At 69.4% G+C, this 57,234-nt stretch carries 51 protein-coding genes, 2 tRNA genes and 1 pseudogene (1 of these 54 cut by a window edge); 30 read left to right on the plus strand and 24 right to left on the minus strand.

All coding sequences use genetic code 11. The annotated features are described in order from the left end of the window. From DFO65_RS01295 to DFO65_RS01320, 6 genes and pseudogenes are all read right to left on the minus strand, one after another. Positions 1-1,665 carry the 5' portion of a 5-oxoprolinase subunit B/C family protein gene (locus DFO65_RS01295; protein ID WP_113902603.1) on the minus strand. The gene continues 39 nt to the left of window position 1, outside the view, so the window shows 1,665 of its 1,704 coding nt (coding positions 1-1,665); its start codon is at positions 1,663-1,665; its stop codon lies beyond the left edge, outside the window. Next, entirely contained in the window at positions 1,662-2,456 is a 795-nt protein-coding gene (locus DFO65_RS01300) for a putative hydro-lyase (protein WP_245940411.1), read from the minus strand. Before DFO65_RS01300 ends, DFO65_RS01295 begins: the two co-directional genes overlap by 4 nt. Continuing rightward, positions 2,453-3,292 (minus strand): LamB/YcsF family protein, encoded by an 840-nt coding sequence (locus DFO65_RS01305; RefSeq protein ID WP_113902604.1) that lies wholly within the window; start codon positions 3,290-3,292, stop codon positions 2,453-2,455. The genes DFO65_RS01300 and DFO65_RS01305 overlap by 4 nt, the downstream gene beginning before the upstream one ends. Further along, positions 3,289-4,540, minus strand: a pseudogene (locus DFO65_RS01310) (NRAMP family divalent metal transporter). Before DFO65_RS01310 ends, DFO65_RS01305 begins: the two are co-directional and overlap by 4 nt. A gap of 71 nt (positions 4,541-4,611) precedes the next feature. Next, entirely contained in the window at positions 4,612-5,484 is an 873-nt protein-coding gene (locus tag DFO65_RS01315) for an urea carboxylase-associated family protein (protein WP_113902605.1), read from the minus strand. Positions 5,485-5,530: 46 nt separating this feature from the next. Further along, positions 5,531-6,181, minus strand: coding sequence for a TetR/AcrR family transcriptional regulator (locus DFO65_RS01320; RefSeq protein ID WP_220151215.1), 651 nt, complete (start codon positions 6,179-6,181; stop codon positions 5,531-5,533). 165 nt (positions 6,182-6,346) lie between these two features. On the opposite strand from DFO65_RS01320, the gene DFO65_RS01325 reads away from it, so the two are divergent. Then, positions 6,347-6,694: a DUF1801 domain-containing protein gene (locus DFO65_RS01325; RefSeq protein ID WP_113902607.1), complete on the plus strand. Its 348-nt coding sequence runs from the start codon at positions 6,347-6,349 to the stop codon at positions 6,692-6,694. A 67-nt stretch (positions 6,695-6,761) separates the two neighbouring features. Here DFO65_RS01325 and DFO65_RS01330 read toward each other — a convergent pair. From DFO65_RS01330 to DFO65_RS01350, 5 genes are all read right to left on the minus strand, one after another. Beyond that, positions 6,762-6,834: transfer RNA gene (locus DFO65_RS01330), tRNA-Lys, on the minus strand. A 148-nt stretch (positions 6,835-6,982) separates the two neighbouring features. Further along, the gene (locus tag DFO65_RS01335; protein WP_113902608.1) at positions 6,983-7,303 is read right to left on the minus strand and encodes a GroES family chaperonin; all 321 of its coding nucleotides are present in this window, start codon (positions 7,301-7,303) and stop codon (positions 6,983-6,985) included. Continuing rightward, positions 7,296-7,583 (minus strand): DUF3618 domain-containing protein, encoded by a 288-nt coding sequence (locus DFO65_RS01340; protein WP_113902609.1) that lies wholly within the window; start codon positions 7,581-7,583, stop codon positions 7,296-7,298. Before DFO65_RS01340 ends, DFO65_RS01335 begins: the two co-directional genes overlap by 8 nt. Positions 7,584-7,739: 156 nt before the next feature. After that, on the minus strand, positions 7,740-9,242 hold the full coding sequence (locus DFO65_RS01345) for a hypothetical protein (protein ID WP_113902610.1): 1,503 nt from the start codon (positions 9,240-9,242) through the stop codon (positions 7,740-7,742). A gap of 108 nt (positions 9,243-9,350) precedes the next feature. Then, complete coding sequence (locus DFO65_RS01350; protein ID WP_113902611.1) at positions 9,351-11,051, minus strand: hypothetical protein; 1,701 nt, start codon at positions 11,049-11,051, stop codon at positions 9,351-9,353. Positions 11,052-11,277: 226 nt separating this feature from the next. Here DFO65_RS01350 and DFO65_RS01355 point away from each other — a divergent pair. After that, positions 11,278-11,350: transfer RNA gene (locus tag DFO65_RS01355), tRNA-His, on the plus strand. Between the two features lie 132 nt (positions 11,351-11,482). Here the strand turns inward: DFO65_RS01355 and DFO65_RS01360 are convergent. Beyond that, positions 11,483-11,938, minus strand: a complete 456-nt coding sequence (locus DFO65_RS01360) for a hypothetical protein (RefSeq protein WP_181778566.1) — start codon at positions 11,936-11,938, stop codon at positions 11,483-11,485. 172 nt (positions 11,939-12,110) lie between these two features. On the opposite strand from DFO65_RS01360, the gene DFO65_RS01365 reads away from it, so the two are divergent. The 4 genes from DFO65_RS01365 (at position 12,111) to DFO65_RS01380 (ending at position 15,308) form a co-directional block, all read left to right on the plus strand. Further along, positions 12,111-12,665 carry a hypothetical protein gene (locus DFO65_RS01365; RefSeq protein ID WP_113902612.1) on the plus strand — a complete coding sequence of 185 codons (555 nt, stop codon included), beginning with the start codon at positions 12,111-12,113 and terminating at the stop codon, positions 12,663-12,665. Between the two features lie 5 nt (positions 12,666-12,670). Continuing rightward, positions 12,671-13,282: a TetR family transcriptional regulator C-terminal domain-containing protein gene (locus tag DFO65_RS01370; RefSeq protein WP_113902613.1), complete on the plus strand. Its 612-nt coding sequence runs from the start codon at positions 12,671-12,673 to the stop codon at positions 13,280-13,282. A gap of 24 nt (positions 13,283-13,306) precedes the next feature. Further along, positions 13,307-14,392: a serine hydrolase domain-containing protein gene (locus DFO65_RS01375; RefSeq protein WP_113902614.1), complete on the plus strand. Its 1,086-nt coding sequence runs from the start codon at positions 13,307-13,309 to the stop codon at positions 14,390-14,392. Between the two features lie 88 nt (positions 14,393-14,480). Then, positions 14,481-15,308, plus strand: a complete 828-nt coding sequence (locus DFO65_RS01380) for a PfkB family carbohydrate kinase (RefSeq protein WP_113902615.1) — start codon at positions 14,481-14,483, stop codon at positions 15,306-15,308. Positions 15,309-15,348: 40 nt separating this feature from the next. Here the strand turns inward: DFO65_RS01380 and DFO65_RS01385 are convergent, their stop codons facing one another. From DFO65_RS01385 to DFO65_RS01410, 6 genes are all read right to left on the minus strand, one after another. Further along, entirely contained in the window at positions 15,349-16,134 is a 786-nt protein-coding gene (locus tag DFO65_RS01385; RefSeq protein ID WP_245940412.1) for a siderophore-interacting protein, read from the minus strand. Positions 16,135-16,231: 97 nt separating this feature from the next. Next, complete coding sequence (locus DFO65_RS01390) at positions 16,232-17,551, minus strand: glutaminase (protein WP_113902617.1); 1,320 nt, start codon at positions 17,549-17,551, stop codon at positions 16,232-16,234. A gap of 56 nt (positions 17,552-17,607) precedes the next feature. Further along, a complete protein-coding gene (locus DFO65_RS01395; protein WP_113902618.1) occupies positions 17,608-17,916 on the minus strand; it encodes an Rv0909 family putative TA system antitoxin in 309 nt (102 codons plus the stop codon). 82 nt (positions 17,917-17,998) lie between these two features. Further along, positions 17,999-19,240, minus strand: a complete 1,242-nt coding sequence (locus DFO65_RS01400) for a Zn-dependent hydrolase (protein WP_113902619.1) — start codon at positions 19,238-19,240, stop codon at positions 17,999-18,001. Between the two features lie 98 nt (positions 19,241-19,338). Next, positions 19,339-20,838 carry a SulP family inorganic anion transporter gene (locus tag DFO65_RS01405; RefSeq protein WP_113902620.1) on the minus strand — a complete coding sequence of 500 codons (1,500 nt, stop codon included), beginning with the start codon at positions 20,836-20,838 and terminating at the stop codon, positions 19,339-19,341. A gap of 80 nt (positions 20,839-20,918) precedes the next feature. Continuing rightward, positions 20,919-21,650 (minus strand): LmeA family phospholipid-binding protein, encoded by a 732-nt coding sequence (locus DFO65_RS01410; protein ID WP_113902860.1) that lies wholly within the window; start codon positions 21,648-21,650, stop codon positions 20,919-20,921. Between the two features lie 106 nt (positions 21,651-21,756). On the opposite strand from DFO65_RS01410, the gene DFO65_RS01415 reads away from it, so the two are divergent. Beyond that, positions 21,757-22,671 carry a MarR family winged helix-turn-helix transcriptional regulator gene (locus DFO65_RS01415; protein ID WP_113902621.1) on the plus strand — a complete coding sequence of 305 codons (915 nt, stop codon included), beginning with the start codon at positions 21,757-21,759 and terminating at the stop codon, positions 22,669-22,671. 80 nt (positions 22,672-22,751) lie between these two features. On the opposite strand, the gene orn is transcribed toward DFO65_RS01415, so the two are convergent. Next, the gene (gene orn / locus DFO65_RS01420; protein ID WP_181778584.1) at positions 22,752-23,321 is read right to left on the minus strand and encodes an oligoribonuclease; all 570 of its coding nucleotides are present in this window, start codon (positions 23,319-23,321) and stop codon (positions 22,752-22,754) included. A 318-nt stretch (positions 23,322-23,639) separates the two neighbouring features. Here orn and DFO65_RS01425 point away from each other — a divergent pair, with 318 nt between their 5' ends. The 3 genes from DFO65_RS01425 (at position 23,640) to DFO65_RS01435 (ending at position 28,017) form a co-directional block, all read left to right on the plus strand. Then, entirely contained in the window at positions 23,640-25,259 is a 1,620-nt protein-coding gene (locus DFO65_RS01425) for a DUF8094 domain-containing protein (protein WP_245940413.1), read from the plus strand. 137 nt (positions 25,260-25,396) lie between these two features. After that, on the plus strand, positions 25,397-26,341 hold the full coding sequence (locus tag DFO65_RS01430) for a tetratricopeptide repeat protein (RefSeq protein ID WP_113902623.1): 945 nt from the start codon (positions 25,397-25,399) through the stop codon (positions 26,339-26,341). Between the two features lie 47 nt (positions 26,342-26,388). Continuing rightward, a complete protein-coding gene (locus DFO65_RS01435) occupies positions 26,389-28,017 on the plus strand; it encodes a hypothetical protein (RefSeq protein WP_113902624.1) in 1,629 nt (542 codons plus the stop codon). 24 nt (positions 28,018-28,041) lie between these two features. On the opposite strand, the gene DFO65_RS01440 is transcribed toward DFO65_RS01435, so the two are convergent. Together DFO65_RS01440 and DFO65_RS01445 are read right to left on the minus strand one after the other, a co-directional pair. After that, positions 28,042-28,455, minus strand: coding sequence for a hypothetical protein (locus DFO65_RS01440; protein WP_181778585.1), 414 nt, complete (start codon positions 28,453-28,455; stop codon positions 28,042-28,044). A 47-nt stretch (positions 28,456-28,502) separates the two neighbouring features. Continuing rightward, positions 28,503-28,853, minus strand: coding sequence for a hypothetical protein (locus DFO65_RS01445; RefSeq protein ID WP_113902626.1), 351 nt, complete (start codon positions 28,851-28,853; stop codon positions 28,503-28,505). Positions 28,854-29,016: 163 nt separating this feature from the next. Here DFO65_RS01445 and DFO65_RS01450 point away from each other — a divergent pair, with 163 nt between their 5' ends. From DFO65_RS01450 to mnmA, 3 genes are all read left to right on the plus strand, one after another. Then, entirely contained in the window at positions 29,017-30,324 is a 1,308-nt protein-coding gene (locus DFO65_RS01450; RefSeq protein WP_113902627.1) for an MFS transporter, read from the plus strand. A 76-nt stretch (positions 30,325-30,400) separates the two neighbouring features. Beyond that, complete coding sequence (locus DFO65_RS01455; protein WP_113902628.1) at positions 30,401-31,612, plus strand: cysteine desulfurase family protein; 1,212 nt, start codon at positions 30,401-30,403, stop codon at positions 31,610-31,612. Continuing rightward, positions 31,609-32,802: a tRNA 2-thiouridine(34) synthase MnmA gene (gene mnmA / locus DFO65_RS01460; RefSeq protein ID WP_113902629.1), complete on the plus strand. Its 1,194-nt coding sequence runs from the start codon at positions 31,609-31,611 to the stop codon at positions 32,800-32,802. Before DFO65_RS01455 ends, mnmA begins: the two co-directional genes overlap by 4 nt. A gap of 3 nt (positions 32,803-32,805) precedes the next feature. Here the strand turns inward: mnmA and DFO65_RS01465 are convergent, their stop codons facing one another. Beyond that, the gene (locus DFO65_RS01465; RefSeq protein ID WP_245940414.1) at positions 32,806-34,332 is read right to left on the minus strand and encodes a DEAD/DEAH box helicase; all 1,527 of its coding nucleotides are present in this window, start codon (positions 34,330-34,332) and stop codon (positions 32,806-32,808) included. Between DFO65_RS01465 and DFO65_RS01470 the strand changes: the two genes are divergently transcribed. The 10 genes from DFO65_RS01470 (at position 34,322) to DFO65_RS01515 (ending at position 48,018) form a co-directional block, all read left to right on the plus strand. Then, positions 34,322-34,624: a hypothetical protein gene (locus tag DFO65_RS01470; protein ID WP_147233202.1), complete on the plus strand. Its 303-nt coding sequence runs from the start codon at positions 34,322-34,324 to the stop codon at positions 34,622-34,624. The two genes, DFO65_RS01465 and DFO65_RS01470, sit on opposite strands and share 11 nt — an antisense overlap. 110 nt (positions 34,625-34,734) lie before the next feature. Then, positions 34,735-36,741, plus strand: coding sequence for a S9 family peptidase (locus DFO65_RS01475; protein ID WP_113902631.1), 2,007 nt, complete (start codon positions 34,735-34,737; stop codon positions 36,739-36,741). Then, positions 36,698-37,915 (plus strand): uroporphyrinogen decarboxylase/cobalamine-independent methonine synthase family protein, encoded by a 1,218-nt coding sequence (locus tag DFO65_RS01480; protein ID WP_113902632.1) that lies wholly within the window; start codon positions 36,698-36,700, stop codon positions 37,913-37,915. Before DFO65_RS01475 ends, DFO65_RS01480 begins: the two co-directional genes overlap by 44 nt. Beyond that, positions 37,912-40,176, plus strand: coding sequence for an NAD-dependent DNA ligase LigA (gene ligA / locus DFO65_RS01485; RefSeq protein WP_113902633.1), 2,265 nt, complete (start codon positions 37,912-37,914; stop codon positions 40,174-40,176). The genes DFO65_RS01480 and ligA overlap by 4 nt, the downstream gene beginning before the upstream one ends. Before the next feature lie 222 nt (positions 40,177-40,398). Further along, the gene (locus DFO65_RS01490; RefSeq protein WP_113902634.1) at positions 40,399-40,917 is read left to right on the plus strand and encodes a hypothetical protein; all 519 of its coding nucleotides are present in this window, start codon (positions 40,399-40,401) and stop codon (positions 40,915-40,917) included. A 19-nt stretch (positions 40,918-40,936) separates the two neighbouring features. Further along, positions 40,937-43,285, plus strand: a complete 2,349-nt coding sequence (locus DFO65_RS01495) for a molybdopterin-dependent oxidoreductase (RefSeq protein ID WP_113902635.1) — start codon at positions 40,937-40,939, stop codon at positions 43,283-43,285. Between the two features lie 159 nt (positions 43,286-43,444). Further along, complete coding sequence (gene gatC, locus DFO65_RS01500) at positions 43,445-43,750, plus strand: Asp-tRNA(Asn)/Glu-tRNA(Gln) amidotransferase subunit GatC (protein ID WP_113902636.1); 306 nt, start codon at positions 43,445-43,447, stop codon at positions 43,748-43,750. Next, positions 43,750-45,252: an Asp-tRNA(Asn)/Glu-tRNA(Gln) amidotransferase subunit GatA gene (gene gatA, locus DFO65_RS01505; RefSeq protein WP_113902637.1), complete on the plus strand. Its 1,503-nt coding sequence runs from the start codon at positions 43,750-43,752 to the stop codon at positions 45,250-45,252. Before gatC ends, gatA begins: the two co-directional genes overlap by 1 nt. Further along, a complete protein-coding gene (gatB, locus tag DFO65_RS01510) occupies positions 45,249-46,730 on the plus strand; it encodes an Asp-tRNA(Asn)/Glu-tRNA(Gln) amidotransferase subunit GatB (RefSeq protein WP_113902638.1) in 1,482 nt (493 codons plus the stop codon). The genes gatA and gatB overlap by 4 nt, the downstream gene beginning before the upstream one ends. A 139-nt stretch (positions 46,731-46,869) precedes the next feature. Beyond that, positions 46,870-48,018, plus strand: coding sequence for a hypothetical protein (locus DFO65_RS01515; protein ID WP_245940415.1), 1,149 nt, complete (start codon positions 46,870-46,872; stop codon positions 48,016-48,018). A 57-nt stretch (positions 48,019-48,075) separates the two neighbouring features. Here DFO65_RS01515 and def read toward each other — a convergent pair whose 3' ends face one another. Further along, positions 48,076-48,648, minus strand: coding sequence for a peptide deformylase (gene def, locus DFO65_RS01520; RefSeq protein ID WP_113902864.1), 573 nt, complete (start codon positions 48,646-48,648; stop codon positions 48,076-48,078). 309 nt (positions 48,649-48,957) lie between these two features. Here def and cysK point away from each other — a divergent pair, with 309 nt between their 5' ends. From cysK to ilvD, 7 genes are all read left to right on the plus strand, one after another. Beyond that, positions 48,958-49,884 carry a cysteine synthase A gene (cysK, locus tag DFO65_RS01525; protein WP_113902639.1) on the plus strand — a complete coding sequence of 309 codons (927 nt, stop codon included), beginning with the start codon at positions 48,958-48,960 and terminating at the stop codon, positions 49,882-49,884. Between the two features lie 17 nt (positions 49,885-49,901). Continuing rightward, the gene (gene epsC, locus DFO65_RS01530; protein WP_113902640.1) at positions 49,902-50,600 is read left to right on the plus strand and encodes a serine O-acetyltransferase EpsC; all 699 of its coding nucleotides are present in this window, start codon (positions 49,902-49,904) and stop codon (positions 50,598-50,600) included. A 284-nt stretch (positions 50,601-50,884) separates the two neighbouring features. Beyond that, positions 50,885-52,063, plus strand: a complete 1,179-nt coding sequence (locus DFO65_RS01535; protein ID WP_113902641.1) for an LLM class flavin-dependent oxidoreductase — start codon at positions 50,885-50,887, stop codon at positions 52,061-52,063. Further along, positions 52,060-52,728, plus strand: a complete 669-nt coding sequence (locus DFO65_RS01540; RefSeq protein ID WP_113902642.1) for an NAD(P)H-dependent oxidoreductase — start codon at positions 52,060-52,062, stop codon at positions 52,726-52,728. The genes DFO65_RS01535 and DFO65_RS01540 overlap by 4 nt, the downstream gene beginning before the upstream one ends. Further along, positions 52,725-53,255, plus strand: coding sequence for a MarR family winged helix-turn-helix transcriptional regulator (locus DFO65_RS01545; RefSeq protein ID WP_113902643.1), 531 nt, complete (start codon positions 52,725-52,727; stop codon positions 53,253-53,255). The genes DFO65_RS01540 and DFO65_RS01545 overlap by 4 nt, the downstream gene beginning before the upstream one ends. Before the next feature lie 140 nt (positions 53,256-53,395). Further along, positions 53,396-54,343 (plus strand): 2-hydroxyacid dehydrogenase, encoded by a 948-nt coding sequence (locus DFO65_RS01550; RefSeq protein ID WP_113902644.1) that lies wholly within the window; start codon positions 53,396-53,398, stop codon positions 54,341-54,343. Between the two features lie 200 nt (positions 54,344-54,543). Beyond that, complete coding sequence (gene ilvD / locus DFO65_RS01555; RefSeq protein ID WP_113902645.1) at positions 54,544-56,256, plus strand: dihydroxy-acid dehydratase; 1,713 nt, start codon at positions 54,544-54,546, stop codon at positions 56,254-56,256. A 106-nt stretch (positions 56,257-56,362) separates the two neighbouring features. Here the strand turns inward: ilvD and DFO65_RS01560 are convergent, their stop codons facing one another. Next, complete coding sequence (locus DFO65_RS01560; RefSeq protein WP_113902646.1) at positions 56,363-57,184, minus strand: aldo/keto reductase; 822 nt, start codon at positions 57,182-57,184, stop codon at positions 56,363-56,365. Between the last annotated feature and the right edge of the window lie 50 nt (positions 57,185-57,234).

Consider the following 57,234-nt stretch of genomic DNA (forward strand, 5'->3'; position numbering starts at 1 on the left):
GTCGGGGGAGTGGGACGCGTCAGGATCGGGGGAGTCGGGGCCGAGGACGAATCGCACCCTGGCGCCCGGGGGCAGCTGGGCGGCGAGATCGGTGTCGTCGACGCCGGCGATGATCGGGTACCCGCCGGTGAGCGGGTGGTCGGGACCGAAGAGGACGGGCTGTCCGTTGGGAGGCACCTGGAGCGCCCCGGTCACCGCGCCCTCGCTGGGCAGCTCACCGTCGCGGCTGCGCTCGAGCGGCACGTCTCCCTGCAGACGCAGGCCGACCCGGTCGGACTCGCTCGTCACCGTCCAGGTCTGCTCGAGCAGGGTCGAGATCCCCGCCGAGGTGAACCAGTCGTCACGCGGACCGAGGGTGACCTCGAGCTCGATCGTCCTCCCGGGTGCCGGGAGCTGAGCATGATGGGCGCGGGCGGGCCCCGGAGCGACGAGGTGCCGCGCCGTCGCGGGCTCGGCGATCGGCAGGGTGTCGCCCGCCTGCAGCGGGTCGGGTCCGAGGTGGGCGAGGGTGTCGCTCGAGCGGCTCTCGAGCGCCGACTCGACGGCGAGGCCGCCGCGAAACGCCACGTAGCGGCGCACGCCGGCGCTCGGAGTCCCGAGGTGGAGTTCGTCGCCGGACTCGGTGGCGAAGGGCTCGCCCGGGCGGTGGTGGAACACGGTGCCGTCGGCTGAGGTGAGGGTGATGGGCCCGGGTGCGCCGGTGACCGCGGCGACCGAGGCGCCCGTAAGGCGCAGGGTCACCGCGCCGCCGTAGCTTTCGAGTCCGGCCGCGTCGGGATCGTTGCCGACCAGGCGGTTGGCGGTGATGAGCGCTCCGCGGTCGGCGGCACCGGCCTGGGAGACTCCCATCGCGGCGAAGCCCGGGCGTCCCAGGTCTTCGACGAGGAGCTGCAGGCCCGGCTCGACGACCTCGACGGTGAAACCGCTGCCCGCCATCTCGTCGGAGCGCGCGGACTCGACGGACGCATCCGCGCCGCCGTCCGCCGACACCGCTGCCGAATCCCCGGAATCTCGAGTCTCCGCGGACCCCGCGCCCGTCGTTGTGATCGTCTCCCCGACGTCCCGGAAGGTCACGATCGTTCCCGGCACGAACAGGGCCGGGGGATCGCGGTCGAGGTCCCAGAGCACCGCGTCGGTGTGTCCGATGAGCTGCCATCCTCCCGGTGAGCTGCGCGGATACACGCCCGTGAATTCCCCGGCCAGGGCCACGGCCCCGACGGGAACGCGCGTGCGCGGCGACGGGCGGCGCGGCACGGAGAAGAGGGGATCGTCACCGGCGAGGTACCCGAACCCGGGGGCGAAACCGGCGAACGCCACCCGCCACGTCGCGGCCTGATGGCGGCGCACCACCTCGGCGGGGGAGACGTCGAGGAGGTCGGCCACCTCGGCGAGGTCCTCCCCGTCATAGGAGACGTCGATCCTGACCTCACGATGGTGCCGGCTGGCATCGGTCCCGTACTCGAGGGAGCCGATGGCCTCGCGCAGGCGCCTCGCCGAGGTGCGCCGCGGGTCGAAGCGGATGAGCACTGTGCGGGCGGCGGGGATGAGCTCGTCGACACCGGGCGGGGTGGACGCCTCGAGCGCGGCGTGCAGTCGCATCGTCTCGGCGAGGTCGTCGCATTCGACGAGGAGGTCGCGGCGGGAGGCGGGGCGGAACCTGGTCACTGACGGTACTTCGCTTCCGGGGCGTCGGTGATGAACATGCGTCCGGGGGAGTGGGTGATCGCGAACGGGATCCCCGACTTCTCAATCGCGGCCTGCGGAGTGACGCCGCAGGCCCAGAACACGGGCACGTCGCCGTCGTGGATGTCGGGGGCGTCCCCGAAGTCCGGGGAGCCGAGGTCGGTGATGCCGATCTGCTCGGGGGCGCCGATGTGGACGGGACCGCCGTGGACGGCGGGGTACCTGTCGGTCACCCGCACCGCCTGGGCGACCTGATGGGCGGGGACGGGGCGCAGGGAGACGACGAGGTCCCCGGAGATCCTCCCGGCGTCCGCGCACGGCAGATCGGTGAGGTACATCGGCACATTGCGTCCGGCGTCCTGGTGGCGGATCGGGATTCCCGCCCGCCGCAGACCCGATTCGAACGTGAAGCTGCAGCCGATGAGAAACGAGACGAGGTCCTCCCGCCACACATCCGTGGCGTCGGTGACCTCCTCGACGAGCTGACCGTCCTCCCACAACCGGTAGCCCGGGATGTCGGTGCGGATGTCGCTGCCCTCGGCGAGCGCGGATTCCCAGTCTCCGGCTTCGATGACGTCGAGGACGGGGCAGGGCTTGGGGTTGCGCTGGGCGAACAGGAGCATGTCGTACGCCCACTCCTCGGGCACGGCGATGAGGTTGGCCTGCACGACCCCCGGTGCCATGCCGGACGTCGGTCCGGTGAATCCGGCGCGGATGCGCTCGCGGGCCTGCCCGCCCACGATCGCGGCCGTGACGAAGTCGTCGGTGCTCACGCCGGGCTCCCGGACACGGTGCCGTCGGAGCTGCCGCCGGGCGCGCTCTCGGCGAAGGGGCTTCCGACGGCCGGGCTCCCGGCGAAGGGCGCGATCGTCACTCCTGCCTCCTCGAGACGGCTGCGGGCGGCGCGCGCCATGGCGATCGAGCCCTCGCTGTCCCCGTGGAAGCAGATCGACTGGGCCTCGACCGTGACGACGGAGCCGTCGACGGCGGTGATCCGGCCGGTCTCGACGAGGCGCAGCACGCGCTCGGCGACGGCATCGGGGTCATGGAGGACCGCGCCCTCCTCCGTGCGGGAGACGAGTGAGCCGTCGGGGTTGTAGGCCCGGTCGGCGAAGGCCTCGGCGGCGACGGCGAGGCCGGCCGCCTCGGCGACGCGGTTGGACACGCTGCCGGCGAGACCGAGGAAGACGAGGCCGGGATCGATGGCCTTGATCGCGTCGACGACGACTTTCGCCTGCGCCTCGTCATGGACGATGCGGTTGTAGAGACCGCCGTGGGGTTTGACGTAGGCGACCTCTCCGCCCACAGCCGTGGTCAGCCCGATCAGCGCCCCGATCTGGTATTCGACCTGAGCCTGGAGGGTGGCGGCGGGAACGTCCATGGGGCGGCGTCCGAAGCCCTCGTAGTCGTCGTAGCCGGGGTGAGCGCCGATGACGACGCCGGAGCGGGTGGCGGCGGCCACGGTGGCGCGGATGCCCTCGGGATTGCCGGCATGGAACCCGCACGAGACGTTCGCACTGGTGACCAGCCCGAGCATGGCCTCGTCGTCACTGACGACGCGGTCGGGAACGTTCTCTCCGAGGTCCGAGTTGAGATCGATGGTTGTCATGAATGTCCTCCGATTCCGATCATGGCGAAGATGGGTCCGATCGACTGCACGCCCATGTACCACGTGAGCAATGTCGCCAGGGTACCGATGATGAGCAGCCACGTGGGATAGGCGTCCGTATTGAGGAGCCGGGGCCTGAACCATCCGATGTACATGAAGACGGTGAGGCCGATGGGCAGGATGAGCCCGTTGAAGCCGCCGACGAACACGAGCAGGGTCGCGGGCGTCGTGCCGAGCAGGAGGTAGGCGACGAGTGAGACGACGATGAAGGCGACCGTGGCGATCTGCAGCGGCCATCCGCCGGCGAGTCGCTGCGAGAACGAGGAGAGGAACGTCGCCGAGGTGTAGGCCGCCCCGATCACCGAGCTCAGCGCCGCCGCCCAGAAGATCGCGCCGAAGATCCGCATCCCCGCCTCTCCGAGGACGGCGGCGAAAGCCTGACCTGCGGGATTGGCGGACTGACCGGCCAGATCGAGGGTGATGCCGGAGGCCACGACACCGAGGATCGCGAGGAACAGGATGTAGCGCATGAGCCCGGTGACGAGGATGCCCGTGAGCGCCGAGCGCATGACGCTGGGGGGCGGCCGCGGGACCGACGTTGCCGGAGTCGAGGTAGCGGTGGGCGCCCGAGTACGTGATGTAGCCGCCCACGGTCCCGCCGACGATCGTCGTGATCGTCGCGAAGTCGATGGTGTCGGGGACGACGGTCTGGCGCAGGGCCTCGCCGACGGGCGGCTGGGAGACGATGGCGACGATCGTGGTGAGGACGATCATCCCGACGCCGAGGATCATGACGACGATGTCGACGACCTTCCCGGCGCGCTTGAAGAGGAAGATCGCGATCGCGAGCACACCGGTGACGAGTCCGCCGAGCTTCGGATCGAGCCCGAGGAGGGCGTTGAGCCCCAGGCCGCCACCGGCGATGTTGCCGATGTTGAAGGCGAGGCCGCCGACGACGATGAGCACGGCGAGGAGGATCCCCGAGCCGGGGACCGCGGACGAGGCGAGCGCCTGCGCCCTCTTGCCCGAGGAGGTGACCATCCGCCAGATGTTGAGCTGGATGGCGATGTCGATGAGGATCGAGACGAGGATCGCGAAGGCGAACGCCGCACCGAGCTGTGCCGTGAAGGTCGCCGTCTGCGTGATGAAGCCGGGACCGATCGCCGAGGTGGCCATGAGGAAGATGGCCCCGACGATCGCGCTGCGGCTGACCTTCTCGGTCAGAGTCGCCGGGTTGGACTGGTCCATGGGAACTCCAATGATCCGGATGTGGTCACCGCGCTGTGGGGATCCTCGCGACGAGCGGACTGTCATCCAGGCTACGCGCGATGACCCGGCGCGGCCAGACCATGGCGACCGGCTCGACCCTGGTACTCCGCCACGCTCGGCGGCGACCAGGCCTCGAGCACCTCTGCGGGCAGTGAGCAGACCTCGACTCCGAGCGGATGGCAGTGCTCGAGCTGCTCCTCCGTGCTCGCGGCGTCCGGGCCCCACATGTGGACCGAGAGATCGCCGCCCGGGCAGGTCGACAGGGCGCACAGGAGGTCCACCTCGGCGAAGAACTCGAAGGAGTCCCCGGGCCGGGCCGGGCACGAGTCCATGAAGTACTCGCGCCTGTCGTTGAGTCCGGCGAACTGGAAGACGTTGAGGACATCGTGGACGTCGAGCTCGGTGAGCCCGTGGGGGAGGATCGCCCGAGTGAGGTTCGAGTGGCAGTGGTAGTCGAAGTCATAGCCGGCGAGCATGCGGTTGACGTACGGGTCGCAGCGGGTGCCGAGAAGGTCATGGATCACCTCGGCGTCCGGATGGTCGGCCAGCGAGTCCGCGACGACGGTGGCGAGGGGGCGGAGGTAGGGCAGGGTCGACCAGAAGCGGTCGTAGGTCGTCATCGATGCCCGCTGCAGCTGCCGGGTCCGCGCGGCCCAGAACCTCTCGCGCGGATTGTGGAGGTTCCACATGTTGAGGTCGCCGACCTGCGGGCCCTCCACCGAGAGGATCCGCACGAGGGACCCGGCCGGCACCTCCCACGCGCGGGCGGACCGGAGGGGGATCTCGAAGCTCTCAACCACGGTCCGCTCAGCGGCGGCGATGCGATCGTAGAGGGATGTGTCCGGGTCGAGGGGGCCTCCCGGCAGGGACTGGTAGGCGGCGGGCTGCGTGTAGCTGCGGGGTCCGGTGGGCTCGGCGGTCATCGTCGTGCTCCGATCTGTCGACGGGGTGGTCACGGTGGACGGGCGGTCACTGGTTCGGGACAGGTGGTCGGTCGGTCGACGCGTAGGCGCGGAGGAACGCGCCGACACCCTGGTCGATGATCCGGTCGAGGTCGCCGGGGGAGACGGGGGAGACTGCGCCGGTGAACATGGCCCGGTTGACGGGGATCCACAGCAGCAGTCCGACGAAGTGCTCGGCGGCGAGATCGGGATCGTCGATCGTCAATTGCCCGCCGGCGGAGAGCTCGGCGAAGCGCTGGGACAAGGTGGCGAGGACGCGTTCGAAGCCGTTCTCGTACCACGAGGCGCCGAGCTCGGGGAAGCGCTCGGCCGTCGCGATGACGACCCGGCGCAGGCGGAGGGTGTCGGGGTCGAGGACGGCCTCGGCGAATCGACGGGCGAGCGCGCGCAGCGCGGCAGGCAGGTCCTCGGGATCGCGGAGCCTCTCGGCGACGTGGTCGACGAGGTGGTCGATCTGCGCCGTCGTCTCGAGGATGATCCGGGAGAAGAGCTCGTCCTTGTTCGCGAAGTGCTTGTACACCGTCTGCTTGGACACTCGTGCCGCCGAGGCGACGTCGTCCATGCTCGTGCCCGCGTACCCGCGCTGGAGGAACAGCTCGGTCGCCGCGTCCTGGATCGCAATCCGGTTCCCGATCGATCGTGCACTCGACAGAGCCACTGCCATCCCTTCCCGCACCCGCCCATTCACGGGCCGCCCTCGATCGCCGCTCGACACTGGACTGCCCAGTACCGAGGGGTTAGAGTAACACGAGACGGGTACTATACGGTCCAGTTCTCACGGAGCGGGTGCGGGGGAAGCGGACCGAGAGGGGACTGGACCATCATGCGCAATCCGGAGATCGACGCCTTCGCCAAGGCGAGGCTGAGCCCAGAGCATCGCGAGCACCTCGAGCGCATCAGGAAGCTCATGGCCGACCACGCGCCGGAGGCCGACGAGGTCATCAGCAGCGGATCGCCGGCCTGGCGCGGCGCGAAGATCCTCGCCATCATCAGCCCGAGCAAGACGCACCTGACCTTCGCCTTCGAGCGCGGTGCGTCATTCACCGATCGCCACGGACTCCTGCAGGGGGAGGGGAAGCGGACCCGGCACGTGAAGATCAGGACGTGGACTCCCGAGCTCGACGAGGCGCTGCCCGACTACATCGCGCAGGCGGTCGATGCCGACGGATGAGGGCCGGGGCTGAATGAATGCGAAGAACCGCCGATCGGATCATCCGATCGGCGGTTCTGGTTCGCTGTGCGCCCCCCGGGACTTGAACCCGGAACCCACTGATTAAGAGTCAGTTGCTCTGCCAATTGAGCTAGAGGCGCGTTCCTCGCTGCCCAGTTCCCTGCGCAACGAGAATTAATACTACTCAGGTCGATCCGCGTCTGGCAAACCGAATCCGGCCCGCCGGGGATTTTGTGACCAAGGTCGCACGTCGTTCCAGGTCAGCCCGTCTGCAAGACGATCACGAGCTCACAGATACATGCCCGCGCTCGACTGCTCGGCGGGCTCGGCGATGGCGTGGACGTCGCGCTCTCTCAGCAGCACGTAGGCCTGTCCCTCGAGCTCCACCTCGGCGAGGTCCTCCGGGTCGTAGAGGACGGTGTCGCCGAGGTTCGCCTGCCGCACATGGGGTCCCGCGGCGACGACCCTGCCCCACACGAGGCGCTTGCCCATCGCGGCGGTCGCCGGGATGACGATGCCGGCCGAGGACTTGCGCTCACCCGCCTCCGGACCGGGATCGAGGAGGATCCGATCGTGGAGCATCCGGATGGGAAGTGCGGCATCAGCCACGCGAGTTCCTTCCGCCCAACCCGACGATCAGTGCGGCGACGCCGAGGACTGTGCCGGCGGCCAGGGCGATCGTCTCGGTCTTGGGCTGTCCGTCCTCGGTGACGACGGTCGACTTCGCCCGATCGACCGCGCGGGAGACGAGGACCTTCGGGTGGATGCGGCCGACCAGTTCGTCGATGTTCTCGGCGATGCGCTCTTCGCGCAGGCGGATCGACTCCGCGAGTTGGGCAGGGGTTGCGTTGTCCACGGTCACATCTGAGGTGTAGACGTTGTCAGTCATCGGATCGTCGCCTCCGGGTCGAATGCTCTCTCGCACGTGGCAGGGAGCCACAGTGCCTCGGCGTCAAGCTTAGCCGTTGGATTCTCCGGCTGTCAGATATCGCGGCTGGTGGGACGAAATGTCGTGTTCGGCGGCGGTCGGCTGAACCGGCCGTGTTCAGTTCTGGCGGCCGCGGCGCCCGACGAGGAAGAGGATGAACCCGACGGCGGCCATGCCGAACGCGGCGAGGACGAAGACCGGCCACGAGCTGACGATCGTCGAGACGATCGATTCGCCGAACGATGTCGACGGAGACGTGTTGGCCCGCGGTGCGGGCTGATCGCCGCCGGTGATGAGGTCGGTGTCATCGGTCGGCATCGTCGCGTCGGGATTCACGGGGACCGGGTCGGAGTAGTCGGGGGGAGGTGAGGAGTCTCCGCCCGCCGGGACCCAGTCGCCGCCGACGTCGCTGGGGATCGCGCTGCGCGGATCGGCGGCGCCGTTCCCCGTCGCGGGATCGGGGACCGCGCGGCCCCCGTCATCGGCGCGGTCCGAGCCGGCCGGGTCGCTGCCGCCCGCATCGGTTCCCTCCGCGTCCTCGGTGCCGTTCTCGGATCCGTCCTCGGAACCTCGTTCCGCCGCCGAGGAGGAGTCGGCGGTGCCGGCCTCCGCTTCCTTCGGGTCCTGCGCGCCCTCGGCCTGGCCGTCCACGGTCGTGGTCCCGCCCGAGGCGTCGTCGGACGACGATGCGCTGTCCGCGGAGCTCGTCCCATCCGCCGTGGTCGTGCCGTCGGTGTTCGCGGCGTCGGAGGAGCCGGATGATGTCGAGGTCCCGGTGTCGGAGGTGGATCCGGAATCGCTCGATCCGGAGTCGGAGGTCGAGCTGTTCGAATCGTTCGATCCGCCCGAGGTGGATGCAGATCCGTCGTCGGCATTGGAGTCCGAGGTGGAATCGGAGCCGGATTCCGATCCCTCGTACGGGCGTCCGCTGACGGTGATGTTCTCGCCGTCAGAGGTGAAGTTCCATTCGGGATCGGACGTGAAGCCCTCGAACTTCATCGGCGTCGACCTGTTCGCGGCATCGACGACATAACCGGACGAGTCGAGGGAATAGGACGTGGGCGCGGCGGCTGAGGTATCCACCGAATGCCCGCTGTCGTCGGTCTCGGCCGAGGAGTGGTTCTGTGCAGGCACGCTCACCCGCTGTTTCGGCGGGCCTTCGAAGACCTGGTTGACCCAACTCTTCGGGACATCGGTCAACCGGAGCGTCTTGTCGTCGTCGTTCCACTCGGCCCGCAGCGGCGCATCGGTGGGCTCAGGTTGGCAGTCCCGGTCGATCGTGACATCGCAATCCGGATTCGCGCCCGGATCGGAGGCCTCGGCATCGCTCGTTCCCGCCTCGGCGGAGCCGCCGGAATCCGAGGACGATGTCGATGTGCCGGAGTCGGTCGAGGACCCGGCCGATGTGCGCGGATCCGAGGACTCGCCCTCCGCACCGGACCCCGATGACGCATCACTGCCGGCGGTCGCATCGGCCGATGCCTCGATGGGAGTGCGAAGCCCCGTCTCGTCGAGAACGGCGTGGGCGGGAGCTGTCGTGCCTGTCAGGGCGAGGACCAGGAAGGCAAGGGCGGTGCCGAGTGCGGCCGCGGAGCGGCTGAACTCACGGGTCGTTGGCACGGTATTCCTTCGCTGGGGACTCCGGTCGTCGAGCTGTCGGGGGGGCACTGACACAGAAGCTCGCGGCCACCATCATAGTGGCATCGAAGGAGGCGAGAAAGTCAAGCCCTACTCGCCGGGCGCGTTGGTCTTCTTCTCGTATGCGCGGATCGTCGAGTCCGGACCATCGACGATCGCACTGCTTCCCGCGTCGGTCAGCGCGAGCAGCCGGGCGTAGGTGCGGTAGGCGTTGTTGCCCGCGAGCAGGCACGAGGCATCGGTGCCGATGGTGCACGGGACGATGGTCCCCCGGGGCTCCGACAGGTGGATGTCCTTGCGGGAGGTGTCCATGAGCAGCAGCCCGGACCTCATGTCGAACAGGTATGGACCGATGTAGGCGCGCTCACCGCCCTGGCCCCGGACCCACGACATCTCACCGACCATGTCGGTCGTCGTCGTCACCGTCGAGAGGATGGCGCCGTCCTCGAGCGAGTGGACGACGAGCTGGATCCGGTGCCCGCTGTTCGTCGACGCGCCCTGCTCGCCCCAGAGCGTGATGACCTTTCCGTGACCCGCGGAGATCCACTTGATGATCTGGAGATCGTCGGCCGGCACTTCGAGGCTGATGTCGCGCTCGTCGCCGGTCCTGATGTTCGTCGCGCGGACCGGTCCGTCGTAGTCGGCGCTGAAGAGCTCGTCGTTCTCGACGGCCATCGGGGTCATTCCGGTCTCCGGCACCGGGATGTCGATGAGTCCGTCGGTGCCGAAGGTCGAGAGCCAGTTGCCCGACTTCACCAGCACGCTGGTGCCCGCCGAGGAGATGCGGGCATTGTCCGGGAGCCGATAGTTGGTCGGGGTGCTCTCCCCGTCGAACAGCGCCTCGGCCGAATTGCCGACCTGCCACAGCAGGGCCGGTCTGCCGTCGATGAGCGTGTCGACGGCGAAGGTCGGGGGTTGGCTCACCCGACCCGAGTAGCGGACGTCGCCCGTCTCCGGGTCGAGGACCTCGAGCTTCTCGTCGTCGACGACGAGGACGCCGCGATCCGATGCCGTCACCGAAGCGGATCCGGGCACCTTCGCCTCCCACTTCGGAGTCGATTCGAAGCTGGGAACGACGTCGTCGGTGTCGGTCACGGTGATGTCGGAGCCCGGGTTGATCTGCTCGTCGGTGCTGATCGACTGCGGTGCCTCCGCCGACTGGCTGGGCACGATGTTGGGGATGACGAAGGCGCCGATCATGAGGATGGCCAGTCCGATGAGCACCAGACCCGGCACCGTGATCTTCTTCAGCCGCAGCGGTCGGCGGCTCCTCTCGGTCCTCTTCTGCCGGCGTGAGCGCTGGGGCGCGGGGGCGGTGACCGCGACGGGTCCGGAGAACGGCGTGCCCTGCGGGTAGTCCTCGCCGCCGGATCCCGCCTCGGCGGAATCGGCAGTCACAAGACTCTGCGGTCCGGAGCGGGGAGCGGGGTCGACCCGCGCCGAGGTGGACGTGTCCTCAGGGACGTCGGCGCGGTCCGTCGCGGGTCGGGTGCGGGTCTGCGTGACGGTCCGTGAGGCCGGCGCCGCGGCGGAGTCGCTCGCCTCGGCGGTGGCGCGATCGGGGGTGGGGGAGTCGGCGGGCGCGGGGGCGACCCGTCCGGTCTCGTCGACGAGGACCTCGACGGTCCTGCCGGCTTCGTCAATGGTCACGGGGACGGGAGTCGCGGTCTCGCGGGCGTAGTCGCCCAGATAGGACAGTGCCTGACCGGTGTCGGAATAGCGACTCGTCGCCCCGTTGAGGGACAGATAGGTGAACCCGTCGGTGGAGACGGAGATCAGCGCACGAGCCATGTACTGGATTCCTTGAACGGTTCTCGACGAAGATGACGGCTCAATACTAGTGAACCCGACAGTGGCCTCCTACCGATTCGCCGAAACCGTTATACACCGCGACTGAATCGTTGCATCGGAGGAGATCTTCGTCTCATTCCGCTCGGCGGACGTTCTGCGTTTGCCCGGTCGCCACCCGGTGGCTATGATGTATCTTGCTGTCTGCGCCTGAGGCGCAGGGCATGTGGTGGGTATAGCTCAGCTGGTAGAGCGCCGCGTTGTGGTCGCGGATGTCGCGGGTTCAAGTCCCGTTACTCACCCCGAATGGGAAGCCCCGAGAGCCGTGCGAAATCACAGCTCTCGGGGCTTCCGGCTTAAGTCGATGCCCTGTTGCCGCAGCTGGTCGCCGCCCGCGGATTCGAGGACGCCGAGGACATCGCCAAAGTCATGCACTACCGTCTCGCCCGCTGCCTCACACCCATACGAGCCGCTGCGCGCAAGCGGTCGATCGTGGCGGGACTCATCATCAGCAGTTCCCGCCGCACCGCCGTGGTGTAGCGGCCTTCACCGACGGTCAACTCGCCATGGGCTTCGAGGAGGTCAAGCAAGATCCGCATCGACACGGCCAGGTACTTGCCACACTGGCCACCGGAGATCGCCCACACACGTTGGAGGATCTTCATCGCATCGTAGGAGTACTTCCGAGCCCGGGGCTTACGGTCCCGGTGCGCGACTTGCCTGCCCGGTCCTGGCGGATGCTTCGCGGCTTGGGTCAATCGCCGTCGAGCATTGTCGCGACTCCACCCGGTCACGGCCACGACCTCGTCGAGCACAGCGCCTTTGGTCTTCTTCGCCGCTTTCTTGTACACCTTGGCGTACTTCGTGGTGATCTCTGCTCGTGTCGCCATCGACAGTTCACTCCCCATAGCTTCCGAGGGTCCACCATTTCGCGGGCGAATATAAGTGATGCAGCGAGGGTGGCTCGCGGGCTGTTTGGTTGAGTCTGACCGGAACGCTTGTCTCCGTCAGCTCGTTTGAGTACAGTTGTACTAGCAAAGTGGAGCGAAATGAGGAAGTGCCATGGTTCTGGCCGCGATCCTGATCTGTGAGATCGCGTTCTGGGTGGCTGTACTCGCTGGGCTCGCGGCACGGTATCTCCTGCGTCGTCCCCGGCTCGGTGCGGGGCTGCTGATCCTTGCCCCCGTCATCGACCTGATCCTGCTTGCGCTGGTCGCCGTGGATCTGGTCGGTGGCGGGACTGCATCGTGGCAGCACGGCCTGGCTGCGATCTATGTCGGCATCTCGATCGCCTACGGCAAGCGCATGGTCGCTTGGGCGGATACTCGATTCCAGCATCGATTCGCCGGTGGTCCCGCCCCTGAGCAGCTCACGGGCGCACGCTACACGGCCAAATGCTGGCGCGACGTGCTCCTCACCGGTCTGGCAGCTGTCATCGCCGCCGCGATTCTCGGCGGGATCATACTCCTTGTCGACGATGCGGAGCGCACCTTCGCCCTCGCGGAGTACTTCGGCGTACTCGGCATCATTTTCGTCATCGACTTCATCTGGGCGCTCGGCTATACCATCTGGCCCAAGAAGCCCGTCGACGCCGCACAGAGCAACTCGTCCGGCTGAGTGCAATGCCGAAGAAGATCGATGTCGACGCACGCACCGCCGAGATCGCGGCGGCGGCTCTACGGGTCCTCCAGCGTGATGGTCTTGCGGGCCTGTCAGTGCGCGGTGTCGCGGCAGAGGCGGGAATCGCCGCTGCCTCCCTGCGGCGGGCATTCCCCACTCAGCACCGGCTTCGAGAGTACTGCTTCGAGCTCATCGAGGAGCGCGTCACGGCCCGGGTCGCCTCTCTCGACCTCACCGGCCGCGCACTGGCCGACGCATTGCTCGCACAACTGCTGCCCTTGGATGAGGAGCGGCGCATGGAACTGCTCGCGCAAGTGCAGCTCGGGGTCCTTTCACTGACGGACAGGGATCTTCGCCCGGCTGCGTCCAGGCTCAATGCAGCGGTCCACCGAGCATGCCGCGTCGCGATCGACATCCTTGCAGACGCGGGCCAGTTCGACAGCAGCCGCGATCCTGAGTATGAAGCGCAGAGGCTGCGCGCGGTGCTCGACGGAATCGCCATGCAAGGTCTATGGGCCGGCGACCTGAATGGTTCGCGGCGAATGCTCGGTCTGCTCGGCCGTCACCTCGATGAACTCACCAGGCCAGAACTCTCTCGCGGAAGCAATGACTGATCCGAGGGAAGGAAATGGGTGCCGATGATGTCGATACGCACCGCCGCGTCGATACTGGTCCTGTCGCTCCTGGTGTTGCCCGGGTGCGGTTCGTCGGGTCCGGAGACCATCGACGAGTTCATCGACGAGACAGCACCGAGCGGTTCTCGGGGTGTGGTCGCCGTCGCTGACGGCGAGAGCCTTGTGCACTGCGACGGATGGGGGACTCCCGATGGGAACCTCGGGACCGCGCTCGACTGTGACACTGTCGTCGACGTGATGTCGATGACGAAGCAGTTCACTGCTGCTGCGATACTCAAGCTGCAGATGCTCGGAATGCTCGAAGTCAGCGACTCGATCGGGGATTACCTGGGCCCAGTGCCCGACGACAAGCATGCGATCACCATTGAGCACCTGCTCACCCACACTTCAGGCTTCGTCGATCAGCTCGGCCACGACTACGATCCGATGGTCCGCGACGAGCTTGTCTCCGCTGCAATGGCGTCGACGCTGGGGGCTGAGCCCGGCAGCGTCTATGCCTACTCGAATCTGGGATACAGCCTCCTCGCCGCGATCGTCGAGATCGCTTCGGGGACCGATTTCGAGGACTTCCTCAGATGGCATCTATTCATGCCCGCGGGAATGTCGTCGACAGGGTACCGGCTGCCGGACTGGGACAAGCTCGAGGTTGCCGTCGAATACGATCGGCACGGGCGCTCCCAGGGCACCCCGCTCGACCATGAGTGGGCCGACGACGGACCATGGTGGAACCTGCGGGGAAACGGTGGGCTCCTATCCACCGCTGAGGACATGTATCGGTGGCACCTGGCGCTGCGCGGCGATGGCATTCTCGGTCCGACGGCAAAATCCGCGCTGTTCAAGCCGCGCGTCCGAGAGGAACCGCACGAGACCCACTATGGCTTCGGATGGGTCATCACCGACTTTGACGGGCGACCGTCAGCCTGGCATAACGGAGGCAACACTCGGTCGTACGGTGAACTGCTACGTACGATTGACGGTGAGGCGATGGTCTTCTGGGTCGCGACTCAGGCTGTCAGCGACGAGGGGCAATGGGACATGGGGGAACTCGGCGCAGGCCTGACCGACGGCATCCTGTCGAGGCTGCCGTGATCCGGTCGGGCGAGCCCGACTCCCCGCCGGGCCCGCCTGTTGTTGCCGGTGCTTTCGCTTCACCGCGATCCCGTCACGAAGGGACCCCATGAACCTCGACCTCACCGTCGTCGGCAGCATCAATGCCGACATCACCGCACTCGTCGATCGTCTGCCCACCGCCGGTGAGACCGTCGGCGGCGGGAGGCTCGTCCACAGCGCCGGTGGCAAGGGGGCGAACCAGGCGGCCGCGGCCGCCCGCCTCGGCGCGCGCACCCGGATGATCGGGGCTGTCGGATCCGACGCGACCGGTCGCGAGATGACCGGAGCGCTCGCGGCCGCGGGGGTCGACATCAGCTGCGTCGAGGTCGTCGACGACGAGACGGGAACCGCCCTCATCATGGTCGATGCCCAGGGCGAGAACCTCATCGCCGTGTGCGAGGGGGCGAACGCCCGGGTGGGCATCGACGGCATCGAGTTCGGGGAGCACGAGACCGTGCTCACCCAGCTCGAGATCTCCCTCGACCTCGTCGCCGAACTCGCGCGGAAGGTCCGCGGGTACTTCGTCGTCAACGCCGCGCCCGCGCTCACCCTCCCCGCCGAGGTGGTCGACCGGGCCGACCTCGTCATCGTCAACGAGACCGAGTACGAGCTGCTCGACCAGCTGCGGAGTGCGCGCCGCGTCGCGGTCACCTACGGCGCCTCGGGGTCGGCGCTGTTCGACCACGGTGAGCGGGTGGCGTTCGCCCCGGCCCTGCCGACGACACCGGTGAGCACCGTCGGTGCCGGCGACGCGTTCTGCGCGGCGCTGACGATCGGCCTGCGCTCCGGGCTGGCTCCCTCCCACGCCCTGCGGGCGGCCAATGCCGTCGGAGCCGCCGCCGTTCGCGACCCCGCGGCCCAGCCGTCGTTCGAGCCCCTCGACGCCTACCTCTGATCTCGGGCGACGCCTGCGCCGAGACGCTCGGCAGGTCGATTCAGTCGATCCGGCCGATGGGCTCGCGCTTCTCGGCCTGGAACTGGTCCTCGGCGCGGCCGCGGGCCCAGTAGGCCGAGATCGACAGCGACTCCCGCGGCACCTCGTGGTCCTTGAGGACCCGGCGCACGGCCTTCATCGTCTCGCGCTCGCCATGGGCGAACACCTGCGGCATGCCCTGCGGCCAGTCGAGGGAGCCCAGGGCCCTGAGCAGCTCGGCGTCGTCGTCGACCCACCGGACGGTGAGGCCGGCGGGAACGGCCGGGAGGACGCGGTCCTCCTCGTGCTCGACGGCGGCGATGAGGACGCCCTCGGCGCCTGCGGGCATCGCCTCGAGCGCCGATGACACGGCCGGGATCGCGGTGTGGTCGGCGATGAGCAGATGCCAGGCGGCGTCCGGTGCGGGAGTGTACTTGCCCCCGGCCCCGCTCATCGTCAGCACGTCGCCCGGACGGGCCGAACGCGCCCAGGGACCGGCGATCCCCTCGTCGCCGTGGACGACGAAGTCGATCGTCACGGTCCTCGCCTCTTCGTCGACGCCGCGCAGGGTGTAGGTGCGGTTGCGCGGCAGCTTCTCGGGCGCCGTCTCCCGCAGGTGCGCGAGGTCATAGGGCGGGACGAGTCCGTGGGCGGGATCGGCGAAGAGGATCTTCACGTACTTGTCGGTGTGCTCGTTGAGCGTCAGCGCGGAGAACCCCTCGCCGCCGGCCGTGATGCGGATGAGGTTCGGGGTGATCTCGTCGACCGCGGTGACGGTGAGGACGGCCTGAGGGCGAGGTGGTCGCACGGGTGCAGGGGAGGAGGTCACAGAAGGCCTTTCGACGGTCGATCCTCGCGGGGAGGGAGAGCCAGGGGCTGGACTGAGGTGCACCTTACCAAACGGATCAGCGGATCGGGGCTGCGACCGCGTTCCTGATCCGCTTGAGCCCCTTGAGGTGCCGGAGGGAGTCGATGCGCTCGAGGCCCGGCAGCGGCGAGTCCGGGCCCGCGCAGGCGAGCAGGTTCTCGGGGTCCATGAGCATGACGCGCACCCCATCGCCCTCCATCCGGGCCAGTGCCTCGGTGAAGAGCCTGCGGGCGACATCGTTGATCGAGTACACGCGGCGGAGGTCGAGGATGAACACGGTCGTCGATGATTCCGGCGCATCCATCGTCCGCAGGACGTTCTCGGCGCCGCTCCACTGGATCAGCCCCTGGAGGCTGCAGATGCGCACCATCTCCCCGTCCTCGTCGACGAACCGGCGATCGCGGCGGATGATCGACCGCGCCGGTTCGGGAGCCTCCATGATGTGCAGGCCCATGTCGTCCGAGAGGGTGCGGAAGATCCTCGTTCCGCGCACGCTCGACCCGTGCCCGTCGAGTCGGGGCGAGTACGCGGCGATGCCGACCTGGCCGGGCAGGACCCCGAAGACACCGCCGGAGACGCCGCTCTTCGCGGGCACGCCGACCTCGGTCATCCAGTCGCCGGCGACGTCGTACATCCCGCACGTCATCATCACCCCGAGCACCTGCCGGTTGACCCGTGGGGACAGGACCCGGTGGCCGGTGCGCGGGTTGATCCCGCCTCCGGCCAGGGTCGCGGCCATGAGGGCGAGATCGGCGACGGTGACGAGGATCGAGCACTGGTCGATGTAGCCGTTGACCGCTTCGTCGGGATCGTCGGCGACGATGTCGTAGGAGCGGAGCATGTTGGCGATCGCCACGTTGCGGTAGGCGCCGGCGCGTTCGCTCTCGGCCACCGACGCGTCGATGCGCAGGTCGCGGCCGGCGAACTCCGAGAGCCCGGCGCGGACGATCTCGGCGCGCTCGGCCGCCGAGGCGCCGCGCGGGCCCAGCAGGGCGTGGACCGCGATGGCGCCGGCGTTGATCATCGGGTTGAGCGGTTTGCCGGAGGCCTTGTCGAGCGAGAGTTCGTTGAAGGCCTCACCCGTGGGTTCGACCCCGACGGTGTCGAGGACCGCCGGGAGCCCGAGCCGTTCGAGCGCCATCCCGTAGACGAACGGCTTCGACATCGACTGGATGGAGAACGCGAACTCCGAATCCCCGGACGTGTACTCGACCCCGTCGAGGGTGGAGATAGCGATCGCGAGCTTCTCCGGATCCGCCGAGGCGAGCGCCGGGATGTAGTCGGCGTTGGCCCCCGACCGGTCGGGCCGGTGCTTGTCGAGGATCTCGTCGAGGTAGTCGGGGATGGGTGAGCGCATGGGCCCAGTCTAGGGGCGGCGGTGCCGCTCGCCCCGGACCGGATCCACGCGCGTGGTCAGCGCGAGCGAGGTTCGTCGGGGTCGCCTCGGCGGTCGCGGTCGACGTCCCCGAGGCGATCGCCGGAGGAGCGCGGGTCGGTGCCTCGGGCTCCGGGTCCGTCGGTGCCGACCGCGCGGTCGGCGGCGTCGCGGGCCTTGGCGATCCGATCGGTGTGCTTGCCCTTCGTCAGGGAATCGGCTGCCGAGGCGGCCTTGTCGAGGATCGAATCGCTGAACTTCTCGGCCTTCTCGGAGTTGAGCTTCTCCCGGACCTTCGGGTCGTTGGCGAGCTTCCTGGCCTTGTTGAGGTACTTGTCGAATGACATGGCGGGCCCTTCGTCGGTGCTGGCTGAGACACCGGTGATTCTACGGAGCGAACCTGTGTCGGTGCTGGTGGGAGCGTGGCAATCAGCCGAGCGAGGAGTCGAGGCGTAGGACGGTGTTGAGGAGGACCGAGATGCCGGGGAGGATGTCGGTGAGTTCGGTGAACTCCTCCGGGCAGTGGCTGCGACCGTCGTGGGACGGAACGAAGATCATACCGGCCTGCGTCTTGGCGGCGATGATCCCCGCATCATGACCGGCTCCGGAGAACATCGTCGCCCGGGAGTACCCGAGTTCGTCGGTCACTTCAGCGATCGTCGCGGTGATCGGCTCGTGCAGGGGAACGGGGGCGTCGTCGGTCGTCCACTCCATCTCCACGTGCACGCCGCGTCGCGATGCCTCCTGCGCGGCCGCCGCGGTGAGCCGGCGCTCGGCCTCCTGCAGCCAGGACCCGTCGGGTCCGCGGAACTCGCCCTCGACGGCGGCGCGCGCGGTGACGACGTTGACGGCTTCGGGGGTGAAGGCGATCTGGCCTGACGTGCCGCGGGTGTTCGCGCCCGACTCAGCGATCGCCTCGACCGCGAGGACCGTGCCCGCGGCCGCGCATCCGGCGTCCGCCCGGGCGTCCATCGGGGTGGTTCCCGCATGGTCCTGCCTGCCGGTGAATAGGGCGCGGAAGTGATTGATGCCGGTGATCGTCTCCACGACGCCGATCTGACGGTCCATCCGTTCGAGCTCTGGACCCTGCTCGATGTGGAGTTCGAGGTACGCGCTGACCGTGGAGAAGTCGTACTGCGCGCGGAGGAACTCCTCGGGGTCGATGTCGGACTCGGGCAGCGCCTGAGCCAGGGTCCGCCCGTGGATGTCGGTGGCGGCGAGTGTCGAGCGGTCGACGAGGCCGGTCATCGCCCGCGATCCGACGCAGAAGAAGCCGAAGTCATTGGGTTCCTCGTTGAAGAACACGACGACGACGAGGTCGTGGTCGAGGCGGATGTCGTTCTCCCGCAGCAGGCGGACGACCTCGATGGCGCCGAGGACTCCCGTGATGCCGTCGTAGCGACCGCCGCCGTCGACGGTGTCGGTGTGCGAGCCGAGCATGATCTGTCTGCCGCCGAGGCGACCGGGCAGCACGCCGATGACGTTCCCGGCGCCGTCGATGCGGGTGGTCAGTCCGGCCTGCTCCATGAGCGAGCGTGCGTACTGACGACCGGCGACGTCGACCTCGCTCAGCGCGCGGCGGGTCCACCCCGGCCGGTCGCTGTCGACGAGGGTGGCCAGTTCGGTGAGGTCGGAGTGGAAGCGATCGGCCTCCGGGGTGATCGTGTTCATCGTCGAACCTTTCGCGGTAGAGGGGGCGGACGTCGGTGCCGGAACGATGGCCGGTGTCGTTGCGGGTCGTCGGTCTCGGCGCGGCGATCAGTGCGGCTTCAGGAGCTGAGACCACCGCTGAGTCGGGAGTGGAACCGCTCGGTGTGCTCGTTCATGCCGATGAGCTCGACCGACTTCCCGTATTGATCGTACTTCGTCACGATCGCGTCGAGGGCCGCCACCGTCGAGGCGTCCCAGACGTGCGATCCGCTCATGTCGATGATCACCCGATCCGGGTCGTGCGAGTACTCGAACTGGGTGGTCAGATCATTGCTCGAGGCGAAGAACAGTTCCCCGGCCACGGTGTAGCCCACGCTCGCCCCGTCCTCGGCGAGCCTGCGCTCGACGGTGACGAAGTGGGCGACCCGGCGGACGAAGAGGACGCTGGCGACGAACACGCCGATGACGACGCCGATGGCGAGATTGTGGGTCGCGACGACCACGGCGACGGTGGCGAGCATGACGAAGGTCTCGCTCTTGGGCATCATCCGCAGCGTCGACGGTGAGATCGAATGCCAGTCGAAGGTGCCGACGGAGACCATGATCATCACGGCGACGAGGGCGGCCATCGGGATGGCGCCGACGAGGTCGCCGAGGACCACGACGAGGATGAGCAGGAAGGCGCCGGCGAGGAACGTTGAGATCCGGGTGCGGGCGCCGGAGGCCTTGACGTTGATCATCGTCTGACCGATCATCGCGCAGCCGCCCATCCCGCCGAGGAGTCCCGAGGCCACGTTGGCCACACCCTGGCCCCAGCTCTCCCGGGTCTTGTCCGAACGGGTGTCGGTGACCTCGTCGACGAGCTTCGCCGTCATCAGTGACTCCATCAGGCCGACGAGGGCCATCGCCAGAGAGTAGGGGGCGATGGTTCGCAGCGTCTCCCAGGTCAGCGGGACCTGGGGGATGAACAGCTCGGGCAGGCTGCGGGGCAGTTCACCCTGGTCGGCGACGGTGGGGACGGTGATCGCGAAGACCACGACGGCGACCGTGACGATGAGGATGGCGACCAGGGGCGCCGGAACGACCTTCGTGATCCTGGGCATGAGGACCATGACGACGAGTCCGGCCGCGACCAGCGGGTAGACCATCCAGGGCACGCCGATGAGCTGCGGCAGCTGGGCGGAGAAGATGAGGATCGCCAGCGAGTTGACGAACCCGACCATGACGCTGCGGGGGATGAAGCGCATGAGCTTCGCGACGCCGCAGACGGCGAGGAGGATCTGGAGCACTCCCGCCAGCATCACGGTGGCGATGAAGTGGTCGAGCCCGTGGTTCCTGGCCACCGGGGCGATGACGAGGGCCACGGCACCCGTGGCGGCCGTGATCATCGCCGGTCGGCCCCCGACGACGGCGATCGTCACCGCCATGACGAAGGAGGAGAACAGGCCGAGCTTGGGATCGACGCCGGCGATGATCGAGAACGAGATCGCCTCGGGGATGAGGGCGAGGGCGACGACGAGGCCGGCGAGGATCTCACGGGTGAGGAGGCGGGGGTTCCGCAGCGCGGTGAGCACGGTCGGTTCGGGGCGGGCCCTGTCGTCGATGGGCGGTGCGGACATCGGTCTTCCTCGCGGTGGATGGGGCGGAACGAGGCTCCACTCTACTGCCCCGACCGCCCGGCCCGGAGCGTGCGATCCCCTCAGCCCAGGCTGACTCCGGAGCCGTGGAGGTTGATCCGCAGCCCGTCGTCCTCGACGGCGATGTCGGTGAGCTCGAGGCCCGCGGGCAGGAAGCCGAGGTCGATCGTGATGTCGGAGATCGCCGAGGTGAGGAAACCGGGCAGGGCGTCGAGGTCGATCTCGGTGGTGCCCAGCCGGATCGTCGTGGCCGTGACCGTGACCTCCCGCGCCTGCGGCTGCGGGTCGATGCCGACGAGCAGCGGCTGGCCCAGCAGCGAGCTCTCGAGGTGGAGTCTCCCGTCGACGACGGTGAAGCTCGTTCCCTGCGGCAGGGACGCATGCTCGGCGGCGAGCGACTCGATCGTCGACAGCGGGATGAGCGCATCGGCCTTGAGGGTCCCGATCGGCCGGGAGGTGTCGACGGGAACGTCATAGAGGCGGGCGTCGACGTCGGCGAACTCCACGCCCTCGTAGTGCGCCCGGGCGGCATGGACATGGACGGCGTCGAGGCGGCCCGCCGTCAACTGGGTGAGGACGGGGAACCCCTCGACCGAGACATCCGCCTGGCCGTAGGGCTCGAGCCCCTCGGCGATCCTCCGCTCGGTCACGGTGTCGACGATCCGGTCGGCCGCGATCGCGCCGACGACGAGGGTGAGCACGACGATGACCGCGGACACGATGAGCTTCCTCCGGCGAGAACCGCGGCGCTCGGTCGACGGATCCGGGTAGCTCAAGGTGTCTGCGGTGCTCATGGCCCCATTCTCGCAGGTGCCCGGAGGGCGCGCAGGAGCCGCGATCATTCGCGCACATGCCCGCGGACCCTATCCGTCCGGTGCTCTCCGTGAGTAGATTGAGATCATGGTCTCCCAGCGCACGCTCACGATCAGGACCCTTTCGGCCCGTCTCAACTCCTTCCATTCCCTCGCCTACTTCTCCGACGCCGTGGCCGAGGCATGCGCCCGGGCGGGTGTCGAGTCGAGGGCGGCCGCGAACATCGCCTCCCGCTCGGCGCCGCTGGGCCCCGTCGGCGCCGGGGTGGTCAGCGCGGCCTTCTGCAACTACTCGCCTGCGTACATCGCCTCCATCGTTCCCGCGGTGTGGGAGTCCGCGAGCCCGGAGGCCTTGATCGGGGCCCGGTTCGTCGGAGTCTCGGAGCACCTGCGCTCCCTGTTCGGCGACCGCGACGACATCGCGCTCCTCACGGAGGCCGCGGGAGAGCTCTCGGCGGCCCTGGGGGAGGTCGTCGCGGGCATGGACTTCTCGGGTCGACCGCTCGCCGCCGCCACCGCCGAGGCGCTCGCCGGGCACGACCCCGGCACCGCCTTCGAGCGGCTGTGGGACCTGGCGACGGTGGCCCGGGAGTACCGCGGCGACGGTCATGTGGCGTCCCTCGTCGTCGCCGGGATTCCCGGCATCGAGGCGCTGCTGCTCGACGTCGCGACGGGCGCCTCGTTCCGGCCCCGGGCCGCTCAGCGCACGCGTGGGCACACCGACGAGGAATGGCACTCGGCTCAGGACAGGCTGGAGGCCGCCGGTCTCATCACGGTCGGCACCGACGATCGCGGTCATGGTCTGCCGACAATCACCGAGGCGGGGAAGGAGCTGAGGGAGCAGGTAGAGGAGCTGACCGACGCGACCGTGAGACAGGCATGGGAGGGGCTCGACGACGAGCAGATCGAGAGCCTGCTCCAGCCGAGCCGGGCCCTGATCAAGGTGCTCGGGCAGTCGGGGGTCTTCCCGGCCGGCGTCTTCTCCCCGCGGAGATCCGGCTGAGCAGGATCCCGTCTGAGGCGGTGGTCGGCTGAGTCGGTGTCCCGCCGTCGGAGTCCGCGCCGGTGACGCCCGGACCGAGGTCAGCGCTGGAAGGAGGCGACCACCTCGGCGGCGATGGACTTCGCCTGCTCCGAGGTCGGACCGTCGGCGGAGAACACCGCCCGGCGGTAGTACCTGAGTTCGACGATCGAATCGAGGATGTCGCCGAGGGCACGGTGGCCGCCGAGCTTCTCCGGCGCCTGGAAGTAGGCGCGGGGGAACCACTGCCTGCTCAGCTCCTTGATCGAGGAGACGTCGATGATGCGGTAGTGGAGGTGATCGACGAGCTCGGGCATCTGCTTGCTGAGGAAGACCTTGTCGGTGCCGACGGAGTTGCCGGCCAGGGGAGCCTTGCGCGGTTCGGGCACATGCTTCCTGATGTAGTCGAGGACCGTCGCCTGCGCCTCCTCGACCGAGGTTCCCGAGTCGAGCTCGGTGATGAGTCCGGAGCTCGTGTGCATCTCGGTGACGAACTCGCTCATCTGCTCGAGCGCCTCGGCAGAGGGCCTGATGACGATGTCGACGCCGTCGTCGACGGGATTGAGCTCGAAGTCGGTGACGATCGCCGCCACTTCGAGGAGTTCGTCGGCGGTCTCGTCGAGGCCGGTCATCTCACAGTCGATCCATACGATTCTGTCGTTGCTCACCCGTCCACCTTAAGCCAGGAGCCCGAACCGCCGACACCTGGGCCGCTCCCGCCCCGGCACGCAGGCCGCGGTGGACCCGACGACCCGGGCCGCTCCCACCCCGGCGCTCCCACCCCGGCGCTCCGGGCCCGACACCGACCTGCCGGCACCCGCCGGCAGGCGACCGTCGGACAAGCTGAACGGTTGCACAAAGGCGCGGGGGAGGCAGGTGGCCTAAACTTGGGGTGTTCGAAGCGAGAGCTTGGGACGCCGTGACGTGTCGTTGAGTAGAAGGGTGCGCAGGTGCGCTACACGCTTGCTGTGATTCTCATGGTGGTGGGCGTCGTCGTCGGAGGCCTCGGAATTCTGCAGAAGACCCTGTGGGCCCCGGAGGAGACGATCACCGCCACGGCACAGATCGACGCGGGGGCTCCGGCCGTCGTCGTCGACCCGGGGATGCTTAACCTCTACCAGACCCCGGCCACCCTCACCGCCGAAGGCAGCGGCGAGCTGACGATCGCCCATGCCCCGGCCGAGAACGTCGACGCATGGGTGGGCGAATCCGCCTCGGCGCGGGTCACCGGACTGGCGCCCGAAGGCGGACTGACCGTCAAGGCGCAGGACGGCGAGCCCTCGGTCCCCGATCCGCGCGGGGCGGACCTGTGGGACGCCGAGGTCACCGGCACGGACCGGGTCAGCCTCGAATGGACCGGGGAGGCGAACCGGACCGGATTCCTCATCTCCGGCACCGGGGAGCCCGGCCAGGTGGAGACCGTCACCCTCTCCTGGCCCAACCAGGCCGAGACGCCATGGGCACTTCCCCTCATGATCATCGGCGGCGCACTGCTCATCGGAGGACTCGTCATGCTCTTCATCGGCCGGAACACGGCGAAGAAGGAGGCGAACCGCCGCAAGGCGCGACAGGAGCGCCGCCGCAAGCTCGCCGAGTACGGCTCCGCCTTCGTCATCGTCCCGGTCCTGGCGCTCAGCGCCTGCGGGCCCGAGGAGCTGCCGAAGCCGGAGCCCTCGGCGGCACCGTCGTCGCCGATGGCCGGCGTCAGCGACGCCCAGGTCCAGCGCATCCTCGACGCCGTCGCCGAGACCGTGAGCGCCGCCGACGCCGAGACCGACAAGGGGGCACTCGAGTCCCGGGTCACCGGTCCCGCGCTCAAGCAGCGCCAAGCCGCCTACGACGTGAAGAAGAAGGTCGAGAAGCACGAGCTTCCGCCCGCGATCGCCGCCGACGAGATCGTCCTCAACCACACCGCGGCCACCGACACCTGGCCGCGCATCACGAGCGTCGTCGCCTCCGGAGGGGACAGCACTCAGCTGCTCGTCTTCTCCCAGGAGTCCCCGCGCGAGAACTACAAGCTGTGGTCGCAGACCCGCCTGGTCCCCGGCACCGAACTGCCCGAACTCCCCGACGCCCGCCAGGGCGCGCAGCTGCTGGGCCCCGATGCCGAGGGGTTCGCGAAGACCCCTGAGCAGGCCGTGGCGGACTACGCCAAGGCGCTGGGCGGGGGAGCGGACTCCGCCGAGGCGAAGACCTTCGAGGCCGACGACTTCGCCAAGTCCATCTGGGACAACCAGAAGGAGCAGAAGGAGAGCGCCGAGCGCGGCAAGGCCAAGGTCGACTACAAGTACACGCCGGGCAAGGAGATCGTCGCCCAGTCGACCGCCGGCGACTCGGCGGTGGTCACGGGCGTGATCGAGGCGGAGTCGACGATCACCCCTGAGTCGCAGGACGGCCGCACCGGCACCCTCACCCTCCAGACCCCGCAGAAGGAGCTCGTCGGGGAGGACTCGACCTCGAAGGCGGTGACGACCACGACCTACCAGGTCCTCACGTTCCTCGTGCCCAAGGACGGCAAGGTCCGGCTCATCGGCGGACTCGAGACCCTGCAGGGGGCGAAGCTCAAGTGAGCGGAATCCCGGCCGGGCCGAGGCGCCGTCCGCCCGCCGACGTTCTAAGCTGGAGTCAGTTCTCAGTCTGAGTCCGACCGGGATGCGCCCCAGGCGGTCCCCGACAGGCTCTTCGCCAACGCAGCAAAGGAGACCACGTGACAACGGACCCCTCGCAGGCCGCATCGCACTCGCAGTCCGGCCAGCAGAATCAGGGACTCGACCTGTCCGCCGTCCGGAGCAGGAACCTGCCGCAGGAGCCCGCCGGCCGGGCCGCCCAGGATCCGAACGCGGTGGTTCTGCCGTCCCTCGTCTTCGACGTCGACGAAGCCGGCTTCAACGACGTCGTCGCGATCTCCGACCGGGTTCCCGTCGTCATCGACCTGTGGGCGGAATGGTGCGGTCCGTGCAAGCAGCTCTCGCCGATCATCGAACGCGTCGTCACATCGTTCGGCGGAAAGCTGGTCCTGGCCAAGGTCGACGTCGACGCGAACCCGCGCCTCCAGCAGGCCTTCGGTGTGCAGTCGATCCCCACGGTCGTCGCGATCGTCAAGGGCCAGCCGGTTCCCCTCTTCCAGGGCGCGCTTCCCGAGCCCCAGGTCAAGGCCTACTTCGACGAACTGCTGCGCCTGGCCGCCGAGAACGGCGTCAGCGGACAGGCCGTCGTCGACGGGGCCGAACCCGAACCGCAGGGACCTGCCCACCCGGAGGCCGAGGCGGCACTGGCCGCCGGTGACTTCGCCACCGCCGAGCAGCTGTTCACGGCCGTCCTCGCCGAGTCCCCGGCCGACGCCGAGGCGAAACTCGGCCTCGCCAAGGCCGGCCTCGGGCGGCGGCTCGCCGGGGCGGACCCGGCGCAGCTGATCAGCGCGGCGGACGCCGACCCGAAGAACGCCGAGGCGGCGATGGCGGCCGCCGACGCCGAGATCGTCGGCGGTGACCCCGAGCGCGCGTTCACCCGGCTCATCGCGCTCATCCGCACGAGTGCGGGGGACGAGAAGGAAGCCCTGCGCCTGCGGGTCCTCGAGCTCTTCGAGGTCCTCGGCGCGGACGACCCGGCGGTGACGAAGGCGCGCACGGCACTGATGAGGGCGTTGTTCTGATCCAGGTCATCCGTCTCAGCACAGCCGTACTGTTCGCGGTCGCCTCGGTGGTCCTCGCGGTACTGGTCGGGTCAGCGCTGTCCGTCGTCGGCACCGACGAGGTCTCCGAGACGCCGCCGTTCACCGTCTCCGAGGGGGCCCACGCCATCGTGCTCGACGAGGCGATCGTCCCCTATTCGGGGACCGATGCGACGCTCGAGGCCACTGCCGCGAACGGTCAGGAGCTGTTCATCGGCACGGCCAGCGGCGTCGACGTCGACAGCTACCTCGACGGGGTGGCGCAGGTCCAGATCAGCGACGTGCGCTTCCCCGACGAGGCCGTACACCGATCCATCCCCGGCGAGCCGGCACCCGAGGCGCCGGTCGCGGAGCAGGACTGGTGGACGAGCAAGGACACCGGCAACTCGGTGGCGAAGACCTTCAACCTCGACGCCGACCCCGAAGTGCTCGTCATCGCCCCGGCCGACCCCGAGCAGAGCCTCGAGGGCACGACGGTGACGATGAAGATGCGCGTCGAAGGCGTCTTCGGGTGGTCGCTCATCGGCATCGCCGTCGCGATCATCCTCTTCGGCGCCGCGCTCTACTTCGGGCTGCGCTGGTGGAACGGACGCATCCGGCCCAAGAAGAAGGACATGAACAGCAGCGACGACCACGCCCGGCAGCCCGACCCCGCGCGCAGCGCGCCTCCCGGGCAGCGAGCGGCCAAGAGGACGCGGACCATGCGCATCGGCACGACGGCGGTGCTCGCCTCCGGGCTGGCGCTGAGCGGGTGCGGAGTGCTCCCGATCGCGCAGCCGGCCGACCCGCACATCACCCCCTACGAGCGCACGGCCGTGCGCCCCGGGGAGGCGGGCAAGTACATGACCGAGTACACCGAGTCCCTCGACCAGATCCTCGCCGACGGCGGCACCGGGCTCGAACGGATCCAGGGGGCTCCGCTCATCGACCGGACCCGGGCGCAGATCCAGATCGCCAAGAAGGCGAAGCAGAAGCTCGCCGCCCCCAATTTCACCGAGGTGGTGGCCGGCGGGCCGAGCTTCGAGGAGTACCCGATGTGGTTCTACGCCTTCGGCACCACCGATGGCGACGAGAAGATGACCCAGATCCAGCTCGTCACCCGGGAATCGGCGGCGGCACGGCCGATCGTCAGGGCGGCCTCCTACATCCCCGCGGAGCAGGCGCCGACGCTGCTGGCCAACGGCCGCGGTGCCGTCGAGACCGCCCCGAAGGACTTCACCGACTCGCTGGCGCCCTCGGCCGACACGATCGCGAAGTACCTCGTCGACGGCAAGGCCGACAAGAGCCTCGGCGGACTCGAGGAGGGAGGCTTCACCTCGTTCCGCGACTACCTCGGGGAGCTGCGCGGGAAGGAGTCGGGCTTCGACCAGGTCGACGCCAAGTGCTCTCCGTACACCGACCTCGACTTCGCCTCGATGACGCTGAAGACGGAGGCCGGGGCCATCGGCATGGGCGAGGTCCGCTGCACCCTGACGATCAAGGTGCCGCAGGACTTCTCGCTCGACCTCGGGGACACGATCGAGGCGGTGAAGACGAACGACAAGGACGGTGACACCGTCGAGGTGGACACCGCCCACCCCTACGTGCTCGTCGAATCGGCCGACGCCCTGACCGCGATGTCGGTCGACTGGGACATCATCTCCTCGCGAGTGGTCTGAGCCCGTCGCGATGGCCGGATCGTTTCAGGCCGTGCCCGTCGCGATGGCCTTGCCGCGCACCGCGCGGCCGACCCGGTGCAGCCACCACAGTCCGATGAGCGGCAGCACGAGGGGAATGAACCCGTAGCCGATGCCGAACGTCGACCACACCGAGGGCTTCGCGAAGTCCTCCGGGTGGGTGAAGCTGAGGATGCCGACCCCGATGACGCCGACGAACTCGACGATGCACGAGGCGATCGCGATCCGGTGGGTCATACGACTGCCGATGACGAGGCAGACGGTCGCGACGATGTAGATGACGGCGGCGACGAGCGAGAGCGAATAGGCCACGGGTGCGACGTCGAACTCGCGGATGACCTGGTAGCCGGCCCGAGCCGTGGCTGAGAGCGCGAAGATCCCATAGACCGCGGTGAGCGCCCGCCCCGGCCCCGTGTGCATCGCCGAATAGGGGGAGCGCGGGTTCCGCGTCGACGGGGAGCGGGGGTTCAGTGCCAAATCTGGTCCATCCTCTCGATCATGACGACGACCGTCAGTCCTGCCGCGGCAAGGACTCCCGGCCCCCACCGGCTCAGCTCCGCGAACGCCCAGAAGCCGGCCAGGGCCATGACGAGGATCGCCGTGATGACGTAGCCGAAGTAGAGGAGCGGATCGACGTCGTGCGTCGACGAGAAGCTGACGATCGACAGGATCAGCTGGACGATGAGGAGGAGCAGCAGCAGCGCGGAGGCGCCGAGGAGCATCTTCCCCGCAGGGCGGTTGCGGATGGTGTCCACGATCGACCACACGGTGAGCACGGCGGTGACGGCATAGAGCACGATGGTGAATACGGTGAACACCCGGATCAGTGTAGTCACCGTCGGCGGTTCGGTCGCAATCGTGTGCGACTGGTGCGCTGCAGCGGCGGATGCGCTACTCTTCTCCAGGGCCTCGAACGTCTGCCTGTCCAGGCGGAATCCGCCGCGGCCGACATCGGCAACAGACAGTCAAAGGGGATCAGCAATGGCCACGCAGCGAAGCGACGTGTCAGAGGGCGCAGTGAGGCAGTCGAACACGAAGACCCTGTTGGGCACGGGTGTGGGCAACGCGCTCGAATGGTTCGACTGGAACATCTACGCGAGCTTCGCGGTGTACTTCTCGACCCAGCTGTTCAACTCCGAGGACCCGCAGTCGGCCTTCCTCGAGACGATGGCCGTGTTCGCCGTCGGCTTCGTCGCGCGCCCCTTCGGCGGCTTCGTCTTCGGGTGGATCGGAGATCGGATCGGTCGGAAGCACTCACTCACCCTCTCCGTCCTCGCCGCCTCCGCCGGCTCTCTCATCATCGCGATCTGCCCCACCTACGACCAGATCGGATGGGTCGCCTCGGCGCTTCTCGTCCTCGCCCGCCTGCTCCAGGGCCTGGCCCACGGCGGCGAGCTGCCGGCCGCGCAGACCTATCTGGCCGAGCAGGCACCCCGCGAGAAGCGCGGTCTCTACGCGAGTTCGATCTACGTCACGGGAACGATCGGCCTCCTCGTCGGTCTGGGCCTTGGGCTCGTCCTCAATGCCGTTCTCACGTCCGAGCAGATGGACAGCTTCGGCTGGAGGATCCCCTTCGCCGTCGGCGCGCTGCTCGGACTGTTCGCGCTGTGGATCCGATCGTCGATGGAGGAGTCCGAGGTCTTCGAGCTGCACCAGGTCGAGGTCGCGAAGACGCAGCAGGTGAAGCGGAACGTGTTCGTCGAAGTCGCGCAGAACTGGAGGACCGGGCTCACCGTCATCGGAATGACGATGGGCCTGACCGTCGCCTATTACATCTGGTCGGTGACGATGGCCTCACTGGCACAGACGACCTGGGGATACTCCTCGAACGACGCCTTCACCGCCTCCCTCATCGGGAACTTCGTCCTCATCGTCGTCCTGCCGTTCTGGGGCGCGCTGTCGGACCGGATCGGTCGGAAGCCGTGCATGCTCATCGCGACGATCGGCTCCGCGGTCCTGTTCATCCCTCTCATGCTCCTTGTCGCCGGCGGTCAGCTGTGGCAGCTCGTCTTCGCGATCAGCATCCAGCTGTTCCTGCTCGCGGGTACCCTCTCGCACGCCCCGGCCACCTACGCCGAGATGTTCCCGACCTCGCAGCGCACCGCCGGATTCGGCATCCCCTATGCGATCGCGATCGCCGCTTTCGGCGGCACCGCAGGATACGTCCTCACCTGGATCGGGGATCCGATGAAGTTCGCGATCTACGCGATCGTCCTCCTCGTCCTCACTGCCGCGACGATCGCCTTCGTCCTGCCCGAGAGCAGGGGCAAGGACCTCACCCAAGCCTGAGGCGCTCCGCCGCCCGCCGGGTGAGATCCGGCACTGAATCTGGCCGGGCGGAGGCCCGGGGCCTAAGATCGGATGAGTGCCCCTCTACTTCGACCATGCCGCGACCTCGCCGATGCCGCAGGCGGTGCTGGAGACCTTCACCACCGAGCTGCGCAGGCGGGGCAATCCCTCATCCCTGCACTCCGGCGGCCAGTCGGCGCGGATGCGGATCGAGACCGCGCGCGAAGAGCTCGCGGCGGCATTGGGGGCGACCACCTCGGCGGAGGTGATCTTCACCTCGGGCGGAACCGAGGCCGACAATCTCGCCCTCAAGGGCCTCTACCTCGCCCGCAACGGCGGGACCTTCGCCGCGCCCGGTCGCCCGCGCGTGCTCACCTCGACGATCGAGCACCACGCGGTCCTCGACACCGTCGAATGGCTGGCGACCCAGGGCGCCGAGGTCGCCTGGCTCGAGGTCGACGAGGACGGGCGGATCGACCTCGACGCCGCCCGCGCCGAGCTCCGCAGGGCCCCGGAGCGGACCGCGGTCATGTCCGTGATGGCCGCGAACAACGAGATCGGGACGATCCAGCCCATCCGCGAGCTCAGTGCCGCCGCCGCCGAGGCGGGGGTGCCCTTCCACGTCGACGCCGTGCAGGCGCTCGGGCAGGTTCCCATCGACTTCGCCGGACTCGGCGCGACCGCGGTATCCGTGAGCGCCCACAAGGTCGGCGGGCCCGTGGGCATCGGCGCGCTGCTGCTCGACCGCGGCGCCAAGCCCGTCCCCGTCCTCCACGGCGGGGGACAGGAGCGCGGAGTCCGCTCCGGCACCCTCGACGTCGCCGGCGCCGTCGCGTTCGCCGCGGCCGTGCGTCTGGCCACCGAGGACGGCGACGCCCGCGCCGGCAGGCTCGGCGCGCTGCGCGATCGCCTCATCGCCGGCATCGAGGCGGCGATTCCCGACGCCCGCCTCTCCGGCCCGCGAGGGTCCGGCAGGCTGCCGGGCAACGTCCACTTCACCTTCCCCGGGTGCGAGGGCGACACCCTCCTGTTCGGACTCGACGTCAGGGGGTTCGCCACCTCGACGGGATCGGCGTGCCAGGCCGGGGTGTCGCGTCCCTCGCACGTCCTGCTCGCCTGCGGCCGGGACGAGGACACGGCGCGGTCCACCCAGAGATTCACCCTGGGGCCGACGACGACCGAAGCGGACGTCGACGCCCTGATCGCCGCACTGCCCCCCGTCGTCGACCAAGCCCGGCAAGCCGGGATGGTCTCCGCCACCCCGCGATGGATGCAAGGAGCGTCATGAAGATCCTCGTCGCCATGTCCGGCGGAGTCGACTCCGCCGTCGCCGCCGCCCGCGCCGTCGACGCCGGCCATGAGGTCGTCGGCGTCCACCTCGCCCTGTCCCGCATGCCCGGCACGCTGCGCACCGGCTCGCGCGGCTGCTGCACGATCGAGGACTCCCGCGACGCCCACCGGGTGGCGGGCATGCTCGACATCCCCTTCTACGTCTGGGACTTCTCCGAGCGGTTCAAGGAGGACATCGTCGATGACTTCATCGCCGAGTACGCCGCCGGTCGCACCCCCAACCCGTGCATGCGCTGCAATGAGCGGATCAAGTTCGCCGCCCTCCTCGACCGCGCGCTGGCGCTCGGCTTCGATGCGATCGCCACCGGCCACTACGCCGAGGTGGTCCGCGACGACCAGGGCAACCCGGAGCTGCATCGCGGGGAGGACCTCGCCAAGGACCAGTCGTACGTCCTCGGCGTGCTCACCGGCGACCAGCTCGAGCACTGCTATTTCCCGATCGGGGCGACCGCGTCGAAGGCGGAAGTCCGCGCCGAGGCGGCCGAGCGGGGATTCCCGGTCGCGAACAAGCCCGACTCCTATGACATCTGTTTCATCCCCGACGGGGACACGAAGGCGTGGCTGTCCGACAAGATCCCGATGCGCCCGGGGCTCATCAAGGACTCCGACGGCGAGGTCCTCGGCAGCCACGACGGGGCGATGACGTTCACGATCGGCCAGCGCAAGGGCCTGGGCATCGAGAAGCCGGCGGCCGACGGACGGCCCCGCTACGTCACCGACCTCGACCCCGCGACGAACACCGTCACCGTCGGCTCCCGGTCCGATCTCGCGGTGCACCATCTCACGGGGATCCGCACCTCGTGGTGCGGTCAGGCCCCGTCCGACATGGGGACCACGCCCGCGACCGGCATCGACTGCGAGGTCCAGGTGCGCGCCCACGGTGATCCCGTGCCGGCACGGGCCTGGCTCGGCGACTTCGTCACCGAGCTCCCCGCGCATGAGGCGAACCCCGCTGTCGACGAGGTGACCGTGCCGGCCGCCCGACCCGCGGGCCAGCTCATGCACGTCGACGTCGCCGAGGCGCTGTCGGGCATCGCGCCGGGTCAGACGATGGTCATCTACCGCGGCACCCGGGTCCTCGGCCAGGCGACGATCGACGTCACCGCCAAGGACCCCCTCGGCGTCTGAGGCTCAGCTGCTCGTCGACCAGACCTGCTGCGATCCCTGGGCACCACGGCGGCTGCGGTGACGACCGCGGGTCTCCGCGCTCGTGCCCCGGCCCTGTCCACCCTGGCGGCTGCCTCCGGCACTCGCGCCCCGGGACTGTCCGCCCTGACGGCTGCCTCCGGCGCTCGCCCCACGGGATTGTCCGCCCTGACGGCTGGCTCCCGCGTGAGCGGCCGAGTCGCGGTTCGCCTCGGCGCTGCGGGCGCTGCCGCCGCCGCGTCCTCCGCGTCGGCGCGAGCTCCTGCCGCCCGGTGCCCGCTGCCCCGACGACCGCTCGGCTGTCGGGCGTGAGCTCGATCGGGGGCTCTCCTTGGGCTGCGGGGCGACGAAGGGGGCGATGTCGCCGACGAGCTCGGACACCGCGGCGGACTCGGCGGTGACCTTCTGCGGGGTCGCCTTGATGGCGGCCCGGCGCAGCAGTGCCAGCGTGTCCTTGCGCTGCTCCGGGACCATGATCGTCACGACATCGCCGGAGCTGCCGGCGCGGGCCGTGCGACCGGACCGGTGCAGGTAGGCCTTGTGTTCGGTCGGCGGGTCGACGTGGACGACGAGTTCGACGGAATCGACGTGCACCCCGCGGGCGGCGACGTCCGTGGCGACGAGCACGCGGACATCGCCGGCGCTGAACGCCGCGAGGTTGCGGTCCCGTGCCCCCTGGGACAGGTTGCCGTGCAGGTCGGCCGCCGGAATGCCCTGGGCGGTGAGCTGCCGGGCGAACCGCTTCGCCCGGTGCTTCGTGCGGGTGAAGAGGATGCGCCGTCCGGTGCCCGAGGCCAGCCGGTGGACGAGCTCGTTCTTGTCGTCCTCGGACACCTCGAACACGCTGTGCGTCATATCGGAGACGTGCGAGGTGGGGTCGTCGACGGAGTGGAGCACCTCGTCGTGGAGGAACCGGCGCACCAGCTTGCTCACGTCATTGTCCAGGGTGGCGGAGAAGAACATCCGCTGTCCGGTCTCGGGCGTCTTCGCGAGGATGCGGGTGACGCCGGGCAGGAAGCCGAGGTCGGCCATGTGATCGGCCTCGTCGAGGACCGTGACCTCGATGCGATCGAGGGAGACCAGCCCCTGCTGGAGCAGGTCCTCGAGTCGTCCCGGGCAGGCGACGACGATGTCGACGCCGGCGTTGAGGGCGGTCTCCTGGCGCTTCTGGTTGACTCCGCCGAAGATCGTCGTCGTGCGCATCCCGCAGGCCTGGGCCAGGGGATCGAGCACGTTCGTGATCTGCGTGGCGAGTTCACGCGTGGGTGCGAGGATGAGTCCGCGCGGCAGGCGGGGCCGGCGCGGGCCGGTCTGGGAGGCGGCCAGGCGGGCCACCATGGGGATCGCGAAGGCGAGGGTCTTGCCCGAGCCCGTCTTCCCCCTGCCGAGCACGTCCCGTCCCGAGAGGGTGTCCGGGAGCGTGTCCTGCTGGATGGGGAACGCCATGGTCTTGCCGTCCGCGCGAAGGCGATCGGCGATCGTGGCGGGAACGCCCAGATCGGTGAAGGTCACCGGCGTGTCACCGGCGGGGGTCGAGACGGCCTCAGCCGTGGTCGCCGCCGTCCGGCTCGGGCGCCTGCCCGAGGTGCGGGCGGCGGAGCTGGCAGCGGAGGAGGGGGAATGCGTGGAGGTGATGGGATGGCCCTTCGACGTGCCGGACGACGTGCCGACGTGTGATGACGGGTCTGTCGTGACCGGACAGGATGTGGGAGCGCCGATTGACGCTCTCGAACGCCGAGAGAAGATGGCTTCGTGGAATGTGCGCCGGGAGATCCTCCCAGCCGCATCAGACGAGGTGTCCTGACGACGCAGGGAACCCGAGATCGGGTTCGCAGTGCCTCCAGTCTACATCTCCTCGGCGGTCAATGCCCATTCCATCGGATCCGCCGACGTCATCGCGATACTGTTGGGAGCATGAAGGAGTTCCTCCAGGAGGTCGTGAGAGCGCCTTACGGAACCTGGACCTCACCGTTGAGCGCCGCCGAGGTGCATGCCGGGTCCGCGCCGATCTTCGACGCCCGGTTCCGCGGCGAGCACATCTACTACTCGACCAAGGTGCCCGACGAGAACTCCCGCACCGGCCTCGTCCGCACCTGGCTCTCCCACCCGCAGGACCGGGAGCAGATCCTGCCCGCGGACTTCAACATCCGCTCCTCGGTCCACGAGTACGGGGGAGCGGCCTGGGCCCTCGACCCGACCAGCGAGATCGTCTACTTCGTCAACGCCGCCGACCAGAGGATCTGGCAGTTCGTGCCCGGGCGGGCGCCGCACCCCCTGACGCCCGACACCTCCGGCCGGATCCGGTACGGGGACCTGACGATGACCCGATGGGGGCTGCTGTGCGTGCGCGAGGACAACCGCAGCACCCGCAAGGAACGCGCGATCGTGCTGCTGACAAGGCATGGGACGACGAACGTGCTCTCGCGTCACGCCCACTTCATGGCCTGGCCGCGGCTCTCACCCGACGGGGCGACGCTCGCCTTCATCGGGTGGGAGCACCCGGACATGCCCTGGGACTCGACGACGCTGTGGCTCATCGACGTGCGCACCCCGCAGATCCCCGTCCGCGCCGTCCTGCCCGGCCGGGACGTCTCCCTGCTCCAGCCCGAGTTCACCTCCGACTCGACTCTCGTGCTCAGCTCCGACCACTGCGGACACTGGGCCCTCTACGCCCTCGACATCGGCCCTCGTGAGGCGAGCGGTCCCCGCGGCGTGCGGCCGGCCGGCCCCCGCCACCCCGGGGCGAGCGGCGGGCACCGGACGCTGCGGATCTCCGATCTGCGGCCCGTCCTCGACACGGGAGCCGAGATCGGCGGGCCGCTGTGGCAGCTCGGGGCGCGCTGGCACCTGTGCGCCGAGGGCGAGATCTGGGCGCACTCCCAGGCCGACACGGCGCGGATCGTCCGGGCGTCCACCTCGACGGAGACCCAGCCGCACTCCCAGGTGACGGCGGTGACGACGATCGGACGGACCTTCGGCAGCATCGAACTCCACGACATCTCCGCCACCCACGTCCTCGCCTCGGCGAAGTCGAGCGACTCGGTCGGTGCGCTCTACGCGATCGACCGGGCGAGCGGGGAATTCACCGAGATCGCGGCCGAACGGCACGACGCCCACCGGGAGTACTTCTCCCACCCGTACACGCGAGAGCTCGGCGGTGTTCCCGTCGTCATCCACCCGCCCCACAACCCGCGGTTCTCCGCCGACCCCGACGAGCTGCCTCCCTGCCTCGTCGTCGTCCACGGCGGACCCACCGGGCAGGCGACCGCGGACATGTCGGCCCGCAGCAGCTACTTCACCTCCCGCGGGATCGGCGTCATGGAGGTCAACTACGGCGGCTCCACCGGCTACGGCCGGGCCTGGCGCAACCGTCTGCGCGGACAGTGGGGGATCGTCGACGTCGACGACACGGTCGCCGCCGTCCGCGGACTCATCGCCGAAGGGCTCGCCGACCCGCGCCGGATCGCGATCAGCGGGGCCTCCGCCGGGGGATGGACGGCGCTGTGCGCGCTCGCCTCCTCCGACGTCTTCGCCTGCGGAACCTCCTACTTCGGAGTCACCGACCTCATGCGGTTCGTCGTCGACACCCACGACTTCGAACGCCACTACATCGACGGGCTCGTCGGGCCCTGGCCTCAGGCCCACCACGAGTACATGACGCGCTCGCCGATCCGCAGGGTGCGCAGCATCGACGCCCCCGTGGCGATCATGCAGGGCGATCGCGACCCCATCGTCCCGCCCTCCCAGGCCGAGGAGTTCGTGGGCATGCTCGAACTCATGGGTGTGGAGTACATTTACCGGTTGTACAAGGGCGAATCCCACGGTTTCGTCCGCGCCGAGACCATCATCGATTCCCTGGAAAGCGAGTTCGGATTCTATGTCGACGTCTTCGGGATCCCCCGGCCCGACCACCGGCCCTGAGCACACGGTCCCCGGTCCTGAGCGCACGGTCCCCGCCGCGGCGTCGACGACGGGAATCTGGATCCCCCAGTCCGGTCCCGGCACCGCAGCGGTGGGACCGCGCGGCGCCGACTCGCCGCGTCCGGCGCTCGAGGCCGCTCGGACCGGCGTCGACGTCCTCGGCGAGCACCAGCCGCCCCTGCCCCTCGTCGCCCACCGGTCGGCCGAGCGGTGGGGCGCCGACGCGGTCGGCCGCGGGCTCGGGCTGCTGCGCGACCTCCACGTCGACCGCACCTCCTTCGGGTGGCGGCTGACGAGCACGGGAGGCCGGGACGAGCGGCTCGAGGCCTCCGCCCTCGGCGAGGCCCTCGACGCCCTCGCCGAGTCCGCGGCCGGCTTCACCGGCGAGGTCCAGGTGTCCCTGCCGGGACCGTGGACGCTCGTCACGGCGCTGAGCCTGACCTCCGGGGCTCCCGTCCTCGGCGACCACGGCGCCCGCCGCGACGTCGTCCAGGCCTACGCGTTCGGCATCGCCGACCTCGCCGAGAGGATCGCGGACACCGGGATGCGCCCGGTCGTCCGCCTCGTCGAGTCCCGCCTGACCCCCGTCCTCACGGGCACCTGGCCCACCGCCTCCGGACTGCGCACCCTGCCCGCGATCGCCGAGACCCAGGTCTACGCCGCCCTCCGCTCGACCCTGTCCCACCTGCCTCCGGTCCTCCTCAGCCTCCCCGACCTCGACCCCCTGCGGCTGCGGGGCAAGGAGATCCCCGCCGCCGAGGTGGTCCGCGCGATCGGCGCCGCGTCCGTGTCAGTGCCGTGGGCGACACTGAGAGCGTCCGGCTGGGAGCAGCTGGCCACCCTCGCCGAGGCGGGCGTCGGCATCTGGGTGCACCTGCCGGTGGCTGCCGGGTCGAGTCCCGGGGAGGTCACTCGGTGGCGCGCCCGGCTCGTCGAGCCGTGGACGCGGATCGGCATGGGGGCGCGCACCCTGCGCGAGTTCGGCGTGCTCGCCGGGGAGGAGCTGCCGCTGAGCCACCCGCCGTTCCTGCCCGTTGCCGGATCCGCGCCGGACCGCCCCGGCGTGGTCTCGGGCGCGGGCGCGGCCTCAGGTGCGGGGACGGGCGCGGGCATCAGCCGAGGACATATGATGATTGCCGCCGGACTTCGACGCGCGCTGGAGGAGATCGAATGACCACGACACGCAAGGACGCTGCCTCCGGGGCCGACACCGCCGGGACTCCCCAGGGCTCGGCTGACCCTGCCGGGACTCCTGACGCGGCGGGGGCTCCGGACGCCTCCGACGTCGACCTCTCCGATGCCTCGGCGCGCGCCCAGTACCACGCCGCCCTCGTCGAGACGATCGAGGAGCACCGGGCCGCCTACTATCAGCACGACCAGCCGCTCGTCGCCGACGCCGAGTACGACGAGCTCGTCCGCCGCCTGCAGGCCCTCGAGGAGGAGTTCCCCGAACTCGTCAGCGACACCTCGCCGACCCAGACCGTCGGCGGAGCGGTCGACACCTCGACCTTCGACCCGGTCACCCACCTCGGCCGGATGTACAGCCTCGACAACGTCTTCGACTTCGACGAGCTCCGCGCCTGGTATGAGCGGGTGCGCTCGGCCACCTCGGCGCGGTCGAAGTTCCTCTGCGAGCTCAAGATCGACGGGCTCGCGGTCAACCTCCTCTACCGCCGCGGCGAACTCGTCCGCGCCGCCACCCGCGGCGACGGCCGGGTGGGGGAGGATATCACGGCGAACGTGCGGACGATCTCCGACATCCCGCACCACCTCGACACCGAGTACCCGCCCGCTGAGGTCGAGATCCGCGGCGAGGTGTTCTTCCCCGTCGAGAAGTTCGCGGAGCTCAATGCCTCCCTCGTCGCCGAGGGCAAGGCGCCCTTTGCGAACCCCCGCAACTCGGCCGCGGGGTCGCTGCGGCAGAAGGATCCGGCGGTCACGGCCCGGCGGCCGCTGCACATGCTCGTCCACGGGATCGCGGTGTGGACCCCGGCCGACGACTCCCACCCCGAACCCGAGCGCCAGTCCGAGGTCTACGAGCAGTTCCGGACCTGGGGGCTGCCGATCAGCGAGCACTCGAAGGTCCTCGAGACCCTCGAGGAGATCGAGGAGTTCATCACCCACTACGGCGAACACCGCCACGACGTCGTCCATGAGATCGACGGCATCGTCATCAAGGTCGACGACTTCGCCCTCCAGGAGACGCTCGGCTACACCTCCCGGGCGCCGAGGTGGGCGACGGCCTTCAAGTACCCTCCCGAGGAGGTGACGACGAAGCTCCTCGACATCCAGGTGCAGGTGGGGCGGACCGGCCGGGTGACCCCCTTCGCCGTCATGGAACCGGTCACGGTCGCCGGCTCCACCGTCGAGCGCGCGACCCTGCACAACGGCTACGAGGTCAGGCGCAAGGGCGTGCTCATCGGCGACACCGTGACCCTGCGCAAGGCCGGCGACGTCATCCCCGAGGTGCTCGGCCCCGTCGTCGCCGCCCGCGACGGCAGCGAACGCGAGTTCGTCATGCCCACCCACTGCCCCTCGTGCGGGACCGAGCTGGGGGAGCAGAAGGCCGGCGACAAGGACCTGCGCTGCCCGAACGCCCGCTCGTGCCCGGCCCAGCTGGCCAACCGGATCTTCTACCTCGCCTCCCGCGCGGCGTTCGACATCGAGGCCCTCGGCGAGGAGGCGGCCCTGGCCCTGACCGCCCCGGCCGAACCCGAGTCGCCGCCGCTGACCTCCGAGGCGTTCCTCTTCGACCTCAGGCCCGAGGACCTCGCCGACGTCCAGATCTGGAGGAACAGGAAGGTCAAAGGCGTCGAGACCGGCGAGCGGGAGCTCGTTCCCTACTTCTACACGCGGGGCACGGCGAAGAAGCCCAGCGGTCCCACGGCGAACACGACGAAGCTCTTCGAGGAGCTGGAGAAGGCCAAGGACCAGGACCTGTGGCGGGTCCTCGTCGCCCTGTCGATCCGCCATGTCGGGCCCACCGCCGCCCGGACCCTGGCCGCGCACTTCAGGTCCCTCGAGGCGATCCGGGAGGCGAGCCTCGAGGAGCTCTCCGCCGTCGACGGGATCGGTGCGACGATCGCCTCGAGCATCCACGACTGGTTCGAGATCGACTGGCACCGCGAGATCGTCGACCGGTGGAGGGCCGCAGGCGTGCGCATGGAGGACGAGGAGCAGGAAGTCGCGCCGCAGACGCTCGAGGGGCTGACCATCGTCGCCACGGGATCCCTGAACTCGTTCACCCGGGACGGGATCAAGGAGGCGATCGTCGCCGCCGGCGGCAAGGCCTCGAGCTCGGTGTCGAAGAAGACCGACTACGTCGTCGCCGGGGAGAACGCGGGATCGAAGCTCGACAAGGCCGAGTCGCTCGGGGTGCCGGTGCTCGACGAGGACGCCTTCCGCCGGCTCCTCGAGACGGGCAGCGTCGACTGACCGGGAGGACCGATCCCGTGAGGATCGGGCACGGGATTCCTCGACGGGACCTGCGGTGACCGGTCACGGAGCCTCTCGCGCCCGTTTTCGCTGTGAATGAGCCGCAGATCCGCCGATTGGATCGGGTTCGTTACGGTTTGATGTCGATTTCGTTACCGAACACCAAGGTGGGACTCAGGTGGGATTGAGGCTGGGACCAGATTCGCCTGCCAGAGTGAAGGCATGAACGCGATTCCCCGAGTCCTCGCCGGCACAGCCGTCGTCCTCGCAGCAGTACTCACGACAGCACCCCTGACCGCTGGAATCGCCGATTTCGTCCTCAACCCCGGAGGGTCGCCGGACAAGCGACCCGGTGCTCAGGCCGTCGCCGGTGAGCACGACGACGAGGACGCCGGCACGACCGACGCTCCCGTCGCTGACGCCGCGTTCGCCCTGCGCCGGACCGAGGCCGCCCGCTCGACCGCCCTGCGGACCACCGGGAAGGGCCCGCGGACGACCGAACCGCTCGAGGGCAGGACCCTCATCCCGGCCCGCGAGGCGACCCGGGCCACTCCCTCCGCCGTCACGGCCGAAGCCCATGAGGTGGTCTCGGCCGAAGCCCGCATCGCCGCGCTCGCCGCGGACCTCAGGGCCGGGGTCGAAGCCGGGGAGATGAGCGAGGAGGATGCCGCCCGAGTGCTCGACGACCTCGCCGGCTACATCCGCGGGGAGCGGACGTGGCCCGAACGCGACATCGCCTGAGCCGACCTATCATGGCCCCATGACCACGGTGCCGCACAGCTCCCATTGGGGTGCGTTCGACGTGGAGGTCTCCGGCGACCGGATCGCCCGACTCATCCCCGCCGCCTCCGACTCGGATCCGAATCCGCTCATCCACGACCTCGGCGAGGCCGTCGAGTCCCCGGTCCGCGTGAGACGACCGGCCGTGCGGCGATCCTGGCTCGAGGCCGTGCGGTCCTCGACCGGCACAGGCGTGACGCCGGACGGCTCGCGGAACGGGGCCCCGCTCGACGCCCGCCGCCGGGAGGACCGGGGCAGGGAGCCCTTCGTCGAGGTCGACTGGGACGAGGCGCTCGACCTCGTCGCCGGAGAGCTCGCCCGGGTCCGCGACCGGCACGGGAATGCGGCGATCTTCGGCGGCTCATACGGGTGGTCGAGCGCGGGCCGGTTCCATCACGCGAGGACCCAGCTCCACCGCTTCCTCAACGCCTTCGGCGGCCACACCTCGCAGGTCGGCAACTACAGCTACGGCGCGGCCGCCTTCGTCCTGCCCCATGTGCTCGGCTCCGCCGATTTCGCGAACGGCCGGCTGACCAGCTGGGACGTCATCGCCGAGCACACCGAGCTGTGGGTGATGTTCGGCGGGCTCGCGATGAAGAACACCCGCATCGAATCGGGCGGCATCTCCGACCACACGATCGGCGGATGGCTGCGGAGGATCCGGGCGAACGGCTGCGAGGTCGTCTCGATCTCCCCGATCCGGGATGACGCGCCCGACGTCGTCGACCCGAGCTGGCTGCCGGTGCGGCCGACCACGGACACGGCTCTCATGCTCGGACTCGCTCACACGCTACTCGTCGAGGGCCTCCACGACGCGACGTTCCTCGCCACCCACTGCGTCGGCTGGGAGCGCATGGCCGATCATCTGCTTGCCGCCCCGGCCAAGGACGCCGAGTGGGCGAGCGCGATCACGGGGATCCCGGCGGAGTCGATCCGCGACCTCGCCCGCCGGATGGCACGGCACCGGACGATGATCTCCGTGACCTGGTCGCTGCAGCGCGCCGACCACGGCGAGCAGCCCTATTGGGCGGCGATCCTGCTTGCGGCCATGCTCGGACAGATCGGCCTGCCCGGCGGCGGATTCGGCTTCGGCTACGGGGCCACGGGGACGATGGGCAGCTGGAAGTACCCGTTCCCCGCCCCGAGGCTTCCGACCGGGCCGAACCCCGTCACCGCGCCGATCCCGGCCGCGCGGATCGCCGACATGCTGCTTGATCCCGGCGGGGAGTACGACTTCAACGGCAGCCGCTGCCGATACCCCGACACCCGGGTCGTCTACTGGGCGGGAGGGAACCCGTTCCACCATCATCAGGACCTCAACCGCCTCCGCCGGGGATGGGCCGGGCCGGAGGCCATCGTCGTCCACGAGCCGTTCTGGACGGCGACGGCCCGTCACGCCGACATCGTCCTGCCGGCCACGACGACCCTCGAGCGCAACGACATCGGCGCCGCATCCGGGGACCCGCGCATCATCGCGATGCACCAGGCGATCTCCCCGCGTCACGGTGCGCGCTCCGACTACGACATCTTCTCCGACCTCGCCGCCCGACTCGGCATCGCCGAGGAGTACACGCAGGGCCGGTCGGAGATGGAGTGGATCGAGCACCTCTACGCGACGACTCGATCGGCCGCGGCCGAGCACGGGATCGCCCTGCCCGACTTCGCCCGTTTCTGGTCCGACGGGGGCGTCGACATCGACCCCGGCAGCACGGTTCTCCTCGAGGACTTCCGGGCCGACCCCGAGGCCCATCCGCTCGCCACGCCCTCGGGCAGGATCGAACTGTTCTCCGAGACCGTCGCCTCCTTCGGCTATGACGACTGTCCCGGACACCCCGTCTGGATCGAGCCCGCGGAATGGCTGGGCGCAGCGGCGGCGACACCGGGATCCCTCCACCTCGTGTCCAACCAGCCGGGACAGCGCCTGCACAGCCAGCTCGACATGGCCGGGACCAGCCGGACGAGCAAGGTCTCCGGCCGCGAACCCTGCCGGCTCAACCCCGCCGACGCCGCCGAACGCGGGATCGCCGACGGCCAGATCGTGCGCGTGTTCAACGAGCGCGGCTCCTGCCTGGCCGGGGTGCGCCTGAGCGAGGACATCAGCCGCGGCGTCATCCAGCTCTCCGCCGGAGCATGGTACCAGTCCGACGGGGGAGCGGCCGGGGCCCTGGAGATCCACGGCAACCCCAATGTGCTCACCCGCGACCGGGGCACCTCCCGCCTCACCCAGGGGCCGGCGGCGCTGACGGCCCTCGTCGAGGTCGAACCCTACGACGCCGAGGCGCCGGCGGTGACGGTGACCGACTCGCCCCCGCCCCTCGTCGCCGACTGAGCCATCCCGCCTCGGCGGCGCGCGGCCCCGCCGCCCCACCTCGGCGCGGTCATCGCGTCCGCCGCGCCACCTCGGCGAAGCTCACATCTGCCGCCGCCGGGCGGGCAGGGCGAAGAGACTAGACTTGTCGGGAGCAATCAGAACGATGAAAGGCAGGGAATGACGGAGTCCTCCACAATCACCCCCGAGCAAGTGCAGCATCTGGCTTCGCTGTCTCGGATCGCCATGGGCGAGGACGAGCTGACAGCGCTCGCCGGCGATCTGACCACCATCCTGGGAAACGTCGCCAGGGTCAACGAAGCGGTCGGTGACGACGTGCCCGCGACCAGTCATCCGATCCCGCTGTCGAACGTGCTGCGTCCCGATGTCGTCGGCCCGACCCTGACGAGTGAGCAGGCGCTCGCCTCGGCGCCGGCCGCGCAGGACGACAAGTTCGTCGTCCCGCAGATCCTCGGGGAGGAATGATGAGCGAACTGATCACGAAGAGCGCACTCGAACTCGCCGAGGGACTCCGGTCCGGCGAGTTCTCCTCCGTCGAGGTCACCCAGGCCCATCTCGACCGCATCCATGCCACCGAGGACGACTTCGGCTCCTTCATCACCGTCACCGACGAGCTGGCGCTGGAGACGGCGAAGTCCGTCGACGCCCGGCGCGGCAGCGGTGAGGACCTCCACCCGCTGGCCGGTGTCCCCGTGGCGCTCAAGGACCTCGTCGTCACCGCAGGCGTGCGCACCACCGCCGGGTCGAAGATGCTCGAGAACTGGGTCCCGCCCTACGAGTCGACCGTCCACCTCAGGGTGCAGGACGCCGGACTGCCCGTGCTCGGCAAGACCAACCTCGACGAATTCGCGATGGGCTCGACGACCGAGCACTCCGCGTTCGGCACCACCCGCAACCCCTGGAACCTCGAGCGCGTGCCGGGCGGCTCCTCCGGCGGCGCCGCCGCCGCGCTCGCCGGATTCCAGGCGCCCCTGTCCGTGGGCACCGACACCGGCGGCTCCGTCCGCCAGCCGGCCGCCTTCACCGGCACCGTCGGCGTCAAGCCGACCTACGGGTCGATCTCGCGCTACGGCATCATCGCGATGGCCTCGAGCCTCGATCAGGTCGGCCCGATGGGCCGCGACGTCGCCGACGCCGCCGCCCTCCACGAGCTCCTGGCCGGTCACGACCCGCTCGACTCGACCTCGCTGCCCGACGAGGTGCCCGGATTCGTCGCCGCCGCCCGCCGCGGTGACCTGGGGGGCAAGAAGCTCGGCGTCATCAGGCAGCTGCGCGGTGAGGGCTACCAGGACGGCGTCATCGACTCGTTCACGGCCGCGCTCGACATCGCCGCCGCGGCCGGTGCCGAGATCGTCGAGGTCGACTGCCCGTCGATCTCCTACGCCCTCGACGCCTATTACCTCATCATGCCCTCCGAGGTGTCCTCGAACCTCGCCCGCTACGACGGCATGCGCTACGGACTGCGGGTCGAGCCCAGCGACGGACCGGTGACCGCGGAGACCGTCATGGCCGCCACCCGCGCGGCCGGATTCGGCGCGGAGGTCAAGCGCCGCATCATCCTCGGCACCTATGCCCTGTCGGCCGGGTACTACGACGCCTACTACGGCTCGGCGCAGAAGGTCCGGACCCTCGTGCAGCGGGACTTCGCCCGGGCCTTCGAGGAGGTCGACGTGCTTGTCTCGCCGACGGCCCCGACCACGGCGCTGCGCTTCGGCGCCGAGTCCGACTCCGACCCGATGGCCCTCTACCTCGGCGACGTGACGACCCTGCCGGCGAACCTCGCCGGGATCCCCGGGCTGTCGCTGCCGTCGGGACTGGCCGACGGACTGCCCGTCGGCCTGCAGATCCTCGCCCCGGCCCGCCAGGACATCGCCCTCTACGAGGTGGCCGGACCTCTCGAGGCCGCACTCGCCGCGTCCGGTGGGCGCGTGCTCGACACTCTCGCGGAAGGACTGACCGCTCAGTGAAATACGAAGACGCGATCAAGAAGTACGATCCGGTCATCGGCATCGAGGTCCACGTCGAGCTCGGCACCGAGACGAAGATGTTCGACGCGGCCCCGAACTCCTTCGGCGGCGGACCGAACTCCAACATCACCCCCACCTCGCTGGGCCTGCCGGGGTCGCTGCCCGTCGTCAACGAGAAGGCCGTCGAGTACGCGATCAAGATCGGCCTGGCGCTCGGCTGCGACATCGCCGAATCCTGCCGGTTCGCCCGCAAGAACTACTTCTACCCGGATGTTCCCAAGGACTTCCAGACCAGCCAGTCGGATGAGCCGATCGCCGCCGACGGCGAGGTCGAGGTCGAACTCGAGGACGGGACGACGGTGACCATCCCCGTCGAGCGCGCCCACATGGAGGAGGACGCCGGCAAGAACACCCACGTCGGCGGGGCGACGGGCCGCATCCACGGGGCCGTGCACTCCCTCGTCGACTACAACCGCGCCGGCGTGCCGCTCGTCGAGATCGTCACCCACCCCATCACTGGCACGGGGGAGAGGGCCGCCGAGGTGGCCGCCGCCTATGTCCGCACCCTGCGCGACATCTTCCGCGCCCTCGGCGTCTCCGAGGCGAGGATGGAGCAGGGCAACGTCCGCGCCGACGTCAATGTGTCCCTGCGCGAGAGCCCCGAGGCACCGCTGGGCACCCGCACCGAGACGAAGAACGTCAACTCGTTCCGCTCGATCGAGCGCGCGGTCCGCTTCGAGATCGCCCGCCAGGCGAGCGTCCTCGAGTCCGGGCGGAAAGTCGTCCAGGAGACCCGGCACTGGCACGAGGACACGGGGGAGACCACCTCGGGTCGCGTGAAGTCCGACGCCGACGACTACCGCTACTTCCCGGAGCCGGACCTCGTCCCGCTCGTGCCCAGCCGCGAGTGGATCGAGGAGCTGCGGGCGAGCCTGCCCGAGCTGCCCGCGCAGAAGCGCCGCCGGCTCCACGCCGAGTGGGGATTCTCCGACCTCGAGATGCGCGACGTCGTCAACGCCGGCCTGCTCGACGCCATCGAGGACACGGTGGGCGAAGGGGCGACGCCGGCCGCCGCCCGGAAGTGGTGGACCGGTGAGGTCGCCCGCATGGCCAAGCAGCGTGAGGTCCACCCCACCGAGCTCGTCACCCCCGCGCAGGTGGCCGCGCTCGCGCAGCTCATCGCCGACGGCAAGCTCAACGACAAGCTCGCCAAGGAGGTCCTGGCCGGGGTCGCCGCCGGAGAGGGCGAGCCCGCCGAGGTGATGAGCGCCCGCGGACTCGAGATCGTCGAGGACACGGGTGCCCTCGAGGCCGCCGTCGCCGAGGCGATCGCGGCCAACCCCGATGTCGTCGAGAAGATCAGGGGCGGGAAGATGCAGGCCGTCGGCGCCCTGATGGGCCCGATCATGAAGGCCACGCGCGGTCAGGCCGACGCCGGGAAGGCCAGGGAGCTCATCCTCGCCCAGATCAACGGCTGAGACCGCGCCCGCCCGCGGCAGGCGTTCCCGCCTCGGCCGGGGAGCTCGCCCGCGGCGGGGGAGCCCCTGCCCTGCGGAAGTCTCAGGATTGATCCAGCCGCACCCCTTAGACTCGGACGTCAAAGACGTCGGGTGAGGGGTGCGGCTGTCCGCATTCCCCGGGAAGTCGATCAGCGCGCTGAGCATGCTCGGGTTCGTGCGGGAGGTGGAAGTGGTGTCACGGTCGTGGAAGTCCCTGTGGAAGAGCGAGTGCGGGACGATCGTCCCGGTCTACCGTGTGCTCGTTCCCGAGAGCGTCAACGAGGAGATCCTGCGGGCGTGGACCTCGCGCGGCTATCGCTGCGCGGCAGGTGCGCCGAGCCCCATCATGCTCACCGGCGGGATGCGCCGGAACTTCTTCCGCTCGAGCATCCTGTTCAAGGGCGGGACCGCCACCGGCTCGGCGGTCACCGCCGGTCTCGCCGCCCCCGCGGGACTCGCCTGGATCTCCGGTTTCGGCGAAGCGGCCCTGACCCTGGGTGCGGCGGGAGGCGCGAGCGCCGTGGGGACCGGGATCGTCGCCGCGGTCCTCGGCCCCAGGTACTTCCGGGATCCGAAGCGGCTCAGCCGGAGGAACCGGAGGAAGGCCGCCGAGGCGCAGTGGATCACCCCCGCCACCCTCGGTTTCGTCCCCGGCCGGAAGGACGGCCGGGACACGGATGAGCAGCGGCTCTTCCACCTCGCCGTGACGATCGCGAGGAAGATCGTGCGGACCAGGGCATGGACCCACCCCATCCTCGCCGACCACGTCTCCCGGGTCGATCTCGACCACGCGGTCGCCTCGGTCGGCGTGCGCCTGGCCGAGCTGGTCAAGCTCCGGGAGGAGATCGAGAGCATCAGGGACGAGCGCACCTCGGCGACGGTCGAGGCCTACCTGTCGAAGCTCGCCATCGCCTTCACCTCGATGGCGAACCGGGTGGTGTCGATGCACGGGTACTACGAACGGCTCGTCGCCCTCGACCGGCAGCTCATGCTCCTCCACAACTCGGAGCGCTCCCGCGAACTCGGCGACCGCGTGCTCGACGTCCTGTCCCGGACCGCCGCGGACGACTCCGCCGACTGGCAGTTCCGCGAGCTGCGAATCGACGCGGAGTCGCACTCGGAGGTCATCTCGGGTCTCGTCGCCGAACTCGACGAGACGGCGGACACCTTCGACGACTTCGACACCCGACTCGCGGCGGCGGAGGAATCCATGCGCGCGCTCGACACCGCGCCCCGCCGCGGCAGGGAAGCCGGCGCTCCCGACTGACCCCCGCCTCGGCGCGGGGCGGCCGACAGACCGACGGCCACCTCGGCGAGGCGGGGGTCAGTGACCGAAGGGGTCGGGATCGACTCCGGGCATCCAGGACTTCCCCGGCACGTCATAGCCGTTGGCGGCCTGCGCCTGCTTCCACTTCTTCGACCACCGCTTGTCGAGGCGATCGACGTACAGGGTGCCCTGCAGGTGGTCGAATTCGTGCTGCATGATCCGGGCGAACCATCCCTCGGTCGACAGCGACACGGTCCTGCCCTGTTCATCGACTCCGGTGATCGTCACCCGCTCGGCGCGCTTGAGCGGGAAGTCGAGGCTGGGCACCGAGAGGCAGCCTTCGGACTCGTCGACGGGGTCGGGCCGCGTCTCGGGCACCTTCGAGGCGACGAGGACCGGGTTGATGAAGACGCCGCGCCGGCGCACCCCCTGGTCGTCGTCGGCGTCGTAGACGAAGATCTGCCTGCCCACACCGATCTGCGGTGCGGCGAGGCCGACTCCGTTGCTCGCCTCGAGGGTCTCGTACATGTCGGCAACCAGGGTGGCGAGCCCCTCGTCGAAGGCGGTGACCTTCTCGGCGCGACGGTGGAGGACAGGCTCGCCGTAGATGACGATGGGATGGATGGCCATGGGGAACATCGTATCCGTTCCCTCCGGTCGGGCCGGAAATTGCTCAGCTGTTCGCAGGGCTCGACCGGCATCAGTGCGCGGTGCCGCGACGAACCGCCCTATCCGGTCGGGAGTATGACGAAAGTTTCGCTGACAGTGAACGCGGATTGTTGAGCAGTCATCCTCGGAACAGGGTGGACCCGGCCGTGGTTAAGATGAGCAGGAACCGGAGATGAGAACAGCAGCTGAAGCCATCGGCTGATTCGTCGGTGGCGACACCGTCACTGCTCTCGGTCCGCTCGAATGTTCGCCCCTGTGAAAGGACATGACTTGACCATCTACAACAACGTCTCCGAACTCGTCGGCCGGACGCCGCTCATCCGCCTCAACAAGGCCAGCGAGCGCTCCGGTGCCGAGATCGTCGCGAAGCTCGAGTCGTACAACCCGGCCAACTCGGTCAAGGACCGGATCGGCGTCGCGATGATCGACGCCGCCGAGCAGTCCGGTGAGCTCAAGGAGGGCGGCACCATCGTCGAGGCGACCTCCGGCAACACCGGAATCGCCCTGGCCATGGTCGGAACGTCGCGCGGGTACAAGGTCGTGCTGACCATGCCCGAGTCGATGTCGAAGGAACGTCGGGCGCTGCTGCGCGCATTCGGCGCCGAGCTCATCCTCACCGACAAGTCCCTGGGCATGAAGGGCGCTGTCGCGAAGGCCGAAGAGATCGCCGCCGAGGGGGCCGTGCTCGTCCGCCAGTTCGAGAACCAGGCGAACGCCGCCATCCACCGCGCGACGACCGGTCCCGAGATCCTCGCCGACACCGACGGTGAGATCGACATCTTCGTCTCCGGGATCGGCACCGGCGGCACGATCACCGGCGCCGGCGGCGCCCTGCGCGAGGCCAAGCCCGACATCAGGATCGTCGCTGTCGAGCCGGCCGCCTCGCCGATCCTCTCCGGAGGAGACCCCGCACCGCACATGATCCAGGGCCTGGGAGCGAACTTCGTGCCCAAGGTCCTCGACACCGACATCTACGACGAGGTCGTCACCGTCGACAACGACGATGCCTTCTCCCGTGCCCGTGAACTCGCCCGGGAGGAAGGACTGCTCGTCGGCATCTCCTCGGGCGCCGCGGTCGTCGCCGCCGAGCGGGTCGCTTCCCGCGAGGAGAACGCGGGCAAGCGAATCGTCGTCGTCCTGCCGGACTTCGGCGAGCGCTACCTCTCCACCCCGCTGTTCGCGGAGTACATGGACTGAGCGGACCGATCGAGACGATGAAGGCGATGTGGACAGCGGCGGCCGCGGCAGTGGGGGCGGCCGCCTACGGACTGACCAGGCCGGCGGTCCGGGCGACGCTGCGCGAGGACCTTGAGACCGTCCGGCGCCGTGACCCGGCGGCCACGAACGACCTCGTCTCGATCATCTCGTATCCCGGACTCCACGCGATCTGGGCCCACCGCGGACTCCACCGGATGTGGCAGAACGACGCCACGAAGGTGCCCGCGCGGCTGCTGTCCCAGGCGGTTCGCACCCTGACCGGGGTGGAGATCCACCCCGGGGCGCGGATCGGCCGGCGCTTCTTCATCGACCACGCGAACGGCGTGGTCATCGGTGAGACCGCGGAGATCGGCGACGACGTCATGCTCTACCACCAGGTGACCCTCGGCGGCACCTCGATGGCGCAGACCAAGCGCCATCCGACGATCGGCAACAACGTCCTCGTCGGCTCCGGGGCCAAGATCCTCGGTCCAGTCGTCGTCGGGGACAACTCGTCGGTCGGGGCCAACGCCGTGGTCGTCAAGGACGTGCCCGCCGATTCGAGCGCCGTAGGGATCCCGGCCACTGTGCGGCCGAAGAGGGAGCTGCGGAAGGCGGCACGATCCGCGGCACCGACCGGTGCCGTCCCCGGTCGCGCGGCGGATCCGGGCCGCCATCCCGACTTCGAACTCGTCGATCCCGCGATCTGGATCTGATCGGGGTCACCGAGCCCGGGGACCGATGGCCTCGCCGGAGGGCGGGTCGAAGCGGAAGATCAACTGATCTCCCGCTCCGGCCCGCCTTTCCGCATTCACCCGTGGGCCTGCCCCATGGCGCCTCGGCGCCCCGGTCGCCCACTCGGGAATACTCCCGCCGCCTCGTCTGTTAAACTTTCAACTAATTACTTCAAAACTGAAGTTTAGGACGCAGGTCGCACCACGCGAACGTCGGGACGGTCCGGAAGGCCGGAGCACCTCGGCGGCGAACAGGAGGAAAGAGCATGGAATTCGGCATCTTCACCATCGGAGACGTCACCACCGACCCCACGGATGGCACCACCGTCTCCGAGCATCAGCGGATCAGGAACACGATCGAGATCGCGAAGAAGGCCGAGGAGGTCGGGCTCGACGTCTTCGCGACGGGTCAGCATCACAATCCGCCGTTCGTCGCACCTGCCAATCCGCCGGTGCTGCTGGCGAACATCGCCGCACAGACGACCAGCCTGAGGCTGTCGACCGCGACGACCCTCATCACGACGACCGATCCCGTGCGCATCGCCGAGGACTACTCCTACGCCCAGCACCTGTCCGACGGTCGGCTCAGCCTGATGATGGGACGCGGCAACACCGGCCCGGTCTACCCCTGGTTCGGCAAGGACATCAGGTCGGGCATCCCGCTGGCGGTCGAGAACTACAACCTCCTCCACCGTCTCTGGAGGGAGAAGAACCTCGACTGGGAGGGCCGCTTCCGGACTCCGCTGAACGGCTTCACCGTCACCCCCTGGCCGCTCGACGACGTCCCGCCGTTCGTCTGGCACGGATCGATCCGCAGCCCGGAGATCGCCGAGCAGGCCGCCTACTACGGCGACGGGTTCTTCCACAACAACATCTTCTGGCCCACCTCGCACACCGCCCGGATGGTCCAGCTCTACCGCCAGCGCTTCGAGTACTACGGTCACGGGGCGGCGCACCAGGCGATCGTCGGGCTCGGCGGTCACGTGTTCATGCGGAAGAACTCCCAGGACGCGGTCCGCGAGTTCAGGCCGTACTTCGACAATGCGCCCGTCTACGGGCACGGCCCCAGTCTCGAGGACTTCTCCACCCAGACCCCGCTGACCGTCGGGTCGCCGCAGCAGGTCATCGAAAGGACCCTCGGCTTCCGGGAATGGGCCGGCGACTACCAGCGACAGCTGTTCCTCATCGACCATGCCGGGCTGCCGCAGAAGACGGTGCTCGAACAGCTCGACCTCCTCGGCGAGGAGGTCATCCCGGTGCTCCGGAAGGAGTTCGCGAAGAACCGTCCCGCCGACGTTCCGGACGCACCCACGCATGAATCCCTCGTCGCCCGTCATCGTGCCGGCCTCGACCCGATCCCCGGCGGCGGCGAAGGGTCGCGCGCCCATGCCGACCGCCTCGAGCGCGAAGCGGAGTCCATGGAGACAGGAGGGAGCAGGAAATGAGGATCCTCAGTGTGGCGACATCCCTGAGCGAGGACTCGAGCACCCTGAGGCTCGCCGAGCGGATCCTCTCGGCGGCCGTCGCGGCCGGGGAGGAGCACGGGCTCACGATCGAGACGGACAGCATCAACGTCCGCACCCTGACCACCTCGCTCACCGACATGACCCTGACCGGGTTCCGCTCCGAAGCGCTCGAGGAGGCCTTCGCCAAGGTCGCCGAGGCGGATGCGATCGTCACCGTCACCCCGGTGTACAAGGTCGCTCCGGTGGGCCTGCACACACTGTTCTGGCAGCTCATCGACGAGCGGGCGCTCGCGGGCACGCCGGTGCTCATCGGATCGACAGGAGGGACGCCGAGGCATTCGCAGGCGGCGGAGACCATGCTGCGGCCCGTGCTCGCCTACCTCAAGGGCCTCGTGGTCCCGACCTCGGTGTTCGCCGCGACCGATGACTGGGGCAGCGTCGAGGGCGGGCGGAGCCTCGGCGGTCGGATCCGACAGGCGGCCGACGAGCTCGTCTCGCTGGCGGCGTCGGTGACGGGCGCAACGGGCACGACCACGTCGACGACCTCGGTGGGGACGTCCGCGACCACGCCACCGCGCACCGTCGACGCGTTCGACCCGGAGCTCATCACGCCGTTCGCCGAGCTGCTCGAGGGGCGGGCATGAGGACGGATGCGCGGCGAATCCGCCGATCGACCGGCGTGGAGGCTCGTTCCGCGGAGGGGAGCCCGCAGCCGGTCAGGTTCGGTCGTGACGCCGAGGCGCTGGCCCAGCAGAGCTGGAGGCTCTACATCGAGACGAGTCAGCGCCTCAGCCAGGTCCTCGAGGCCGGTCTCAGGGAGGAGTCGGGGCTGGTGCTCGGCGACTACAACGTGCTCCTCCTGCTGTGGGAGGCGCCGCGCCGCACCCTGACGATGAGCGCGCTCGCCAGGCGACTCGTGTTCTCGCCCTCGCGGCTCAACTACCGCATCAGGCTCCTCGAAGAGGCCGGCCTCGTGAGGAAGACCGGGTGTCCCGACGACAGGCGGGCGCACAACGTCACCCTCACCGCGCAGGGCGAGGAGACCTTCGTCGAGGCGGCGCGCCGGCAGCGCCGCCACGTCGACGAGCTCTTCCTCGATCATGTGCGAGCCGAGGAGCTCACCGTCCTCCACACGGTGTTCCGGCGGATCGCCGAGGCGCTGCCCGACTGACCCCGTCCCGGGCGTCAGGTGGGGCCCCGTCCCGGGCGTCAGGTGGGACGGGGTCCGCGCCGCCGGATCGGCACGTTCCCGGTGGTGTCGCGGCGTCATCGGCGTGGAGGCGCGGCTCACACTCGTGCCAGAATGAGGGCATGTCGATCAAGACCATCGCCTTCCCGAACTCCGAACTCCGCAATCGTGTCATCGCCCGGATCCCCGCCCACCAGCGGGCCAACGTCGACCTCGTCGTCTACTCGGCCGAGGAGAAGTCGGCGAAGGTCAGCCGCGACGACATCGACGTCCTCATCCTCCCGTACCTCGACTCCGCGCCGACGATCGCCCTGCTCGACGATCTGCCCAATCTTCGCCTCGTCGTCACCCAGACGACCGGCTACGATCCCGTCGCCCACCTGCCGGAGCGCGGCATCGCGGTGGCCACCGCCTCGGGCGTCCACACCGGCGGCACCGCCGAGCTCGCCGTGGCGCTGACGCTGGCGAGCCTGCGCGGCATCGACGACGCCGTCCGCCACCAGGTCGCCCGCATCTGGGATCACCGTCGTCACCGCTCCCTGCAGGACCGCCGCGTGATGATCATCGGCGTCGGGGAGATCGGGGCCGCGATCGCCGATCGCTTCGCCCCGTTCGACGTCAAGCTCACCCGCGTCGCCACGACCGCCCGCGAGGACGACAGGGGACCGGTCCACGGCGTCGACGAGCTGCCCCGGCTCCTTCCCCACACCGAGGTGGTCGTCCTCATCACCCCGCTCACGGACTCCACCCACCACCTCGTCGACAGGGAGTTCCTCTCCCTCCTGCCCGACAACGCGCTCATCGTCAACGTCGCCCGCGGAAAGGTCATCGACACGGACGCGCTCGTCGCCGAGCTCTCCACCGGTCGCCTCCATGCGGCCCTCGACGTCGTCGACCCGGAGCCGCTGCCGGTCGACCACCCGCTGTGGGGAACCCCCAACACCCTCATCACCCCACACGTCGGCGGTGACACCTCGGCGTTCGAACCGCGCGTCGTCCAGGTCCTCGCCGAACAGGTGCGGCGGATCAACGACGGGGAGAAGCCCCTCAACCTCGTCCGCATCGACTGACGGGCATCGTTCCCCACCGTCCCACCGGCGGCCTGCCGACCCAGGGACCCGCCGGCCGGGCCGGCGGGCAGGGCCCTGCGCACACCGTCGCCCGAGGGCCGGACCGACCGGGGTCGGGCCCGCGCTGACGACCGACGGCACAGGTTCCACCATGCGAGAACTTCGCCGATCCGCCCGCACCTCAGGCGTAGAGTGCCGTCATGAGCATTCATCCTGACTCCACCACTGTCGACATCAAACCACGGTCCCGCGATGTCACCGACGGCCTCGAATCCACCGCCTCGCGCGGCATGCTGCGCGCCGTCGGGATGGGCGACGACGACTGGGAGAAGCCCCAGATCGCCATCGCGACCTCGTGGAACGAGATCACGCCCTGCAACCTCTCGCTCCAGCGCCTCGGCGGCGCCGCGAAGGAGGGCGTCCACGCTGCCGGCGGCTACCCGCTCGAGTTCGGCACCATCTCCGTCTCGGACGGCATCTCGATGGGCCACGAGGGCATGCACTACTCACTCGTCTCCCGCGAGGTCATCACCGACTCCGTCGAGACCGTGATGAGCGCCGAGCGACTCGACGGCTCCGTCCTCATGGCCGGCTGCGACAAGTCGATCCCCGGCATGCTCATGGCCGCCGCGCGGCTCGGCCTCTCGAGCGTCTTCCTCTACAACGGCTCGATCATGCCCGGCACCGCGAAGCTCTCCGACGGCACGGAGAGGGAAGTCACCCTCATCGACGCCTTCGAGGCCGTGGGCGCCTGCCGTGCCGGGACCATCACCCGCGAGGACGTCGACGCCATCGAGCGCGCGGTGTGCCCGGGCGAAGGCGCGTGCGGAGGAATGTACACGGCGAACACGATGGCCTCGGCCGCCGAGGCGATGGGCATGTCCCTGCCGGGCTCCGCAGCCCCGCCGGCCATCCACCGCAATCGCACGATCTTCGCCCGGCAGTCGGGCGAGGCGATCGTCAACCTGCTCCGCCAGGGCATCACGACCCGCGACATCATCACCCGTGAGTCGCTGCTCAACGCTGTCGCCGTGACGATGGCCTTCGGCGGTTCGACGAACGCCGTGCTCCACCTGCTCGCGATCGCCTACGAGGCCGGCGTCGACCTGACCCTCGACGACTTCAACCGCGTCGGCGATAAGGTCCCGCATCTCGGCAACGTCAAGCCCTTCGGCGAGTACGTCATGAACGACGTCTTCAAGATCGGCGGCGTGCCCGTCGTCATGAAGGCGCTCCTCGACAACGGACTGCTCAACGGCGACTGCCTGACCGTCACCGGCAAGACCGTCGCGGAGAACCTCGAGAAGATCAATCCGCCGGACCCCGACGGCAAGATCCTCCGTGCGCTGGACAACCCGATCCACGCGACCGGCGGGCTCACCGTGCTCAAGGGCTCGCTCGCCCCGGAAGGCGCCGTGGTCAAGTCGGCAGGATTCGACGCCGACGTCTTCGAGGGCACCGCGCGCGTCTTCAACCAGGAACAGCCGGCCATGGACGCGGTGCTGAACGGTGAGCTGAAGAAGGGCGACGTCGTCATCATCCGCTACGAGGGCCCGAAGGGCGGACCGGGAATGCGCGAGATGCTCGCGATCACCGGTGCGATCAAGGGCGCCGGGATCGGCAAGGACGTCCTGCTCATCACCGACGGGCGCTTCTCCGGCGGATCGACGGGACTGTGCATCGGCCACGTGGCACCCGAGGCCGTCGACGGCGGACCGATCGCCTTCGTCGAGGACGGGGACAGGATCACCGTCGACATCGCCGCCCGATCGATCGAGCTCCACGTCGACGAGGCGGTGCTCGCCGAACGGCGCAAGAACTGGACGATCCCGGACAACCACCGGCTCACCGGCGTGCTCGGCAAGTACGCCAAGCTCGTCCGCTCTGCCTCGACGGGAGCCGTCTGCTTCTGATCTGAGTGGGCCGGCCCCGGGACGCCGGGACCGGAGACGACAGCGCCGAGGGGGTGCGGAATCATCCGCACCGCCTCGGCGCCTGTGCGTCCTGGGGGCGTGGGCCTCAGTTGACGTCGGCGGGGTCGGCCGAGACGCGGCCGTTGCTCTCCAGGGAGTCGATCGCGGTCATCTCGTCGTCGGCGAGCTCGAAGTCGAAGACGGAGAAGTTCTCCTCCATGCGGCTGCGGTTGTTCGACTTGGGGAACACGATGTGGCCCTTCTGCAGGTGCCAGCGGATGATCGTCTGCGCCCAGGACTTCCCGTGGGCGGCGGCGATCTCGCCGATGACCGTCGAGGCGTAGTCGACCTGGCCCTGGCCGAGGGGACCCCACGCTTCGATCCTGATGTCGTGCTCGGTCAGCAGCGGTCGCGTCTGCACCTGCTGGAACTGCGGGTGGCACTCGATCTGATCGACCGTCGGGATGATGCCCGTCTCGAGGATCGCCGGCAGGTAGCGGTGGTCGAAGTTCGAGACGCCGATCGAGGTGACCAGCCCCTGCTCCTGATAGGCCGGGAACGCCTCCCAGGTCTCGACGGAGCTGTCGTTGGCCGGGGCCGGCCAGTGGATGAGGTAGAGGTCGACGTGGTCGAGACCGAGCTTCTCGAGGCTCTCGCCCAGCGCGCGCTTCGACTCCTCGGCGCCATGCCGGTCGTTCCACAGCTTCGTCGTGACGAAGAGCTCATCGCGGGCGATGCCCGAGTTCGCGATCGCCCGACCCACACCTTCCTCATTGCCGTAGACGGCTGCGGTGTCGATGTGGCGGTAGCCGACCTCGAGCGCGTCGGTGACGATGCGCTCGGTCTCGGCGGGATCGACCTTGAAGACACCGAAGCCGAGCTGGGGGATCGTGGTGCCGTCGTTGAGGGGGAGAGAGGGAACCGTCATGGTGCCGCCTTTCGTCACGGGTGAGGGAATGGATGCGGCCGCAGTGAAGG

The organism is Brevibacterium sanguinis, from assembly GCF_003315415.1.
Lineage (GTDB): Bacteria > Actinomycetota > Actinomycetes > Actinomycetales > Brevibacteriaceae > Brevibacterium > Brevibacterium celere_A.

Excerpts from the sequence above, each read along its gene's own strand:
- DFO65_RS01305 (WP_113902604.1), bottom strand. The coding sequence starts at position 3,292 with ATGACAACCATCGATCTCAACTCGGACCTCGGAGAGAACGTTCCCGAC.
- DFO65_RS01315 (WP_113902605.1), bottom strand. The coding sequence starts at position 5,484 with ATGACCGCCGAGCCCACCGGACCCCGCAGCTACACGCAGCCCGCCGCC.
- DFO65_RS01325 (WP_113902607.1), top strand. The coding sequence starts at position 6,347 with ATGCGCAATCCGGAGATCGACGCCTTCGCCAAGGCGAGGCTGAGCCCA.
- DFO65_RS01340 (WP_113902609.1), bottom strand. The coding sequence starts at position 7,583 with ATGACTGACAACGTCTACACCTCAGATGTGACCGTGGACAACGCAACC.
- DFO65_RS01350 (WP_113902611.1), bottom strand. The coding sequence starts at position 11,051 with ATGGCTCGTGCGCTGATCTCCGTCTCCACCGACGGGTTCACCTATCTG.
- DFO65_RS01360 (WP_181778566.1), bottom strand. The coding sequence starts at position 11,938 with ATGGCGACACGAGCAGAGATCACCACGAAGTACGCCAAGGTGTACAAG.
- DFO65_RS01365 (WP_113902612.1), top strand. The coding sequence starts at position 12,111 with ATGGTTCTGGCCGCGATCCTGATCTGTGAGATCGCGTTCTGGGTGGCT.
- DFO65_RS01370 (WP_113902613.1), top strand. The coding sequence starts at position 12,671 with ATGCCGAAGAAGATCGATGTCGACGCACGCACCGCCGAGATCGCGGCG.
- DFO65_RS01375 (WP_113902614.1), top strand. The coding sequence starts at position 13,307 with ATGATGTCGATACGCACCGCCGCGTCGATACTGGTCCTGTCGCTCCTG.
- DFO65_RS01380 (WP_113902615.1), top strand. The coding sequence starts at position 14,481 with ATGAACCTCGACCTCACCGTCGTCGGCAGCATCAATGCCGACATCACC.
- DFO65_RS01390 (WP_113902617.1), bottom strand. The coding sequence starts at position 17,551 with ATGCGCTCACCCATCCCCGACTACCTCGACGAGATCCTCGACAAGCAC.
- DFO65_RS01395 (WP_113902618.1), bottom strand. The coding sequence starts at position 17,916 with ATGTCATTCGACAAGTACCTCAACAAGGCCAGGAAGCTCGCCAACGAC.
- DFO65_RS01400 (WP_113902619.1), bottom strand. The coding sequence starts at position 19,240 with ATGAACACGATCACCCCGGAGGCCGATCGCTTCCACTCCGACCTCACC.
- DFO65_RS01405 (WP_113902620.1), bottom strand. The coding sequence starts at position 20,838 with ATGTCCGCACCGCCCATCGACGACAGGGCCCGCCCCGAACCGACCGTG.
- DFO65_RS01410 (WP_113902860.1), bottom strand. The coding sequence starts at position 21,650 with ATGAGCACCGCAGACACCTTGAGCTACCCGGATCCGTCGACCGAGCGC.
- DFO65_RS01415 (WP_113902621.1), top strand. The coding sequence starts at position 21,757 with ATGGTCTCCCAGCGCACGCTCACGATCAGGACCCTTTCGGCCCGTCTC.
- orn (WP_181778584.1), bottom strand. The coding sequence starts at position 23,321 with ATGACCGGCCTCGACGAGACCGCCGACGAACTCCTCGAAGTGGCGGCG.
- DFO65_RS01440 (WP_181778585.1), bottom strand. The coding sequence starts at position 28,455 with ATGCACACGGGGCCGGGGCGGGCGCTCACCGCGGTCTATGGGATCTTC.
- DFO65_RS01450 (WP_113902627.1), top strand. The coding sequence starts at position 29,017 with ATGGCCACGCAGCGAAGCGACGTGTCAGAGGGCGCAGTGAGGCAGTCG.
- mnmA (WP_113902629.1), top strand. The coding sequence starts at position 31,609 with ATGAAGATCCTCGTCGCCATGTCCGGCGGAGTCGACTCCGCCGTCGCC.
- DFO65_RS01475 (WP_113902631.1), top strand. The coding sequence starts at position 34,735 with ATGAAGGAGTTCCTCCAGGAGGTCGTGAGAGCGCCTTACGGAACCTGG.
- DFO65_RS01480 (WP_113902632.1), top strand. The coding sequence starts at position 36,698 with ATGTCGACGTCTTCGGGATCCCCCGGCCCGACCACCGGCCCTGAGCAC.
- ligA (WP_113902633.1), top strand. The coding sequence starts at position 37,912 with ATGACCACGACACGCAAGGACGCTGCCTCCGGGGCCGACACCGCCGGG.
- DFO65_RS01490 (WP_113902634.1), top strand. The coding sequence starts at position 40,399 with ATGAACGCGATTCCCCGAGTCCTCGCCGGCACAGCCGTCGTCCTCGCA.
- DFO65_RS01495 (WP_113902635.1), top strand. The coding sequence starts at position 40,937 with ATGACCACGGTGCCGCACAGCTCCCATTGGGGTGCGTTCGACGTGGAG.
- gatC (WP_113902636.1), top strand. The coding sequence starts at position 43,445 with ATGACGGAGTCCTCCACAATCACCCCCGAGCAAGTGCAGCATCTGGCT.
- gatA (WP_113902637.1), top strand. The coding sequence starts at position 43,750 with ATGAGCGAACTGATCACGAAGAGCGCACTCGAACTCGCCGAGGGACTC.
- def (WP_113902864.1), bottom strand. The coding sequence starts at position 48,648 with ATGGCCATCCATCCCATCGTCATCTACGGCGAGCCTGTCCTCCACCGT.
- epsC (WP_113902640.1), top strand. The coding sequence starts at position 49,902 with ATGAAGGCGATGTGGACAGCGGCGGCCGCGGCAGTGGGGGCGGCCGCC.
- DFO65_RS01535 (WP_113902641.1), top strand. The coding sequence starts at position 50,885 with ATGGAATTCGGCATCTTCACCATCGGAGACGTCACCACCGACCCCACG.
- DFO65_RS01540 (WP_113902642.1), top strand. The coding sequence starts at position 52,060 with ATGAGGATCCTCAGTGTGGCGACATCCCTGAGCGAGGACTCGAGCACC.
- DFO65_RS01545 (WP_113902643.1), top strand. The coding sequence starts at position 52,725 with ATGAGGACGGATGCGCGGCGAATCCGCCGATCGACCGGCGTGGAGGCT.
- DFO65_RS01550 (WP_113902644.1), top strand. The coding sequence starts at position 53,396 with ATGTCGATCAAGACCATCGCCTTCCCGAACTCCGAACTCCGCAATCGT.
- ilvD (WP_113902645.1), top strand. The coding sequence starts at position 54,544 with ATGAGCATTCATCCTGACTCCACCACTGTCGACATCAAACCACGGTCC.
- DFO65_RS01560 (WP_113902646.1), bottom strand. The coding sequence starts at position 57,184 with ATGACGGTTCCCTCTCTCCCCCTCAACGACGGCACCACGATCCCCCAG.